A 57,671-nucleotide genomic window follows, 5' to 3' on the forward strand; every position below is an offset into this window, starting at 1 on the left:
CGTCCGTCCAGCCGAGGACGAGCAAGCGGAAGCCCTTCGTATAGCGGCGGCTCACATGGTCGTAGACGTTCGCCAAGAGTTCCACGCGCTTGGAACGCGAGCGGCTGAAGAGCGAATCGTCGACGACGATGGCACAACGCCGGCCGGCATCCGTCAGCGGTTTGATGGTTTCGTTGATGATCCGCGCCGCAAGAAGCAGCGTGAACTTGCGCCAGTTCGTGTGGCAGGAGTTCAAGAAGCGGTAAGCCGTGTCCTTGCCGAACGGCAGCGAATCCTCGTGAAGTCGGCGCTGCATATAGAGCGAGCGGTTCTCGAAGATGATGCTTACGAGCACGAGGAAAACGAGAATGGAGGAAAATCCTTTGAGCTTGCAAGCGTTGGCCGCGCGCAGAATCTGGCCGACATGATAACGACGGAAGAACGCCGAAGTTTTCTTCGAGATGGATTCCATCTGCTGGGTGGTTTGTGATATACTTTTCATAGCATGAGCCTCCGGTGCTTGGTATGTTTTTGAGCCAACATAATTATACCAAACTGGCAAGACTCATGCTATTTTTCTGTTTACAAAGCCTGGACTTTCAAGGGGTGCAGGGGATTTTTACCTGCGAAGTTTGAGTATATAATATTTCATATTGACAGGTTCCACCCATCGAATCTATAATAATAAATAAGCATTGCAGGTCTGTGGCTGAAAGTCGATGGTAGTCGCAGCCAAAGCGATCCACGTAACGCAGGAAAATCCTGCTGAGCATGGTGCGGTTTAGAAGTAAGTCCTGCCGGGAAAACCGAGAGGGTTAGTAGTGAGAGGAAGACACCGGGTAGCGAAAGCTCCAGCAGGCGAGTGTGGGGTCAAAAGCCAGGTCAGCTGCCGTGCTTATTTAAAATTCGATTTCTGTGGATGAAATCTGACATAGTTTGGGCGATGAGCAGAAGAAGTACTGATGGCCATTCTTCAGAGAGGGCATGGAAGGTGAAAATGCCTGGTGAGCTTTCAGGAAATGCATCTGTGAGCTGAAAAGGGGAATACAGTATCCTTTTCCGTAGGTCGACGATACGACTATGCGCGGCTTTTGCCGACAGAGTGGAATAACGGGCCACCGTCTCTGTGAGGCGGCGGTCTTTTTAATGGGAACTAGTTGGCTAGTGTACTAGTGTACTAGCTCACTAGCTCACTAGCTCACTAACCCATCGATTTCATGAAAGAAGATGATAACCATGTGTCACTGTTGCAGGGAAAAACAGGCTTATCATATCTTTCTTATATATGAATATAAATAAATCACTCTACAGATGGAGGAATCTAAATGGAAGAAATTAAAGTGTATAACACGCTGACGAAGGAAAAGGAAGTATTTAAACCGATTACACCAGGGGAAGCGAAGATTTATGTGTGCGGCGTAACGCCCTACAATCATCCCCATATCGGCAATGCCCGTCCGGCAGTGACCTGGGATGTGATTCGCCGCTACTTGGAATATGTGGGCTACAAGGTGGAATTCGTACAGAATTTTACGGATGTGGATGATAAGATTATCAATAAAGCCAATGCGGAAGGCACCGACTGGAAAACAATTTCTGACCGGTATATTGATGCCTATTTCCAGGTCATGGATGCACTCCATGTACGCCGGGCCGATGTATATCCCCGGGTTTCTGAACATATGGATGATATCATCCACATGGTGGAGACATTGATTCAAAAAGGCCATGCCTATGTACTGGGCGGCGATGTGTATTATGATATTTCCACTTTTAAAGATTACGGCAGGCTGTCTGGCAGGAAGATTGAAGATATGCTGGCAGGAGCCCGCATTGAAGTAAATGATGAGAAGAGAAATCCCGGAGATTTTGCTCTGTGGAAGGCTGCCAAGCCAGGCGAACCTTTCTGGGAAAGCCCCTGGGGAAAGGGCCGTCCGGGCTGGCATATTGAATGCTCTGCTATGTCCATCCATTACCTGGGCAAGACCTTTGATTTCCATGGCGGCGGCTCGGATCTGATTTTCCCGCATCATGAAAATGAAATCGCCCAGTCCGAAGGCTGCACCGGCTGCCATTTCGTAGATTACTGGCTCCATAATGGCTTCATTACCATTAACTCTGAAAAGATGAGTAAGTCCCTGAATAATTTCTTCCTGGTGAAAGACGTACTGGAGAAGTATTCCGGCGATGCGCTCCGCTATTTCCTTCTGTCCACCCATTACAGAAGTCCTCTTGATTTTTCTGATGACCGCCTGGAAGAAGCAGAAAAGAACATGGACAAGCTGAAAGACGTCATTGGCCGTGTGAAAGAATTGAGCGGCCGGGAAGGCAGTGAGGTGACAGAGGCCTCCAAAGCTCTTGAAAAAGCAGCAGAGGATGATATGAAAGTCTTCCATGAAGCCATGGATGATGATTTCAATACGGGCCTTGCTACGGGTGCCATGTTTGAACTGGCAAAGGCTATCAATGTGTATTACAACGATGTACACAGCGGTATTGGTTTCAACAAAGCATCTCTGGAAAAGGCAGGGAAGGCCTTCAAGACAATCCTTGATATTCTGGGTATTCTGGAAAAAGAATGGAAAAAGACGGAAGCCTATGATGATAAGGATTACAATGACCTCATGAATGTGATCCTTGCTGTCCGCCAGTCTGCCAGAAAAGCAAAGCAGTACCAGCTGGCTGATGAAATCCGGGATAAACTGGGTGAAATCGGCATTGTGATTGAAGATACTCCTACAGGAGCAAGGTGGAAGAAACGTGGAGTTTAAGAGAGTCTTATTTCTGAAAAAACAGATGGCTCATAAGATTGGTAAAGAATCTCCTGTTCTTGGTGAACAGGAGGTCTTTTCCATGGATGCGCTGACCCTGGCTTATATTGGCGATGCCTGTTGGTCCTTCTTTATCCGGAAGGCCCTTATCGATACAGGTATTTATAATGTGCAGATTCTGAACAGTCTGGCATCGGAAATCGTTTCCGCCCGCTGGCAGAGCCGTATTCTCTTTGAAATCAGGGAGCTTTTGAATGAGCGGGAGCTGAAGGTGGCCAAGAGGGCCAGAAATACCAGTTCCCATGTGCCGAAGAGTGCCACTGTGGAGGAATACCGGGAGTCCACAGCCTTTGAAGCGCTTCTTGGCTATCTGTACCTTTCCGGCCAGAAGCAGCGGCTGGATTTCATCCTTGAAAAAAGCTTGAAGTATGTGGCAGGAGAAATGAGCCATGAAAACTGATAAAAGGGAGAGACCATCCTTTAAACAGAAACAGTCCGGACAGCGTCGGCAGCCCCTGTCCTCATCCACCAGAGACGGAAGAAAGAAAAGACCTTTGAAAAAGGAGGGCTCTTCTGACTCTTTCCTCATCTGTGGAAGAAACAGCGTATCCGAATTTCTGAAGAGCAGGGGAGTGCGCCGGGTTTTCCTGAAAGAAGGAAAGAAGGATGACCGTCTGCTTTCCCTGGCGGCTCTGGCTGAAAAGCAGGGAGTGCCGGTGGAAGAGGTGAAGGAAGAAAAGCTGGATGATATGTCCGGCGGCGTAGTGCATCAGGGAATTGCAGCCCTGCTGAAGCCCTATGAGTATGCAGATCTTGACCGGGTGCTGGCGGATTGGGAAGGGAAGAGTCCCATCCTGATCCTGCTGGATGGGCTGGAGGATGTGCGCAACCTGGGAGCCATTGTCCGCACGGCGGAATGTGCCGGCGCAGCGGCGGTGCTTCTTCCTAAGCATAAAAGCCCGCCGGTAACGGCAGCGGCCATGAAGACCGCGGCCGGGGCCTTTGCCTATCTTCCTGTCTGTCAGACGGGAAATATCAGGCAGACTTTGGAAATGCTGAAGGAAAAGGGATTCTGGGTGGTAGGAGCCGATATGGACGGTGAAAGCCTCTATTATGACGCCAACCTGAAAGGCCCGCTGGTCATCGTTATGGGGGCAGAAGGGAAGGGCGTAAGTCCTCTTACCCGGAAAATGTGCGATTTCTGCGTACGTATTCCTATGAAAGGGAAGGTTTCTTCCCTTAATGTTTCTGTGGCAGCTGCTCTTCTCATTTATGAAGCAGCAAAGCAGAGGGATGAGTTATGAAGGATCTCTATCTGGTAGACGGCTATAATGTGATTTTCGGCAGACCTGACATCTTTGACCGGAGCGATTTGGAATCGTGCCGGAAGAAGCTCATGGACATTATGCAGGACTATGGTGCCCATAATGACATAGAAGTGATTATCGCCTTCGATGGGAAAGGGAATTCCACCAAGGTGAAGGTGGAGGAACTGTCCGCCTTCTTTACCATTGTGTATACGCCGAGAAGGATGACTGCCGATTCTTATATTGAAAAAGAATCCTATCTCCGGCGGGAAGAATACAGACATATCTTCGTGGTCACATCTGACGGCCCCGAGCAGAGCCAGATTCTGGGAAACGGTGCCTACCGGGTGCCGGTTTCAGACCTTATGCGGGCCATGGAAGAGGATAAGGCGCTGCAGTCCAAATTCATCACCAGGAATAACCATAAGAATCTCAGAAGTGAAATAGGGAGGGCCATCCCTCTATCTGTACAGGAAAAGCTGGATAAGCTGAGAGGGCGGTAATGGGTTTTCAATCCATTCTGCGAAAAAGGTTGCCGGAAGGGTTGGAGGCATTTTGCACTGCGTAATCGCAGGTCTTTGACAGAAAACGGAACCCTGCACAGGCATGATGATGTTCATCATGCCTGTTTCCTTTTTTGAATCTGTTCCTATGAGGTCTTTCCTGCCAAAAGGGCGGTGTACTGCCGTTTTTCCACCTTGCAAAAAGAATGATTCATGGAGAGAGCGGATTTTGCAGGCAGGAAATGGAGTTTATACAAAATTCAGTTGACCATTCATGATGATTAGTATAAAATAGTGTTTGATATCATTTCTTTTAGAAGATAGAACCGTATCTGCCGTACGTGAGGCAGGTGCAGAGGAGGATTCGCAGTGAAGTACTTTTTGATTGGATTAACCTTTGTGGTTTCCCTGCTTTTGATTGTGGTAGTGGTAGGTCAGGAATCTAAACAGGCCGGTATGGGTACAGCTATCGGCGGCGGTACGGAAAACGCAGCCGGCGGACGGACCAGGGGCAAGGATGCAGTGCTGTCCAAGTTCACTGTAGTCTTTGGTACCATGTTTGCTGTTCTCTGCCTGGTGCTTGGAAGATATATGAATACTTTCTGATTGACTGGGAAAATGTAGTCTGCCCTCCGATTTCATCAGGCGCAGGAATGAGCATTTCCCTGGAGGTTTGCCGGCGGCAGGCCTCTTTTTTATTTGGGCCTTGCGCAGAAGGCCTGTTTCATGTAGTCTTAGTATAGATATATACGTTTTAACTGTCTCTGAAGAGACATTTTTACAGGAAAGCACTGATTTATTCTCAGCATCGAATTCCATAAGTATTTTATTTAATGCATCGGCATAAGCATCTTTAGACAGCTTTCTATTCGCGCTTCCATTCCCGGCATTCCATAAAAATACAAAAATGAATTTCGATAACGATTGAATCAGCGTTTCCCTGGAGGAGAAATCAATGGAAAAAAAGGAATTGCTGCCTTATAAGCCCGGCGTCATTCTGCAGGGCGTGTATAAATCTTATGGTCGTTTTGGCTTCCTGCTCACCGATGATGACCATGAGGATGTGTACATTGCAGAGAAGGATCATCTGAACGCTGTAAATAATGATACGGTAGAAGTGAAGACCATGAAAAGCGAAACCGGCCGCCATAATACGGAGGGCCGGATTACCCGTGTCATTGAACGGGCAGATGATATGTTTGTATGTACTTATGAAATGCTGGCAGATGGCGGGGAAGCGGTACCTATTGATGAAAAGGTGGACATGGTCATCCAGATTCCCGAAGGCGATGAAATGGGAGCGGTTACCGGTGCCCGCGTCATGGTGCAGGTGACCCGCTGGCCCGGCGAGTGGACCGATGCGGAAGGCAAGGTGACGGAAGTCATCGGTTACAAAGGCGATAAAGGCCTTGATATTGACGTTATTATTGCCCAGCATCGTCTGCCCCATGTATTTTCCGATGACCTCATGAAGGAGGCGGACAATCTGCCTCGCACCATTGTACCGGAAGAAGGGGTGGCAGATTATAGAAATATGCCTATTGTCACCATCGATGGCCCTGATTCCAAGGATCTGGACGATGCGGTCTACTGCGAAAAGAAGGGAAATGGTCATTTCGCCCTGGGTGTCCACATAGCCGATGTATCCCGCTATGTAACCAAAGGCTCCCTTCTGGATGATGAAGCGTATCGGAGGGGCACTTCCGTATATCTGGCGGATCGGGTTATTCCCATGCTGCCTTTCCAGCTGTCCAATGATCTCTGCAGCCTGAACCATGATGAGGACCGCTATGCCATGTCCTGCCTTATGGATGTGGCGCCGGACGGCACGGTAAAAACAGAAAAAATTACACCTTCCATTGTGCGGGTGGCAAGACGCTGCAATTACCCGGAAATCAACAAGGCCTTTAACGAAGGCATTGCACCGGAAGATTTGAAAATTCATCTGCCCATGCTGGAAGATCTTAGGGAATGTGCAGCAGCTCTTCGGCAGAACCGCACCCGTCGGGGTGCCCTGGACTTCGATTTCCCGGAATACAAGGTGGTGCTTGATGAAGATGGCAAGCCCCTGCGCATTGAAAAGCGGATTCGCGGTGAATCGGAGAAAATGATTGAAGACGCCATGATTGCTGCCAACGAAGCAGTGGCCCGTTTCCTGGAAAAGACTGGCCATACGTCCATTTATCGTGTCCATGACCATCCGGACCAGGAAAAGCTGAATTCCCTGAAACGGCTCATCGCCATTATGGGCCTTCCCATTCACATTCCGGAAGACCCGGAACCAAAGGATATCCAGAAGCTCCTGGCATCGGTGAAGGGTCAGGATATTGAGGCCGTGGTACAGGTGATGACCCTGCGTTCCCTGCCCCAGGCCTGCTACAGCACAGACAATGACGGTCACTTCGGCATTGCCAGCACCTGCTACACCCACTTCACATCTCCTATCCGCCGTTATCCGGACCTCATGGTGCACCGTCTTATCCGGCAGGCTATTCATGATGAAATGACGAAACAGCAGCGGAAGCAGCAGACGGAGTTCCTGATTCGGGCAGCTGAACACTGCTCGGAAACGGAACAGAATGCCACGGAAACGGAACGGGATGTGGATGATCTGAAGATGACGGAATACATGGTGCCCTTCGTAGGAGAACCCTTCGATGGACATATTACCGGCATTACTCGGTTCGGTATTTTCGTAGGTCTTGATAACGGCGTGGAAGGACTGGTGCATGTGGACTCCATGGATGACGATGAATACGTGTACCAGGAAGATACCATGACCATGACCGGCCGATTCTCCGGCACCACCTACTCCATGGGCATGCCGGTGCGGGTGACGCTGGTGAAAGCGGATAAGGAAAGAAGGGAAGTGGATTTCGTCCTGGGAGAAATCCATTCGCCTCTGAATCTGGAGAAAAAGACAAGAACCTCTTCCCGCTCCAAGTCCCACTCCAGGAAGAAAGATAAGAAAGGAAGCGGCAAGTCCCGGGGCAAAAAAGGAGGAAAGAGGAAATAATCCCTTTCCTGCAGGAGGCTTTGTATGAAAAAAGAAAAAACGGCACCGCCGATAGCAGCTAACCGGCAGGCCTATCATAATTATTTTATCCACGACACCTATGAGTGCGGCATTGCCCTGACCGGTACGGAAGTAAAATCTATCCGCGCCGGCAGGGTGAATCTCAGGGACAGCTTTGCCAAAGTAGAACATGGGGAGGTCTTCCTGTGGAATGCCCATATCAGTCCCTACGAACAGGGAAACATCTTTAATCACAATCCCCTACGTACCAGAAAACTTCTTCTTCATAAGCAGGAAATCCGCAAGATTGAAATGAAGCTGAAAACAAAGGGGCTCACTCTGGTGCCTCTGAAAATGTATTTCAAGCACGGTAAAGTGAAAGTGGAAATCGGTACTGCTACCGGTAAGAAACTATATGACAAACGGCAGGACATGGCTGAAAAGGCGGCCAAAAGGGATCTGGACAGACGGATTAAGACCCAGAGGCTGGACTGAGACTGTCGGAAAAAGGTGCCTTTGGGAGAAAAAGGGGCCAATCATGGGGCAGATTGTGAAAGAGGTCCATAAGATTAAGATGATTGTTCTACTCTGGCATCGAAAGGCCATGTTACAGCTTCGCCCCGGGGTCCTTCATGGGAGTCGTTCTTCGTAGGGCTCTGTCATATGTATAAGACGGCTAAGAAGCTGTACCTTCCTAAGCCCTATGAACCCTTGTCAAATACTGGTATAATAAGAAGAATCAAATTGCAGGACTAAGATATAAGATCATAAGGAGAAAACATGGATAAAGACAAAAAGCCTTTTCATAAGGGAAACAGGAAGCCTTTTCGTAAGGATAGAAAAGGTACTGCCGGCGGACGGTTCAAACGGAAACTGAAACCGGGAGTGGAATTTGAAGACCGCCGGCTGGGTGTAGGCATTGTACGTAAGGTGACGGAAGATGGGATTACCGTGGCCTTTGGCGATGTGGAAAAGGTAATTCCCAGAAAGAAAAGGACCACGGCTCCGAGAGAAAGGAGGCCGGCGGCTTTGGGAAAACCTTTGGAAAAGAAGGTCTTTACCTTTGATGTGCAGCCTGGAGATAAAAAGCCTTTTTCCAAAGACCGGAAGGTAGAAAAACGGGAACCGGAAGTGGGGCTTGAAGTGGTCGATGAAACCCTGGGTAAAGGCGTGGTCAGCCGGATTACGGAAAGAGGAGTGTATGTGACCTACGAAGCGACTGGTGAACATGTCATGTATCCCCGGGGCCTGCCATCGAAGCTGCTGAAAAGCGCTTTCCCGGAAGTGAAAAAGGAAAAGAAAGCAGAACCTCACAAGGGAAAGGAAAGAACCTATAAGGTTCCGGAACAGGCAAAACCGGAGAAGAAAGAAAAAATCGTTCCCCACCGGGCTAAGGAAACCCACAGGGGCAATACCCGCTTTATTTCCCTGGGCGAAGGGACCCTGGTTATTTCTCCTCTCTATGGGGAAGGAATCATTATGGAAATCAGCAATGGACGAATGACCGTGAAGTTTACGGAAGTGGAAAAGGAATACACCTATCCTGCTGCCTTTGCTGCCGGTGAAATTGAAGTACTGGAAAAAGAAGATAAATAAAGAAAAGCCTGTGAAAAAATGTGCAATCATTTTTTCACAGGCTTTTTGGCTGCTGTTATTTATTTCTTTTCCATCTGTATATAGCTTTCGTCCCGCTTGAAGGGCCTGGTCATATCCATTTGGAATTTCGGAGATTTTCCCTCAACGCGGATGACAACATCATGGATGTTGGGAAATTCGGTGAGGGTGTCTACGGTCATGGCAATGAAAAGAGATTCGCCGGTGGAACCTTTGATATTATTCAGCTCTTTGCTGAAGTCCACGTAGGCGGTACCTTCCTTAATGGCAATGCTTTTCAGGGAAAGGCCGGCGGGAAGGAGGGGATATCTGGATTTTCTATCGGTTCTTATCATTTCCTCCATGGCTGTTTTGGCAGTACGGTCTTTGGACTTTACTTTCATGGAAACAGGAATGATTTTCGTGCCTTCATCATTGGCCTTGTAGTAGGTCAGTGATGCTTCCGATTCAGCGGGAAGAGGAGACTGAGAAGAAGCGGCCTGGGGGGAAAGGCTTGTGGCTGCCTGCTTTCCACTTTCCGGTGCACATCCGGCAAGGGCGATGGTTAAGGCGGAAGCGGCAAGCAGGGAGAAAATGATTTTTCTATTCATAGTCATGGCTCCTTAGGAAATGGCAGCAAAGTAGTTCACTAGTCCGTTGAAGAGGCTCTGGGCAATGCCCCGGGGACCCCAGGAAGAGGTGAGCATTTTGACGCGGTGGTCATTGGTGATGAATCCCATTTCCATGAGTACCGAAGGCATGGTGGTGTAGACATTCACGTAGAAATCATTGGATTTCACACCCCGGTCGGGGATGGAGAGGGAATTCATGGTGGCCTGGTGCATCATCTGGGCAAGCAGCAGGTCTTTGGAACTTTTAGCGTTGTAGTAGGCTGTGGTGCCGTCAACGGAAGAGTTGGAGAAGGAATCGATATGGATGGAAACGAAGGCGTCTGCATGGGCTTCATTGGCAATGTCGCAGCGGGCCTGCAGCTCCGGATCCGCATCGGCCCAGGGGCCGTACACATCTTTATCGGTGTCTCTGGTCATAACCACCTTGGCACCGGCAGAGGTGAGCATATCCCGCAGGGGGAGTGCGATGGAAAGGGTGATGTTCTTTTCATATACATCTTTGCCGCCGATATGGCCGATGGCACCTACATCAGTGCCGCCGTGACCCGGATCAATGCAGATGATTTTACCTTTTAGCACGCTTTTGGCATCGGAAGACACATTATAACTCTGCTTTTTATAGGAGGAAGCAGGGCTGGAAGAGGCAGCAGAGGAAGCCTTTTTTGTATAGGTCTGTTTGGCACCAATTACCGGGATATCCACTACCAGCCGGTGCGGTTTCTTCATTTTGGCATCGGGACGGAGGGCGAAAACACGGATATCATCGATTTTCTGGGGCTTGCTGAGGGCCACGTCCAGATAGGTATCGCCGTCTTTTTCAGAAAGAGTGGCAAAGTCAATGGCCCGGGGATCCATGTCATACTGGGAAGCCACGCTGCCCATGGAGGTCTTTTTCAGGACTACTTCGAAATTTTTCCCTGCATCATCAATGGCCGCTTCTGCATGGACAGCCTTGGAAAGATCCATGGCAATGCGGACAAAGGGAGGATTCCCGTCGTTACGGGAGGTCCAGCGGAGGGCCGTTACCTGGGCGTCTTTGGCCAGGGCGCCGGAAGCGGAGGGCAGCATAAGGATTGCTGCGAGAATAAGAAATAACCGGATTAACTTTTTTATCATTATACAGGTCCTTTCTGGAATCAGGCAGGAGTTTTATTTTCAGCTCCTGCGGTAGGGTCACCTTTTCAAGTAAATTTTATTATATCACTTTTTATGGTACTCTTTCTTCTTTTTATGGAAAGGATTGGATTTCTTATCAAAACAGAAATGATTTTAAACACAGAAAGGGCATATTGTATGATAAATTGTTATGATTGGTACTTTATTTCGACTTTTGATAGCCAAAGCATGTAAATCGTAGTAAAATAATCTATATTGCCTGATTAGGTGTGCTTTTTGAATTTGGATAAAGGGGAGTTTTAAGTGAAATTTTTATCAAGGGGCTGGAAAAAGACGGCGGCTGCTGCTGCCGCGCTGCTGCTTCTTTCTTCTTCCATGTTTGCACTCACCGGCTGTGCGCCGGGAGAAGCCAAAAGCGGGGCTTCTTCATCTGCCGCTGTGCAGGCTGAGGGTCAGCTGAAGCCGGGAACTGCCTATGTCAAGCGGGATCCCTCTGTTACCTACAGCGTGCCGGAAGGCGTTTCCGTGCTCATGTTCCATATGATTGGTGATATTCCGAACAACGCCGCCGTGGAGACGGAAGCAAACCTTCGCCTGCAGATGAACTATCTGAGAGATCACGGTTATCATCCCATTACCATGCAGGAACTCTATGACTATGTGACCAAAGGGGCTGCTCTTCCGGAAAAGCCGGTTTGCATCACTTTTGATGATGGCTATCTGGACAGTTATACCATTGTCTACCCCATGATGAAGGAATACGGTTTCCCCTGGACCCTTTTCCTCATTACCGATGATGTAGGCAAGCCCTATAACCGCATGACCTGGGATCAGCTGAAAGAAATGGCCGACAGCCATACGGTTACCATTGCCAACCATACGCTGTCTCACCCCAAGCTTCATAACCTGGCTACGGCCAAGGAAAAGGAGAAAGAAATCGTGGAAGCCAATGAGGCCTTGAAGTATCATCTTGGCATTGATAATGCCTGGCTGGCCTATCCATATGGCGACTATGATGACCAGGTGGTGGAAATCTGCAAGAAGGCAGGCATTAAAATGGCAGTTACTACCGACTCCGGCCGTGTCCATGTAGGAAGCTATCCCTATGAACTGAAACGGGTGTATATTGGTAATGATATTTCCCTGGCCCGTTTCTCTGAACGGCTGAACAAGGATAACTATACGCCGGTATAAGGAAATCCTGGCTTTGTTTTTTAGGAGCAAGAATGAAACGTATATTTCACAGCTTTATTTTCAAGTTTATTCTGATTACCCTGATTTTCTTCCTTGTTACTTCACCTATCGTGGTGCTCTTCGGACCCTTTGGTAATCTGAAACGGGCGGTGGTAGGGGCTATCATGCGTTCCCGTCATCCCCAGTACATTACCTGGCTTTATTCCCAGGATGAGCTGAACCAGATCCTTGGTGTGGTGAAAGCTACGGATACGCAGAAAATGTTCTCCTTCAAACCGCGGACTGATTCTACGCTGAATCTGAAGAAGATTGAAACATCCCGCTTCGTCGGCTACCTCCTGGAAATTCCCAACCCCACCAGGGTGGAAGTGGCTACGGCAGAGGACATCAATGAAAAAGGAGATACCACCAGCAACATTGCCAAGAAAAACAATGCGGTGGCTGCCATTAACGGCGGCGGCTTCTACGACCCCAACGGTACCGGCACCGGCCGTCTGCCCTATGGCTTCATTCTTCATAAAGGAAAGTATCTTCTGGGCCAGCAGGTAGATGACAGTGAAAAAGTGGATTTCGTCGGTATGACCAAAAGCGGAAACCTTATTGCCGGCAACTACAACAAGAAACAGCTCCGGGATATGGGAGCCATTGAAGGTCTTACCTTCGGGCCGCCCCTCATCATTAACGGGCAGAAAGTGATTAAAAGCGGCGACGGCGGCTGGGGCATTTCACCCCGTTCTGCCATCGGCCAGAAGAAAGACGGCACCATCCTCTTCCTCGTTATCGACGGACGGCAGCCGGGATACAGCATCGGTGCTACCCTGGTGGATTCCCAGAATATTCTGTATGAAAATGGTGCTTATATTGCAGCCAACCTGGACGGAGGCTCCTCCACCACCCTGTACTATAACGGCAAGGTAGTGAACAAGCCTGCCGACCTTCTGGGCGAGCGTATGATTCCTACCGCATTTATTGTGAAATAAGGAGGACAGGGTGAATAAGAAATTTGCTCAGCTGGCAGTATGCTTTATCCTTGGTATAGGCATCCAGGCCGGCGCCTATCTCTACATGGACCGCGTCCTCTTTGCTCCTCTTTCCAGCGGCGATTATGATATGTCCGACGTAAAGGACAAAATGGCGGAAGCTGCGGAAAAGGAAGGGAAAAAACTTTTTGCTAAAGTCAGTGTCAAGGGGAAGGCCTACTATTCCCACGACTATAAGTACATGGCTGATGTAACTGGTGATTCCGTCACCATTTACAAGGCTGACGATCTGGGAAATCCCCAGAACGTGGATCTTAAGAACCAGGGAGTATCCTTCTTTGAATGGATGCCCGATCGAAACCTGGCTCTCATGGCTCTTTATCCTGCTCACTGGAAGGGCGGCCGCTGGGACGTAACCTTGGCCCGCTATAATCCTGATGGCACTACCCATGAATCGGATGCTCCCATCAGGGATCTTCCAAGAAATTCTAAAATCGTTGACGTAGCCTATTCTACTGCCACCAATGCGGTGTATATGAAAATGGAAGTAGGGAAGGGGCTTTACCGTATTTACCGGACCGATGCCAATTATGATACCAGGCGTATCTACATCCAGACCTCACATATCGGAAAGATTGCCGTATACTACGACAAGGACCGCCTTTTCTACGATGACAGGCAGAAGGGCATCCTCTATACCTTCAATGGGGATGACAGCTCCTGGAGAGTCATTTCTCCACCTGGTGCCTTCCGTCTGGTGGGTGTGGATGAGGACAAGACCATTTATGCCGTCAAGATTAATACGAAAGGTGATGTGACAGCCTACTATACAGGAAAGCTGGGCGTAGGATTCAAGGAAGTGAAAGCCCTGGATTCGCCGGTAGAATTCAACTCCGTTACCATGCATATGATTAAAGAAGCTGCCGCTCAGGCAGGTAAATAAAGGCACAGCCTTCGGGCTGTGTTTTTTATGTGGAAAATAGCTTATGAAAAGGGGCAGTTTTTTTAGCTGGACATGGAGCCGGTACCAGAGGCTTTAGAAAAGAGCGGGGCAATGAGCCGGGGTGGAGTAAAACAATGAAAAACAGGGTGTCAGAATGCCCATGAAATGGTATAATATGTCAGATATGGGGAAGCGCCGGCTCTGTGCCGCGACGGCTTCCTGCAGGTGAATAGAGGAAGGGAGATCATGAATGGACGAGAAAGAAGAAGTCTACACAGCTGATGACCGACTGATTGTGGCACTGGATGTGGATTCTTTCGACAAAATGAAAGAACTGGTAGACGAACTGGGAGATCTGGTTTCTTATTATAAGGTAGGAATGGAGCTGTATTACAGCGCAGGCAGCGAAACCATCCATTACCTGAAGGAACATGGGAAGAAAGTGTTCCTGGACCTGAAGCTTCATGATATTCCCAATACCGTAGGCCACAGCGTGGCTTCCGTTACCCGTCTGGGAGTAAACCTGATTACAGTCCATGCCGGCGGCGGCAGGGCTATGATGCAGGCAGCTGCCAGATATGCAAAAATAACGGCAGATGAACTGGGAGTAGAACGTCCGAAGATTCTGGCAGTGACTGTACTCACCAGCTTTGACGACCAGGGCTGGCAGGAAGTGGGCGGTCATCTTCCTATTCAGGACCACGTACTGGAACTGGCCCAGCTGGCCAAAGATTCCGGTGTGGACGGCGTAGTGGCATCGCCTAGAGAAGCTTCATCCATCCGCAAAATGGCAGGGAATGATTTCCTTATCGTCACCCCGGGCATCCGCCCTTCTTTTGCCCAGACTGATGACCAGAAGCGCATTGCCACTCCATCGGAAGCTTTCAAAGACGGGTCTTCAATGCTTGTTATCGGCCGGCCTATTACCCAGGCCATTGATCCCTGCGCAGCAGCCCGTTTGATTTTAAAGGAAATTAAGGAGAATGCATGATGAACGAAAAAGAAGTTGAATCTTTACTGAAAGAAACCAAAGCCATTCTGGAAGGTCATTTCCTTCTCACCAGCGGCCTTCACAGCCCTCTGTATGTTGAAAAATTCAACGTTCTCCAGCATCCGGAATACACGGAAAAGCTGTGCCAGGAATTTGCCAACCACTTCAAGGGCATGGGCATTGAAACGGTTATCGGACCGGCTACCGGCGGCATTATCCTTTCCCAGGTGACTGCCCGCCTTCTGGGGGTTCGTTCCATTTTCACCGAAAGAGAAAACGGTAAAATGACTCTTCGCCGCGGTTTCAAAATTGCGCCTGGTGAAAAGGTGCTCATCGTAGAAGATATTGTCACCACCGGCGGCTCCATTAAAGAAGTAGTGGACGTGGTGAACAAGGCGAAAGGCGACATCGTAGGTATCGGCCTCTTCGTAGACCGTTCCGGCGGCAAGGCAGACTTCGGTGTTCCTAAAGAAAAGGTATATCCTCTTCTTCACCTCACCGTTCCTACCTACAAACCGGAAGAATGTCCCCTGTGCAAGGCCGGCGTGCCTATTACAGAACGAGGCAGCCATCATCTGAAATAATGGGAATGAGATTTTGACATAAAAAAAGCTGTAGAGCCATTTGGCTTTACAGCTTTTTTGCTGGTACAGCTGGACCGTGGATGCAGGAAGGAAAGCCGTAACGCCGGCATACCTGCTGCTCCACAGGAAAATACCACAAACTGAAGCGGCCCGTCCGTTGTCAGACGGGAGAAACCGTTGGTGCCGTAAGGGCGCAGATCCCTTACGCCTTTGCTGTTCCTTCTACCAGTTCTGTGAATAAATCATGAACCGTGGTTATTTGATTGATTTTCCACGCATTGGCACCGCAGAAGACAAGACCGTGGTCCACATCTCCTCTGACAGCGCGGATGAGGGCCTGGGTAATGCAGTAGGGGGTGGTGCTGGGATCGCAGGTCTTCAGGCAGTGGAAGCAGTTGGTTACAGGAATCCTTCCCTGACGGACGGCACGGACAAAAGGATTGAGCAGGGCGCGGCCCGGCATGTGGACAGGACTCTGCACAATGGTAACATCAGAGGGTTTTGCCTTGACATACATATTCTTGAAGGCCTCCGCTGCATCGCATTCTTTCGTAGCTACGAAACGGGTGGCCATCTGAACGCCGGACAGGCCCAGGGACAGGTAGTGTTCAATATCTTTTTTATCAAAAATACCGCCGCCGAAGACAACGGGGATTTTCTTATTGAATTTTTCTTCAAATTCCTTTACCACGCCAAGAATTTCCATAATCTCCTTTTCATAGCCGTCACTTTCATGCATTTTTACCTGTTCTCTGGTGTAGCCCAGATGGCCGCCGGCCTTGGGGCCTTCAATGACGACCAGGTCTGCCGTGCGGTTATGATGTTTGGCCCACAGCTTCAGAATGACCCGGGCGGCTTTCGGGGAGCCGATGATAGGCGCAATTTTTGTATTGGTGCCTTCTACACAAACCGGAAGGTCCGCCGGCAGGCCGGCGCCGGAAAAGATAATGTCGGCGCCGCTTTCAGCGGCCGTGCGGGCGTAGTCTTCATAGTGCTGACCCCGCCACATGATATTGATGCCGATAATGCCGTTTTTGGCTTTTTCGCGGGCTTTATGAATCTGCTCCTTTAAAGCGCGGATATTGGCTTTAACGGTGTTGGTACGGAAATCGGGTTCGTTGAATCCTACCTGGGCAGCGGAAATGACACCAATGCCGCCTTCCCTGGCCACGGCTCCTGCCAGTCCGGAAAGGCTGACGCCAATGCCCATACCTCCCTGGATGATGGGAATATTGGCAGTTAAGTCACCGATGTGAAGCTTTGGTAATTTCATATTATCACTCCTGGATAGTTTTAAAAATATAATACGAAAGAAATCAAACGTTTGACAAATGTGCAAACGTATAGTATCCTGTATTTACTGTAGTTTATTCCATATTCGAAGATAAGTCAATGAGAATTTTATGGAATATCTGCTCATAAAATCATACAATCACTACTTAAGGTATAAATTTTGAATTCCCGGTTATCTGTGTACTTCATTTCTTCTTTTTTATTTCTTATCTGGTGATAGCAGTAAGGAATAGAATATGCCGTTTCTATGGGGTAAAGAAAGGATTTATTTTTGGTTTATCACTGGAGATGGCAGGGAAACCGCAGAAAAAGGAAGCTGACTTTTCCGAAAACTTCAATTTCCTGATGCACCACTTGCATGGTTGTGGTATAGTATTATCAGCAGGTGATAAAAATGATGGAAAAACGGAAGATGGATAAAAACAAAAGACGAGAGGCCATACAGAATTTACTTCGCCAAAATCCATGTCTGACAGATGGAGATCTGGCAGAACGTTTTTCTGTGTCTGTGGCAACCATTCGTCTGGATCGGCAGACTCTGGGAATTCCTCAAATGCGGGAGCGCATGGAACAGCTGGTATCGTCCCAGCCTTCTGAATCCCATGAGGGAGTCAGGGTACTGGATCTGGATATCGGTCAGAAAGGGGTAGGCCTCTTGAAGACTACAGAAGAAATGGCTGACAGTGCAGGCATGGTTTCTGCTGAAAAGCTCTACGGGGCGGCTGCAGGCTTTGCGGAATCCCTGGCAGGGGTACCCTTTGCTTCCACTCAGGTAGGAAATATCAAGTATAAGATTCCCGTGGTGCCCGGAACGATTCTCATCGTAAAGGGCCGTATCGTGCTCATGCGAGGGAATAAAAAACATATATATATCAGTTTCTTCCGCGGTGATGAGGAAGTATACCGGGCTAAGTTTATTATGGAAATTTTGACTGAGACGGAGGCGTCCCATGGATAAAATAGCAGTTGACGCTATGGGCGGTGATTTCGCACCGCTGGAAATCGTACTTGGAGCTATAGAAGCAGTGCGGGAATATCATATTCCTGTGGTGCTGGTGGGCGATGAAGAGCGGATTCGTGATATCTTAAAGAAACATCATGAGGAAAATAATCCGTTGATTGAGGTACATCATGCCTCTCAGGTCATCGAAATGGGAGAACATCCCGGCATGGCCTACCGCAAGAAGAAGGATGCTTCCGTGTCTGTAGGCGCCAGGCTGGTGAAAAACGGGGAATGCGGAGCCCTGGTGGCACCAGGATCCACGGGGGCTGCTGTGACAGCCGGCCTTCTGGGTATCGGACGGATTAAGGGCATTGAGCGCCCCGCCATCCTGACACCGATCCCCAATGAAAAAGGGGGGTATACCTATCTTATCGATTCCGGCGCCAGCGCCCAGCCTAAAGTGGAAACTTATGTGCAGAATGCTCTTCTGGGTTATATTTATGCCCAAAAGGTGGCAGGCATCGCTCATCCTAAAATCGGCCTTCTGAACATCGGTGAAGAAAGCGTAAAGGGCAGCCCTCTGGTGGCGGAAGCCAATCAGGTCCTTTCATCGCAGAAAGTGATTCCCTTTGCAGGCAACGCCGAAGGTCGGGATGTGATGACCGGCGAATTTGATGTCATCGTAACCGACGGCTTTACAGGCAATGTGGTTCTGAAATTCGGAGAAGGGGCAGGAAAACTGGTGGCAGCCCTTTTGAAGGATGCTGTGATGAAAGGGGGGCTTCGCGCCAAGCTGGGCGGACTCCTTCTTAAACCGGCTTTGAAGAAATACATGGCTAAGCGCCTTGATTATTCTGAGTACGGCGGCGCGCCTCTTCTGGGAATCAGAGGGGCACTCCTTATCTGCCACGGCGCGTCCAAAGCCAGGGCTATTAAAAATGCCATCCGTATGGCCAGAGATGTGTGCAGCGAAAGGCTGGACGAAGTGGTAGCAGAAACACTTTCAAAGATGAATTTGAAAGAACAGGAATAAAATGCAGGGAAGCACCGATTCACAGAGTCGGATTTCATAAGTGCTTCCCGGGGCAGCATCCTGTAGAAATCAGTGCTTTACACATTACATAAAAGGAACGGAAAGCACTGCGAATCATTTGTGTTTATCCTGTATCCTTATTAGGGAAGGACTTTTGATTATGGAAAATACACGTTTTGCCGGTATTTTGGGCACCGGTCACTATGCGCCGGAGAAGATACTGACAAATGCAGATCTGGAAAAAATGGTGGATACATCAGATGAATGGATCCGTACGAGAACCGGCATAGAAACAAGGCATATTGCGGCACAATCGGAAAATACGTCGGACCTCTGTGTTCATGCGGCAAAGCAGGCCATGGAAGCGGCCGGTGTCACGGTGGATGATATTGATTTCATTCTGGTGGCTACAGCATCTCCTGACTATGTAGTGCCTTCTACGGCCTGCCTGGTACAGGATAAACTGGGCTGCACCCATGCCGGTGCCATGGATATTTCCGCCGGATGCTCCGGCTATATCTATGCTGTGGCTGTAGCATCCAACATGGTAAAGGCAGGCATGTACAAACATATCCTTGTGATCGGTGCAGAAATTCTGTCCCGTCTGGTAAACTGGCATGACCGTTCCACCTGTATCCTTTTTGGTGATGGCGCAGGGGCAGCGGTCATCGGGGAAACGGAAGAGGGCTATGGCCTTCTGGCATCGGACCTTGGTTCTGACGGCAGTCTGGGCAAGATTCTTGATATCCCTGCCAGCGGCGTGGCAGAACCGGTGACTCACCGTGCCATCGATTCCGGCCGTATTTATATTCATATGGAAGGACCGGAGGTATTCAAGGCAGCGGTACGTCATATGGGCGCCACTACCTTGAAAACGCTGGAAAAGGCGGGAGTAGAAAAGGACGATATTGATATGTTCATTGCCCATCAGGCAAACAACCGCATTATTCAGGCCATTGCCAAGCGGCTTCAGGTGCCGGCAGACCATATGTGGGTAAACGTGGATCGTTTCGGCAACACCTCTGCCGCTTCCGTAGGCATTGCTCTGGATGAGGCCGTGCGGGCAGGTAAGGTGAAACACGGTGATATCGTGGTTCTTACCGGATTCGGTGCCGGACTCACCTGGGGCTGCGATGTTATGCGGTGGATGTAAGTTCCAAGGCATTCCGCTTTCCCGTGACTCAGAATACAGGGAAAAGCCTTTCCCATAAGTTTATTCCAAAGAATTCATAATGTTACCATATATTACTATTACATTACGCCATGAGGTGATACGATGAAAACAGCATTTCTTTTTCCGGGACAGGGTTCCCAGAAGGTAGGCATGGTTCACGATCTTTACGAAAATTTTGATTCCGTAAAGCATCTGGTAGAAGAAGCAGATGATACGCTGGGATTTTCTATTTCCAAAATGATGTTTGAAGGTCCGGACTCCGAGCTGATGAAGACAGAATTTACCCAGCCTGCCATTTTGACTGCCAGTGTAGCTGTATGGCAGGTGCTGAAGGAAAAAGGCGTGGAGCCAGCTGTTGCTGCAGGCCACAGCCTTGGTGAATATTCCGCTCTGGTAGCGGCTGGCGCCATTTCCTTTGCAGACGCTGTAAAGACGGTACATCTCCGCGGCCGTTTCATGCAGGAAGCAGTGCCTCTGGGAGAAGGGGGAATGGCTGCTATTATCGGGCTTACTCCTGATAAGATTGTGGAAGTGTGCCAGTCTGTTTCCACCGATGATGCACCTGTGCAGGCAGTTAATTTCAACTGCCCTGGACAGGTGGTGATTGCCGGTGCCACAAAAGGAGTTGAAAAAGCCTGCGAAGCTCTGAAGGCAGCAGGTGCCCGCCGTGCGATCATGCTTCATGTGAGTGCTCCCTTCCATTCCACCCTCATGGAACCGGCAGCCGCCAGACTGAAGGAAGTTCTTGATACCATTGAAATCCATGATACGAAGATTCCGGTGGTGGCCAATGTAAATGCCAAAGAAGAAACAAAGGCCGATGAAATCCGGCAGAACCTGGTGGACCAGGCTGCACATCCGGTACACTGGGAAGAATCCATTCGTCATATGATTGCCGGCGGCGTGGACTACACGGTCGAAGCCGGCCCGGGCACTGTTCTTTCCGGATTTATGAGAAAGATTGACCGCAAGATTCCTTCCGTTCATGCAGAAGATACAGCAACAGTTGAAGAAGTGGTCAAAGCTCTGAAGGGAGAATAATCCATGGAAAACATTGAAAAAACAGCACTGGTCACCGGTGCGTCCAGAGGTATTGGCCGGGCTATCGCCCTGGCTCTGGCATCCAAAGGTTTTGCAGTGGCCCTGAACTATGCGGGAAGCCATGATGCAGCCGAAGCGGTAAAGAAAGAAATCGAAGACGCCGGCGGCAAAGCTTTTACTGTACAGGGAGATGTGTCTAAAAGTGAAGATGTGGACCGCATTTTCAAAACCGTAAAAGATGAGTTCGGCGGCCTGGATGTACTGGTAAACAATGCAGGCATTAACAGGGATGCCCTTCTTATCCGCATGAAGGAATCCAACTGGGATGACGTGATTGCTACGGACCTGAAGAGTGATTTTCTCACCACTAAGGCAGCTGCTGCCATGATGATGAGGAAGAGAAAAGGCTCCATCATTAATATTTCTTCTGTAGTAGGCATTATGGGCAATATCGGTCAGGTCAACTACGCGGCAGCCAAGGCAGGGGTGATTGGTCTTACCAAGGCCTGCGCTAAAGAAATGGCTGCCCGGAATATCCGAGTCAATGCGGTGGCTCCCGGCTTTATTGAAACAGCTATGACCGATGGCATTCCTGAAAAAATCAGGGAAGGCATGATTGCATCCATCCCCATGGGACGGATGGGCCAGCCCGAGGACATTGCCAGGGCTGTGTGCTTCCTGGCTTCCGATGATGCGTCCTACATCACCGGCCAGGTACTGGTGGTAGACGGCGGTCTTGTAATGTAATCTGACTTGGGGAATTGCCACCGGTTGGAAGAAATCCTGCTAAATAAGCAGTTTATTACGGAAAACAGGTGACAAGCTCCTGTGGTTGTAATATAATCAGAAAGGTACATTTCTCAATGAAAGGTGGTGAAATTATAATGAGCACTTTTGACAGAGTAAAGAAAATCGTTGTTGACCAGCTGGGTGTAAACGAAGCTGATGTAACCATCGATTCTACTTTCATTGACGACCTGGGCGCTGATTCCCTCGATATCGTTGAACTGATCATGGCATTTGAAGAAGAATTCGACATTGAAATTCCGGATGATGCTGCTGAAAAGATTAAAACTGTAAAGAACGCTGTAGACTACATCGACAGCCAGATTCAGTAATCAGAAAGTTATAGTCATAATGGGGCCGGGGAAGCTGTTTCCCCGGCAAACCAGTATGATGGGGGAAAATGCCTCAAAAAAGCGGATTACCGGTCCGTTGTTATCCGTTTTTTTGAGGTCTTATCCTTTCACGAAGATATTCGGAATTTTTTATTGCGAGGTGCTCCTTAATGGAAAAAAGAAGAGTCGTTATAACAGGTATGGGCGTAGTTTCTCCCGTAGGTATCGGTACAGAAGAATTCTGGAATGCGCTGATGGCCGGCAAATCCGGTATTGGCCCGATTACAGAATTTGATCCGGAAGGATTCCCTGTGCGCATTGCCGGCGAAGTCAAGGACTTTGATGCTGTGAAATATGTGGGAGACAGAAAAGCCGTCCGCCATATGGACCGGAATGTGCAGTTTGCAGTGGCAGCTGCCAAAATGGCAGTGGAAGATGCCAAACTGGACATGAGCGTTGAAAACCCTGACCGTGTAGGTACCATTATTGGTACCGGCATCGGCGGCATCAATACCATGGAAGAGACAGTCCATCGCATTGACACCAGAGGACCAGCCAAGGTGAATCCCTTTGCTGTTCCCATGATGATTGCCAATATGGCTGCCGGCCAGGTTTCCATCAACTTCGGTCTTATGGGACCGGTACTGGCTGATGTGACTGCCTGCGCTTCCGGAAATAATGCCATCGGCCGCGCTACCAGAACCATCCAGTACGGCGATGCGGATGTCATGTTCGCCGGCGGTACCGAAGCTGCTGTAGCCAAGACCCCTATGGCAGGATTTGCTGCCATGAAAGCCCTTTCCTCCAGGGAATGCCCGCCGGAAGAAGCGTCCTGCCCCTTTGACGTAAGAAGAGACGGCTTTGTCCTTGGCGAAGGCAGCGGCGTGCTCATTCTGGAAGAACTGGAACACGCAAAGAAGAGAGGCGCCCATATTTATGCAGAAGTCATCGGTTACGGCTCCAACGGCGATGCTTATCACATTACCGCTCCCCGTCCCGGCGGAGAACTGGCAGCCCGCTGCATGAAGAAAGCCATTGATGATGCAGGTATTTCTCCCGATGATATTGATTACATCAATGCTCATGGCACATCTACCGGCCTGAACGATAAAAACGAGACCAAGGCCATTAAAGACGTTCTTGGCAAACATGCCTACGACGTAGTGATTAACTCTACCAAATCCATGACCGGCCATCTTTTGGGGGCTGCCGGTGCCATTGAAGCCATCGTCTGCGTTCTGTCCATCGAACATAATAAAGTTCACCAGACACTGAACCTGAAGACCCCGGATCCGGAATGCGACCTGGACTATGTACCGGAAGGACCGAGAGACGTCAAGGTGGACGTGACCATGTCCAATGCTTTCGGCTTCGGCGGACATAACGCAGTTGTTGTTATGAGGCGCTATGAAGAATGAGCCATGCAGAAACAAGGCGTAAAGAACGTCTTGAAGAAGTAAGGAAATTCGCAGAAGACAACAACATTCCCGTGCAGAATATCCAGCTTCTGAATACAGCTCTCACCCATACCTCCTATGCCAATGAGCATAAGGGAGAGGTGATTCATGACAATGAAAGACTGGAATTTCTGGGAGATGCGGTGCTGGACCTGGTGGTGGGGGAATACCTCTTCCTTCGTTTCCCTACCTGGCCGGAAGGAAATCTGACCCGTGCCAAAGCCAGTGCCGTGTGCAAACCGGCCTGCGCTGAATGCGCCGCCAAATTTCATATCGGCGACTACATGCGTCTAGGCAGGGGAGAGGAAATGTCCGGCGGCCGTACCAGGGTTTCCATCCTGGGCGATGCCTTCGAAGCAGTCATCGGTGCCATTTATCTGGACAACAACTACGAAGTGGCAGCCCGCTTCATCCTGGGCCATCTGAAGAAATACCTGGACCTCATCGATGAAGGCAACTATGACCATGATTACAAAACGGACCTGCAGGAACTGGTGCAGAAACACAAAGAGGCAGATATCCGCTATGAAGTGGTCCGTGACGAAGGCCCGGATCACGACAAGACCATCTGGATGAAGATTACCATTAACGGTAAAGACTTCGGCACCGGTATGGGAAAAAATAAAAAAGAAGCAGCCCAGAAAGCGGCCAGAGAAGCAATCAGCCGCCTGCAGAAAGGCGCACAGATATAAGAAATGCAAAAGCACCGGAACCTTCATGGGGCGGTGCTTTTCTGATGGCAGGGGAAAAGTCTTCTGCCCGGCATGACACAGGTGCTGCCCATAGGACAGGAAACGATCTTCAAGGTTCTAGACCTGTCAAAAGGGGCGAAATTTCTTGCCTGTCATGTTATAATTGAAAATAGAAATATATCGATTATGAAACTGTTCATTTTGAATAGTTTCATTTTTCTTTACCCTATAAGGGAAACGCCGATTCCATGACAGTGAATGAATCGGTGCTTCTCCGGAATAGATGAAAGAGGAAGTTTATGGATAGAAGCAGGATTCAGAGACAGTACATGGAACCGATGATTCCTTTTAAGCTGAAGGCGCCTTTCCAGCCCACCGGAGACCAGCCGAAAGCAGTGAAGTCGCTGGTACAGGGGCTGAATGAGGGACAGTGGGCCCAGGTCCTTCTGGGGGCCACCGGTACGGGTAAAACATTTACCATGGCCAAGGTCATTGAAGAGGTACAGCGGCCTACCCTGATTATTTCACCTAACAAAACCCTGGCGGCACAGACAGCCAGTGAGTTCAAGGATTTCTTTCCGGACAACGCGGTGTACTATTTCGTCAGCTATTACGATTACTACCAGCCCGAGTCCTATGTACCCCAGACGGATACTTATATAGAAAAGGATTCATCCAGGAACGAGGAAATCGACCGGCTGCGCCATTCTGCTACCATGGCCCTCTTTGAACGGAAGGATGTCATTGTCGTAGCCTCTGTGTCCTGCATCTATGGCTTGGGGGACCCGGAGGACTACAGTACCATGGGCCTGTCCCTCCGGCCGGGAGAGGAAATCGATAGGGACAAGATTATTGAAAAACTGGTGAATATGCAGTACATGCGGAATGATATGAATTTCACCAGAGACACTTTCCGGGTGCGGGGAGATACGATTGATGTATTTCCGGCTTCGGAAAATAATGTGGCTGTTCGGATCGAAATGTTTGGGGACGAAGTGGATTCCCTTACGGAATTCGATGTGCTTACGGGAGAAACAGTGGCAGAGAGGAACCATATCGGTATTTTCCCGGCGTCCCACTATGTCACCAGTTCTGATAAGCTGAAAAAAGCCATCGGTTCCATCGAACAGGAACTGGACGGCAGGCTGAAGGAGCTTCGGGACCAGGGAAAGCTCTTGGAAGCCCAGCGGCTGGAACAGCGGACTAACTACGACCTGGAAATGATGCAGGAAGTGGGGTACTGCTCCGGCATCGAAAACTATTCCCGCCACATGTCAAGCAGGAAGCCCGGAGAGCCTCCTTACACTCTTCTTGACTATTTCCCCGATGATTTTCTGATTATGATTGATGAATCCCATGTGACAGTGCCCCAGCTCCGGGCCATGTACAACGGCGACCAGTCCAGAAAGCGCACGCTGGTAGACTACGGTTTCCGCCTGCCCAGCGCCCTGGATAACAGGCCTCTGACCTTTGATGAATTCACGGAGCGGATTAACCAGATTATTTACGTATCCGCTACGCCGGGACCCTATGAAATGGGGGTACAGACAAACCTGGCGGAGCAGATTATCCGTCCTACCGGTCTTTTGGATCCCAGTATCGAAGTGCGTCCCATTGAAGGACAGATGGATGACCTTCTGGGAGAAATCCACAAACGGGAGGATGCCCATGAAAGGGTGCTTATTACAACCCTTACCAAGAAAATGGCGGAAGATCTTACCGATTTCCTCATGGAAGCAGGGGTGAAGGTGCGGTATCTCCACTCCGATGTGGCCACCATCGAAAGGGCGGAAATCATTCGTGATCTTCGGGCCGGCGTCTTCGATGTACTGGTGGGCATCAATCTTCTTCGCGAAGGGCTTGATATGCCGGAAGTATCACTGGTAGCCATTCTGGATGCAGATAAGGAAGGATTCCTACGCTCTGAAACATCCATGATCCAGGTTATTGGCCGGGCCGCCAGAAATGAACACGGTCATGTCATCATGTATGCCGACAGGGTGACAAAATCCATGAAATATGCCATTGATGAAACCAACCGCCGCCGCCGGATTCAGGAAGCCTACAACAAGGAACACCACATTACGCCCCATACAGTGCAGAAACGGGTGAAAGACCTTATTGACCTTACGAAGATTGAGGAAAAAACGGGAGACTATGGCAAGAAACCGGCAGGAAAAGAAGAAATGTCTGACGAAGAGCTGTATATGCAGATGCAGCAGACGGAAAAGGATATGAAACGGGCTGCCAAATCCCTGGAATTTGAAGAAGCTGCCATGTGGCGGGACCAGCTGGCCAAGCTGCGCCAGATGTGGACTGATCGTTACGGCTCCCGGGCCGACGCCGCTCTGAAAAGGGTGAGCGCCGGAAAAAAGAGAATCAACAGACCTATGAAAAAGAGAATATAAGAGAAGCCTTTTCATCGTTCAGGGCTTATGCTTTCAGGGCAGCAGTCATTCATAGAGATCTCCATGTATAAGAATCCCCAAACACTGCTGCCTTACAGGACTTTTCAAACAGGTCATGGTTAAAAATTTTGAGATTTGAAAGACTCCTTCTCTTCACTTTTCAAAACAGGATTACCTGTATCTATAGATTTATTTTCAACCCATGGCATGCTCTCTGTCATGCCATACAGAAAGGAATAGAATGGAAAAAGGAATTGTCATTCACGGGGCCAGGCAGAATAATCTGAAGAACATCGACCTCACCCTGCCTCGTAATAAACTTATCGTGTTCACAGGACTTTCCGGCTCGGGAAAGTCATCTCTTGCCTTTGATACGATTTATGCGGAAGGGCAGAGAAAGTATGTGGAGTCCCTGTCTGCCTATGCCCGCCAGTTTTTAGGACAGATGAACAAGCCGGATGTGGACAAGATATCCGGCCTTTCGCCGGCCATTTCCATTGACCAGAAATCCACCAGCCATAATCCCCGGTCCACTGTGGGCACAGTGACGGAAATCCATGATTATCTCCGCATGCTCTTTGCCCATGCCAGCCGGGCTTTCTGCCCTCACTGCGGCAGACCCATTCAGAGGCAGACCGTAGATCAGATTGTAGATGCCCTCACAGCTCTGGGAGACAGGACGAAGCTCATGATTCTGGGCCCTGTGGCTGTACAGAAGAAGGGAACCCACAAGAAGCTTCTGGAAGAACTCCGGAAGGAAGGGTATGTGCGCGTCCGGGTGGACGGGCAGGTGCTTTCTCTTTCCGATGAAATCGAACTGGAGAAGAATAAGAAGCATACCGTTGAAGTGGTGGTGGACCGCATCATTATTAAGGATGGCATTGTGCGCCGCCTCACGGACTCTGTGGAAGAAGCGCTGAAGCTGGGAGACGGCCTCATGGTGGGAGCGGTGCCGGGAGGGAAGGATTACCTCTTCAGCACCCACTTTGCCTGCCCGGACTGCGGCATTTCTCTGCCTAAACCGGAACCCCGCATCTTTTCTTTCAACAATCCCTTCGGTGCATGTCCTGCCTGCATGGGGCTGGGTTCTTCTCTGGAAGCAGATTTCAAACGAATTCTGCCGGACCATAAGCAGACCTTCCGTCTCGGGGCTATCCGCCCCTTTCCTTACAACAGGGAAAGCTGGCTTTATAAGCAGCTGGACGCCTTTTTGAAATCCTATGATCTCACCATGGATGCCTGCTTTGATGACCTTCCTCCCAAAGGACAGGAGGAATTCAAGTACGGTGGGAGAGAAATGCTCACATTTTCCTATACCAACCAGGATGGAGAAACAAAGACGTACCAGCGGCAGTTTGAAGGTCTTGTACCCATGACAAAGAGAAGGTACGAAGAGGCCTGGACAGAAAAGATGAAGGAATCCCTGTCTAACTACCTCATCGAGAAGCCCTGCCCTGTGTGTCATGGCGCCCGTCTCCGTCCGGAAAGCCTGGCCTTCCGGGTGGGCGGTAAGAATATTGCAGAAATATCCGATATGCCCGTTTCCGAGCTCCTCCCCTTTTTGGAAAAGCTGGAACTGACAGATAAGGAAAAAATCATTGCAGACCAGATTCTTCGGGAAGTGAAAAGCCGTCTCACCTTCCTTTCCAATGTGGGCCTGGAATACCTGACCCTGTCCAGGGGAGCGTCTACCCTTTCCGGCGGTGAAGCCCAGCGCATCCGTCTGGCCACCCAGATCGGTTCCGGTCTGGTGGGGGTGCTTTATATTCTGGATGAACCCTCCATCGGCCTCCACCAGCGGGACAACGACAAACTTCTTGCCACACTGAAAGGAATGCGGGATCTGGGAAATACACTTATTGTGGTGGAACACGATGAAGACACTATCCGCTCTGCTGACTGGGTCGTGGACATCGGACCCGGTGCCGGTGAAAACGGCGGATATGTGGTGGCGGAAGGGACGCCGGAGGATATTAAGAAATCAAAGAAATCCATTACCGGCGCCTACCTTCGGGGCGAAAAATATATTCCTCTGCCGGAACACAGAAGAAAAGGGAATGGCCTGTTCCTTACCATCAAGGGCGCGTCAGAGCATAACCTGAAGCACATTAATGTTTCCTTCCCTCTGGGAGCTTTCACTGTGGTTACCGGTGAGTCTGGCTCCGGCAAGAGTACCCTGGTGAATGAAATCCTTTATCAGGGCCTGTCCAATATCAAGAACCATACCTCCTATGCCGAAGGACAGTACGATACCATGGAAGGGGCGGAATATGTGGATAAGATTATCGACATTGACCAGCAGCCCATCGGCCGCACGCCAAGATCAAATCCCGCCACCTATACCGGTGTTTTCAATGATATCCGGGAGCTTTTCAGCCAGACTTCGGAAGCCAAAATGAGGGGATATAAGCCGGGACGATTCAGCTTCAACATCAAAGGCGGCCGCTGCGAGGCCTGCCACGGCGATGGCATTATTAAAATTGAAATGCAGTTTCTTTCTGATGTATACGTGCCCTGCGAAGTATGCCATGGTGCCCGGTACAACAGGGAGACCCTGGAAGTCCGGTATAAGGGAAAGAATATTTCCGATGTACTGAACATGACGGTGGACGAAGCGGTACCATTTTTTGAAAATCATCCACGCATTTTGAGAAAACTGGAAACCCTGCAGGAAGTGGGGCTGGGCTACATCCATCTGGGACAGCCGGCCACTACTATGTCCGGCGGCGAGGCCCAGCGTGTGAAACTGGCTACGGAACTAATGAGGAGAGGCACAGGAGATACCCTCTATATCCTGGATGAACCTACCACAGGCCTCCATACCGAAGATATCAGGAAACTGCTCATTGTGCTGCAGAAGCTGGTGGATCAGGGAAATACGGTGGTGGTCATCGAACATAACCTGGATGTGGTGAAAGTAGCGGACTACATCATCGATCTGGGCCCTGAAGGCGGCGATAAGGGCGGTGAAGTGGTGGCCTGCGGCACACCGGAGGACATCTGCCGGGTGAAACGGTCCTACACCGGTCAATACCTGCTTCCAGTGATGGAAAGAACCAGGGAAGTGATGAAAGACCATGAAAATGATTGACGTAAACGATAAAATTCGGGCTAAGGTAGAAGCCCTGCCGGATTCACCCGGCGTTTACCGCTGGAAAGATAAAGATGGCCGGGTGATTTATGTAGGGAAGGCAAAGAACCTGAAAAACAGGGTGCGCTCCTATGTAAGAGAGGATAAGAACCGCTCTCCGAAAGTGGCGGCCATGATACGCCATGCGGAAGATCTGGACATTACCATGACTGCCACGGAAATGGAAGCCCTGATTCTGGAATGCAACCTCATCAAGGAAATCCATCCGAAATACAATATTTCCCTCAGGGATGATAAGTCCTATCCCTATGTGAAAATCACAACCAACGAAGAATGGCCCCGCATTTTTGTGACAAGAAATATCCGCCATGATGACGGCGCCCGCTATTTCGGCCCTTTTACCGATGTGGGAAGCCTTCGCACTACCCTGAGCCTCCTGAGGCGCTATTATCCCATCCGAAACTGCCGCTCCATGAAAGTTTCCCGGCCCTGCCTCCAATACCATCTTCATCTCTGCGCAGGTCCCTGCTTCCATCTCTGTTCCAGGGAAGACTACGACTCCTACGTACGTACAGTGTGCGACCTTTTCGAAGGAAAAAGTACGGAACTGGTGAAGGAACTGAAACAGAAGATGATGGCTGCCTCCGACGCCATGGACTATGAGCTGGCCGCTAAATACAGAGACCAGATCAGAGCGGTGGAGTCGGTGCAGCAGCGGCAGAATATAGTGGCCAGCGAAGGAGACTTCGACGTCGTAGGCTATGCCCGGGACGGCAGTCATGCAGGACTGGAAGTCTTTTATATCCGCTATGGCCGTATGGTGGGAAAGGAAAACTTCAGCATACCGGAAAGTGAAAACGAAACGGACGAAGAAATCATCACTGCCTTTATTCGTGATTTCTATGGTGGCAATCCCACATCCATCCCCAGGGAAATCATCCTGCCCCTTCTGCCGGCGGAACAGGAACTCATTGCGTCCTGGATGACAAAACTGAAAGGCAGCGAAGTGACCCTTATTCTTCCTCAGCGCGGCTTTAAACGGCGATTAAAGGACATGGCCATGGCTAACGCTGCCAAGTATCTTTCCGACAAAAAGCTGCAGTGGGAATACCAGGACGCCCGGGAACAGGGGGCGGTGAAAAAACTGAAGGATCTGCTCCACCTGCCAAGGCTGCCGGAACGGATGGAATGCTTCGATATTTCCCATAACCAGGGCGCTGAAACCACAGGCTCCATGGTGGTCTTCGAACATGGCCGTCCGGCGAAGAGGGAGTACAGGAAATTCAAACTCCAGACCACCCAGGGCCATGCCGATGATTTCAAATCCATGGCAGAAGTCATGAGCCGCCGCTATGGAAATGAAAAAGACTGGCCCGCACCGGACCTTATCGTTCTGGATGGCGGCCTGGGACAGCTTCATGCCGCCCTGCCCGCCATCAGAAACGCCGGCTGTGATGCCCCTGTCATCGGCCTGGCCAAGAGAATCGAGGAAATCTACGTGGAAGGTTCCGAAGACCCCATCGTCCTGGATCATCACGAACCGGCCCTCAAGCTTCTCCAGTTCATTCGCGACGAAGCCCACCGCTTCGTTATCACCTACCACAGGAAATGGACGAATAAGAGAAATACCGAATCCATCCTGGACCACATCGAAGGCATCGGCCCCACCAGAAGAAACGCTCTATGGCATGCCTTCCGCTCTCTTGACGAAATGCGTAAAGCCACTATAGAAGAACTGTCCCAGGTTCCCGGCATGAACAAAAGGGCAGCAGAAGCGGTATACCGATTCTTTCATATGAGAAAAGACGAAAAACAGATGGTCCTTACAGGACAAAAGGTGGAAGGGGAATAGGGAGAGGCACAGCAGGGCTTCCCGCCCTTCTGCTCCTGCTTTGATGCTTACCTTTTCCATCTCAACCCTTGACAAAGCCCGATTCTCCACGTATAATGATGAAGTTGATAATTTTATCCACCAGCTTAAGGCGCTGTATAAAACGTACAGCAGGAGCTATCAAGCGGCAGGCCGATAGGTAAGGAGGTGCTAAGAATGCCGGTTCCGAAGACAAAAAGTTCCAGATCCCGTCGTGATAAGAGACGTGCTAACTGGAAGCTGACTGTTCCGGGTCTTGTGGAATGCCCGCAGTGCCATGCACTGAAAAAACCTCATCATGTATGCCCTGTATGCGGTTACTACAAAGGCAAACAGATCATCAGCAAGACTGTTGAAGAATAATAGAAAAACGTTTTCCTCCAGAGGGAAACGTTTTTTTAGTGTCTGGAAAAGGGGATAAGTAATGAAGAAAAAGGTGCTGGAAGTGTCGGCGGTAAGTGCATCATTTTTTCTTTTCGAACCTATCCTCAGCGCTTCTTCCGGTGGAAGGAGCGCTGAATACCAGGGGATAGGCGATGTCAGCTCTTAGAATCCAAAGGGCTCGTCAAGCCTGAGTATCTTTTGTGCCCTTTTGTGTCTGTGGTACCACTTTCTCCCGCAAGCGGGGGATAATCATGTGAGTGAATGCGCCCTTTTATCTATTTTTCACATGGTATCTATACTGAAAATATGCTATAATTATCGCAAGTTCAATGCAGAAGTCTGCTCGCTTTGGCTTTTGGAAGGATAGTTTCACAGGAGAATATGAAGAGGCCGGACGGGAAGAATGGATGCAATATAAAAAAGGGAGGAACAGTAGAATGGCAGGAAGTCAATGGAAGAAGATTCTGGCAGCAGGTTTATGCGGCCTTATGGCAGCAGGTGTTTTGGCAGGCTGCGGCGGTGGAAGCGGAAGTGGAAGCAGCAGTTCCGGCGGTAAAATGAAGGTGGGCATTGTCCAGATTGTGCAGCACCCGGCGCTGGATGAGTCGAATAAAGGGTTTGTGGATGCTTTGAATGAAGCGGGGCTGAAGGATAAGGTGGAAATCGATGAGCAGAATGCCCAGGGTGACCAGTCCAATCTGAAGGCTATTGCCAATCGTTATGTGTCCGGCAATTACAAGCTCATCGGTGCTATTTCTACACCGGCGGCCCAGGCGATGGCCAATGCTACCGATAAGATTCCCATTATCTGCACTGCTATTTCCGATTTTGAAAATGCAAAGCTCATGAAGTCGGAGAAGGCACCGGACAGCAACGTAACCGGCACCAATGACCGGGGACCGGTAGATAAGCAGGTGAAGCTGATTAAGGAAATTCAGCCCAATGTCAAGAAAATCGGTATTATTTATAATTCCAGTGAAATCAATTCGGTGGTGCAGGCTAAGCATCTGAAGGAAAACTGCCAGCCCCTGGGCATTGATGTGGTGGAACTGACAGTGAATTCTGTGAATGATGTGCAGCAGGTAGCGGAAGGCTTCCTGGGCGGTAAGGTAGATGCCATTTACGTACCTACCGATAATATTATCGCTTCTTCTATTCCTACTCTGATGGCTGTAGCCAACAGGGAGAAGATCCCCGTATACGGCGCAGAAGTGGGTCATGTAAAGAACGGCGTGCTGGCTTCCGAGTCCATCAGCTTCTATGATATTGGACACCGGGCAGGCCAGATGGCTGCGGAAATCCTGAAGGGAAATAAGACGGTAAAAGATTTCCCTGTAGAAGGAGCAGACAAGACGAAGCTTTACATCAATAAGAGTGAAATGGAAACATTGGGTATCCAGATTCCAAAGGAAGTTCTTGACAGGGCAGAAATGATCTGACGTTTTACAGGAAAAGACAAAGAGTAACTTCCGATTTCAACGGAGGTTACTCTTTATCTATGGTTTTAAAATTTTAGGGAAAGGGTTAGTGTTGTGGCTTCAAAACTGAAACAGCTCTGGTGGTTAATGCTTATTTTTGCGGTGTGTAATGTAGTGATGGCCGTGATGTTGTACCAGTCTTCATCACCGGAACCGGTCAATGAAGATGTGGTGCCTGTTGCGGCGAAGAATGTGTATTCCATCGGCATTCTGCAGTCCGATGATCTGGCGGAACAGAATAAAATGACCGCCGGTGTGCTGGCAGCGCTGGAGGCTGAGGGATACAGCAAGGGCGGCAGAGCCAAAATCGACATTGTGCAGGCCAAGGGCAATGACAAGAAACTGGAAGCTTCAGCAAAGAAGTTTGCCCGGGACAAAAAGGACTTAATTATCGCTATCGGCACCGATTCCGCCAAAGCAGCTGTCAAAGCGACAAAAAACATTCCCATTGTGGGAGTGGGGGTCATGAATTTTAAGAAGGATAAAGATTTCGCAGGACATCGAAATCTTACCGGCATCATGGATAATCCGGCTATCCTGACCCAGATTCGCATGGCCAGCCGCTGCATGTCTGTGAAAAAGCTGGGCATCCTCTATAATCCCGGCGATGCAGCTGCCTCTCTGCAGGTAGAAATCCTCCGAGAAGTAGCTGCCCAGAAAGGGATCTCTCTCTATGAGGTAGCCTATCAGCCCGACAAGGCGGCAGAACCCCAGATTCAGAAACTGGTGGGTCATATTACGGCCCTCTATGTGCCGGAAGACACGGACCTCCTTACTCATTTTGATGACATCGTAAAGGTGATGAATGGCGCCAATATTCCTATCATTGGAGAACAGTCTGAAATGGTACGGCGGGGCGCTCTCATTTCCGTATCTCCCAGCTACTACCGCATGGGATTCTCCGGCGGCCGCATGGCAGCCAGTCTGCTGAAGGGGGATCTGATTCCCGAAGATATTCCCATCATGCGTCAGCAGGATCCGGATATCGTCATCAATATGAAGCAGGTGAATGCTTTGAATATTCCGCTGCCCGGAGACCTGTGGCAGCGTTCCAGAAAGCTGTACCTCTATGATGGACAGCCTGCAAGACCCTGATTAGGATTTGTATTCAGTTAACCTTATAAAGGAAGGAAATCAAATGGCAGATTTAGCAGTTTCCACCATTGCCCAGGGACTGATGTGGTCCATCCTGGCCATTGGCGTATTTCTATCTTTCCGCGTACTTGATGTACCGGATATGACCTGCGAAGGCAGCTTCCCTCTGGGTGGTGCTATTGCAGCTTCTCTTATTGCTTCCGGCGCCTCTCCATGGGCAGCCATCGCAGCTGGTGCGGCAGGAGGCCTCATTGCAGGCACGGTTACCGGCATCCTTTATACGAAATTAAAGATTCCCGCCATTCTGGCCGGCATCCTTACCATGATTGCCCTTTACTCCATTAACCTCCACATTATGGGGAAGGCCAATATTTCTCTTCTGCGGGTGGATACCGTATTTTCCACCACCGCCAGCCTGCTCCATGTGAGCCAGTCCACGGCAGCTTTCATTGTGCCGGCAGTCCTTATGATTATTATTTCCGCCCTTATTTACTGGTTCTTTGGTACGGAACTGGGAATGTGCATTCGCGCTACCGGCTATAATCCACAGATGGTACGGGCCCAGGGCGTGAACACGGACACCATGATTATTATGGGCCTCTTTATTTCCAATGCCCTCATCGGCCTCTGCGGTGCCGTGGTAGCACAGAACAACGGCTTTGCCGATGTAGGCATGGGCATCGGTACTATCGTTATCGGCCTGGCCTCCGTCATCATTGGTGAAGTGATTCTTGGCGTGGACAGCTTCTCCGGCTCTCTCCTTGCTGTGGTGGTGGGCTCCATTATTTATCGCGTAGTCATTGCAGTGGTGCTCTATCTGGGCATGCCGCCGAACGATTTGAAACTGTTCACCGCTATTCTTGTCATGCTTGCCCTGGCTGCTCCTATGATCAAGGGCAAAGTCAATATAGGAAAGGCAGGCTGATTATGCTTAAAGTTACAGATATCAGCAAAACATTCTTCAAGGGAACCACCAATGAAAAGAAAGCGCTCAGCCATTTGTCCCTGACTCTGAACGACGGTGATTTCTGCACTGTCATCGGCAGCAACGGCGCAGGTAAGAGTACCCTTCTGAACTCTATTGCCGGTGCCTATATTCCTGACAGCGGCACCATTGAAATCAATGGTCACGATGTGACTAAGGTGAGTGAATATAAAAGAGCCAAGTACATCGGCCGGGTTTTCCAGGATCCATTGAAAGGCACTGCCGCCGGCATGCAGGTGGAAGAAAACCTGATTATCGCTTCCAGAAGAGGGGAGAGCCGCCGGCTTCGCTGGGCTTTTTCCTCCGGTGACCATGAAAAATTCCGGGACATGGTAGCCCGTCTGGGCCTTGGTCTGGAAGATCGTCTCTCCACCAGAATCGGACTCCTTTCCGGCGGCCAGCGGCAGGCACTGACCCTGCTTATGGCCACTCTGAAAAAGCCGGATATCCTTCTTCTTGATGAACCTACCGCAGCCCTGGATCCGAAGACTGCAGGCAAAGTGCTGAAAATTACCGATGAAATCGTACACGAACAGCACCTTACCACCCTGATGATTACCCACAACATGAGGGATGCCCTGAAATACGGCAACCGCCTCATCATGATGAACAGCGGCACCATTATTGCCGACTACAGCCCAGAAGAGAAGCAGAAACTCACTATCGATGATCTGCTGAAGAAATTTGAAGAAACCTCCGGCGCCATGAGCGATAGAGTTCTTCTTGGATAAACGTCTTGCAATCTATAGTCTGTTCATGTATAATTACACGTGGTTGAACTGTACCCCAGTTTATCGCAACTCCGGCGTAGACCTGGATACAGCAATTTATATTTTTATAGGAGGCTATTATGTTAACAGCTGAAGCAAAAAAAGAAATCATTGACACCTATGCAGTCCACGAAGGCGATACCGGATCTCCGGAAGTACAGATTGCTATCCTCTCCAAGAGAATCGCTCTCCTTACCGAACATCTGAAGTCCCACAAGAAAGACCATCATTCCCGCCGCGGCCTGCTGAAAATGGTTGGCCAGCGCAGAAACATGCTGGACTATCTCCGTCGCAAAGACATCGAACGCTACAGAGCTCTCGGTGCAAAACTGGGCCTGCGTCTGAAATAAGATTTCAAAGAAAGAGACTACCGAAAGGTAGTCTTTTTTAGTGAAAAGAAGGTTCGAAAGATATTCACAGACAGTGGCTGTATGGCAACAGACAGGCTGCCAGGAGAGGGAAGGGGGATGAAGTATACAGCTTTCTTCCTCTGGAAGACGACTATCCTGCAGCACTGTGGCGTTAGGCTGTTATTCGAGTATAGACTGCACACCATGCGGGTACCTGAATGCCCGACGGTGGTGCCGCAGGCAGTGGATAACAGCAGACTTTTTGTAGGAAAGATAAACCCCCATGAAGTCTGGGACAGCTCATTTTCCAGAGTAAATTTGTCAACTCATGAATTCGATAAAAAGATCCCCACCCTTTGTAAAAAAAGGCGGGGATTTTTTTATTGAGCCCGATTTCATCACGATCGGCAACACGAAAAGCCTGAAAGAGCTAGGTTCGACGGATAGAAGACAGATGCGCCAATCTTCCACCGCTCCATCATGATGATGGCCTCTTTCAGGCATTTCGCTTGTAGAACCTCAGAATGAACCGAGGCGTTTAATCAGGTAATGCAGGTCTCACTCATAACGCATCGAACGGACCGAAGCCCGGAGCTCTTATGGTTTCATCCATGCGAGATGGCTTGCAGCCGGACCAGGAACCGGGTATTTTTTCGTGGCCACTCCCCGGACCTTGTCCAAACTCTCATCTATGCTTATTATACTATATAAAATTCGATAATAGAATAGCACGATAAACAAATATACTTGCCTGTTTCGCAATTAAATATGAATAGATGTAATGAAATAGAGGATACAGGCTTTCTGCAGGAAGAATACCATATGCGAAAGATAAAATTTCTAGGGAAGCGCTGACTAAATCGTTGTCTGATTTTATTCTTGAATTTTTATGCAATGCAAGGAATGGGGCGACGCGAATAGCGAGCTATTTAAGGAGCCCCATGACGAAGCAGTGCATAAAAATTCTTATAAAAGCAGACTCTGCGAATTAATCAGTGCTTCCCTAGACATGTAACTTTCTGAAAAAATTCCCTGACTGCCGGTACAGATATTTCTATGATGGATGAAATGGAACGTCACAAAACCATCCACGAATACCACTCCCACCTATCCGGCCCCTTTCTTCCAAGATCAAAGACCTCTATAAAGCAGGGGTGGCAGGTACTTGTAAAGGGAAGCGGGGAAATGCCTGTCCGTCATTTTCCTGCTTTTTGTACTCACCGGCCGGATGGACTTTTTCATCTGATGACGAAACATTCCTATTCACTTTGCCATAACTATCCTGTATAATAAGAAAATACGTGAAAAAGGATTTATTGATTACAGGAGGAAAAGGAATGTTCAAGACATTTCAGATGGAACTGGCCGGTCGTCCGCTTATTATTGAGACCGGCAAGATGGCAAAGCAGGCCAATGGTGCCGTACTGGTGAGATACGGTGATACGGTGGTGCTGGTGGCTACCACTGCCAGCAAGGAACCGAGGGAGGGAACTGATTTCTTCCCCCTGACCGTGGATTATGAAGAAAAGATGTATGCCGTAGGGAAGATGCCCGGAGGATTCCTGCGTCGTGAAGGCCGTCCGGGGAATTCCGCCATTCTGAATGCCCGTCTGATTGACCGTCCTATCCGTCCGCTTTTTGATAAACGCTGCCGCAACGATGTGCATGTGGTGGCTACGGTGCTGTCTGTGGACTACGACAATGCGCCGGAGCTGTGCGGCATGCTGGGGGCTTCCGCTTCCATCGGTATTTCCGATATTCCCTGGGATGGCCCCATTGCCGGTGTCCGTATCGGCAGGGTAGATGGAAAATATGTGGTGAACCCCACCCAGGAACAGCTGGCAGAGTCTTCCATGAATATTACCGTAGCCGGTTCTGAAGAAGCTATCATGATGGTAGAAGGCGGTGCTAATGAAGCTCCGGAAGAAGAAGTGCTGGATGCCATCATGTTCGGCCATGAAACCATTAAGGAACTGTGCCGCTTCCAGAAGAAGATCATTGAAGAAGTGGGCAAGCCGAAGCGCACCATGGTGTTCCCGGAAGTTCCAGAAGAAATCGACGAAGCTGTGGCTGCTTATGCCACCGAAGACCTGAAGAAGGCTATTTTTGACGCAGATAAGCTGAGAAGAGATGGAAATATTGATGCAGTGAAGAAGGCTGCCAAGGAACATTTTGCCGACATCTATCCGGAAAATGGCGCCGATGTGGCAGAAAGCCTTGATCATCTTACCAAGCAGATTGTGCGTGATTCCATTTCCAATGAAGGCATTCGTCCGGACGGCAGAAAGCTGACAGAAATCCGCCCCATTACCTGTGAAGTGGGACTGCTTCCCCGCGTTCACGGCAGCGCTCTTTTCACCCGTGGCCAGACCCAGGCTCTTTCCATTACCACCCTGGCTCCCATGTCTGAAACCCAGATTATCGATGACCTGACTCCGATTACGGAAAAACGGTACATCCATCAGTACAATTTCCCATCCTACTGCGTAGGTGAAACAAAGGGTTCCCGCGGACCGGGACGCCGTGAAATCGGTCATGGCGCTCTGGCAGAAAGGGCTCTCCGTCCGGTGATTCCGTCGGTGGAAGAATTCCCCTATGCCATCCGCGTAGTTTCTGAAATTCTGGAATCCAACGGTTCCTCTTCCCAGGCTTCCGTATGCGGCAGCACCATGTCTCTCATGAATGCAGGCGTGCCCATTAAGGCTCCGGTCGCAGGCATTGCTATGGGCCTCATCGAAAACGGCGGCAAGTTCAGCATCCTTTCTGATATCCAGGGCATGGAAGATGCGCTGGGTGATATGGACTTCAAGGTAGCCGGCACAGCCAAAGGCGTCACTGCCATCCAGATGGATATCAAGGTACATGGTCTGTCCCGTGACATTCTGCTGGCAGCCCTGAAGCAGGCTCACGAAGGCCGTCTCTTCATCCTGGGCAAGATTGCAGCATGCATCGATAAGCCGGCAGACCATCTGTCCCCCTATGCACCGAAGATCATTGCCATTACTATTCCGGTGGAAAAAATCCGTGATGTCATCGGCGCCGGCGGCAAGACCATCAATAAGATCCAGGATGAAACCGGTGCCAAGCTGGATGTGGAAGAAGACGGACATGTGTATATTTCTTCCACCGACGAAGCCGCAGCAGAACAGGCCAAAAAGATGGTGGAAGGACTTACCCATGAGGTGAAGGCCGGCGAGACCTATCTGGGCCGGGTCACCCGTCTCATGAAGTTCGGCGCATTTGTGGAAATCCTGCCGGGCAAGGAAGGTCTGGTTCATGTATCCCAGCTGGCTCTCCAGCGGGTGGAAAAACCGGAAGACATTGTCCATGTAGGCGATGAAATCATGGTGAAGGTCACTGAAATCGATGACAAGGGCCGCATCAACCTGTCCCGCAAGGCTCTCCTTCTGGAAAAGAAGAACAAATGAGAAGCCGGGGATTTGAAGTCGTTTCTACCTGGGAAAAGGAAGGTATCCGTATTCCCGTAAGAAAAACAGCCTCCAGTGCAGGCTACGACATAGAAAGCGGAAGGGATATGGATATCCTGCCGGGCAAAGTCACCCTTATCCCCACAGGCCTTAAGGCCTATATGGGAGAAGAGGAGTATCTGGCCATTTATATCCGTTCCAGCATGGCCATCAAACATGGCCTTATCCTGATAAACAGTACCGGTATTATCGACGCCGACTACTATAATAATGAGGATAATGAAGGCCACATTATGGTGGCAGTATATAATACCACTTCCCAGCCTTTCCATATTTCCAAAGGCGACCGGGTGGCCCAGGGTATTTTCACCAGGTACCTGAAGGCTGACGGCGATGAAGCCAAAGGTCTCAGGACCGGCGGTGTAGGGAGCACAGGAAAATAACTATCATTCCAGCGGCGGACAGATTCCGCCGCTTTTCCCTTGAAGGAGGTTCCTATGAGCGTTGAAAAAGAAAAAATGGTGAGCCGTGAGGAAATCTATGACGGCCAGATTGTCCATCTGTTTAAGGACCAGGTGGAGCTGGCAGGCAGAAAGGCAGTGCGGGAAGTGATTCTTCACTGCGGCGCCGCTGCCATCATTCCTGTCACCGCCGACGGTAAGGTCCTTTTTGTGAAGCAGTACCGCTATCCGGTGGGCGAGGCGCTCCTTGAAATCCCCGCAGGGAAAATGGATCCCGGCGAAACACCGGATGCCTGCGCTGCCAGGGAGCTGGAAGAGGAAACGGGCTATCGGGGCACCTTGAAGAAGCTGGGATATGTGTACACTACACCGGGCTTCTGCAATGAAACCATCCATCTCTACCTGGCTACGGATCTGGTACACACGGCCCAGCATCTGGACGAAGGAGAATTCCTTGATGTCCTTCCTATCCCGCTGGATGAAGTGTGGGATATGATCCGGAAGGGGCATATTTATGATGCCAAAACGCTCTCGGCCTTTGCCATCGCCAGAGATGTATTGAAATAAGGGTGAACGAAGGGGCTGTGAAAAAATGTAAATCATTTCTTCACAGCCCCCTTCGTTTTAGATCTGCAGAAAAGGGGCGTGAGAGGAAGGAACATTCTTTTTCCAGTATCCTGGGTTTCTGTCCAACCCTCTGGCCTGGTATCTGCATTTATGATGCACTTACGGTTTTCTGCCTCATGGGTCCCATCTATTTCTATTCCTGCTATAATATAACAAAAGAAATGATTTTTTCATGAAGGAGGAGCTTTATGAGGAAAATTGCTTTCTATGGAAAGGGCGGTATCGGGAAGTCTACCACAGCTTCCAATGTATCCGCAGCGTTGAGTCTCATGGGGAAGCGGGTGTGCCAGATCGGCTGTGACCCGAAGAATGATTCTACGAGGCTTTTGCTGGGGCATATCTGCCAGTCCACGGTACTGGATATCCTGCGGACCAGGGATACCGGGGATATCCGACAGGAAGATATTATTCACACCGGGTTTAACGGTATTACCTGTGTGGAGGCAGGGGGTCCGGAGCCCGGTGTGGGCTGTGCAGGCCGGGGAATTATTGTGGCTCTGGAGCTTCTGGACCGGATGAAGGCGCTGCCGGAAAGCGATGTCATTCTTTACGACGTGTTGGGAGATGTGGTTTGTGGCGGCTTTGCCATGCCTATCAGGGAAGGGTATGCCGAGGAAATCTATATCGTCTCTTCCGGCGAGCTCATGTCCCTCTACGCTGCCAATAATATTGCCAAGGGTATCGCCCGGTTTGCGTCCAGAGGAAAGGTGCGGCTGGCGGGAATTATAGGAAACAGCCGGAATGTGCCGGGGGAGAAGGAACTGCTCCTGGCCTTTGCAGAAAGGCTCCACACCCATTTGGCCGCCTTTATTCCCCGGGATAAGACGGTGAACCTGGCAGAAAATCATCGGCAGACGGTGCTGCAGTATGCTCCTGATTCTCCCCAGGCTGAAGTGTACAGGAAGCTGGCAGGAACCATTCTTTCCGCTAAAGAAGGCACGATTCCAAAGCCCATGAGTTTTGATGAAATGGAAGAGATGGTGGCCCGCTATGGCAGTGAAGACTAAATGGCTTCTTTCGTCGGACTGTCCTTCCAGCTGCACCATGACCGGCGTGTGGCGGGCGGTGGCCTATGATCAGGGCTGCGTAGTCATATTTCACAGCCCTGCCGGATGTGCCCATGTGGCATCCACCATGGATTTGGGAAATCATTACCGTATTACGGCTGACGGGTGTCCGGAAAAAGGGGACCCGGTGCCTCTGATTTCCTCCAATCTTCGAGAAAAAGACAGCATTTTCGGCGGCATCGAAAGGCTTCATGAATGCATTGCCTATGCGGTGAAGACCTGCCATCCCGAATGCCTGGTGATTGCCTCTTCCTGCGTGGCCGGTGTCATTGGTGATGATGTGGATGAGGAAGCCCGGGAGGCAGAGGAGACCTATGGCATTCCGGTGCTGTCCATGGCTTTTTCAGGCTTTCTGGGTGGTGAATATTCTGATGGCTATTATAAAACCATGGATGCCATCATGCACCGGTTTTTCAAAAAGCAGGACCATAAAAAAGGAAAGGTCCTCCTTCTGGGGGACCAGATGGGTCCCGAGGGGCAGTATGCCCGGGAGGTGAAACGGCTTCTTTCTTTCTTCGGCCTTACCGTGGATTTCCAGTTTCCCGGATATGTTCCTTTTTCAAAGTGGAGCCAGGTGACGGAGGCATCCCTGTCGGTCCTTCTGGGCACGGCGGGGCAGCCGGAAGGGATGAAGGAAAGAGCTCTCTGGCTGGAAAGGGAATTTGGTATTTCCTTTTTGGGAGATCTGTACCCTTTGGGGCTGGAAGGGACCTGGTCATGGATCAGGCGGCTCGCCGATTTCATGAAAGAAAAGGACAAAGGAGAGGCCCTTATCCGGGAAGAAATGGAAAGAGTAGAGAAGCGGGTGTCTGCCTTTCTGCCGGTTACAGAGGGGAAGAAGGCATTCATTGCCATTGGCCGGGGGCGGCGGTGGTACCATCCGTCAGGCACTATCCAGTCCCTCCAAAGGCTTCACATGGAGCCTGCAGGAGTCATGTTCTTTTCCAATCTTACAGAAGAAGATATGGCGGCAGACAGGGAGGAAATTTCCGCTCTGGGTGATATTCCAGTCTATCATGAGGAGGAAGGGCAGAAGGCTATGGAGACGGCGGATGTTCTTCTCACCACCAATGAAATATACGACTCTTCCCTTCGGCAGCTTTTCATCCCCATGGTGCCTCTGGCGGGGACGGAGGGGGAGCTGGCGTTTCTTACCTCCCTGTACCGACTGCTTTGCCGTCATGGAAGGAAGGGAGGCATGACCTATGTCAAAATGTGAATTTGAATTATCCTGCCATCATAATGATACCTGCGGCCTCACAGGCTCCGCTGCCTTTTTTGCATCTATTCCCGGAAGTTTTGTCCTCATAAACGGGCCGCTATGGTGTTATTTCTATGCCATGAAATATATCGATGATGAAAACAGCCGGGCTGCCCGCTGCATCTGCTGTACCGGCACGTCTCCATCGTCTCTGGTATACGGCACGGAAAAAGAAATCCTTCGAGGCCTGTCTCGTATTCGAAGCCAGGGCACGGCAGAGCGGGTCTTTCTGGAGAGCAACTGCAGCACCGGCCTCATTGGCGATGATGTGAAGGGCATTGCGGAAGAGTTCGGCGGTCCCTGGCCTGTATATACCATGGACAGCGGTGGATTGAAAGGCTCCTTTGAGAAGGGGTTCGCCCGGGCTTTCCTTCGGGTGGTGGAGGAAATGAAGGAAGAAAGCACCATTCCTGCTTCCGTGAATGTGCTGGGCCTTTCGGAAGTGTATCTGAAGGGCAGAGAAGAGGGAAATGAAATCCGGCGCATCCTTAAGGGCTGCGGCATCAGGGTCATTTCCACGCCCGGCTGTGAAAGCAGCTGGCATGAAATCATGGAAGCTCCGAAGGCATCTTTCAACCTGGTGGTGCGGGATGAGCTGGGGCTTCCGGCGGCAAAGGAAATGGAAAAGCGCTTCCACATTCCCTATGCTTCCGTAGGCCTTCCCTATGGCTTTGAAGGCAGCCGGAAATGGGTGGAAAAGGTACTATCCCTCCTGTCCTTTGGGAAGGCTGAGCCTTTTCTGGATCAGGAAAAAGAAAGGGCTGAGGAAGTCCTTCGAAAGGGAAATGGTCTGGAATCTCTCTGGGGCTCCCTGTGGTTTGATGAGGTGCTGGTGGCGGCGCCGCCGTCCGAGGCTCTGGGCATAGCAGAGGCTCTGCGCAGCGAATGGATAGATACGGCCAGGCTTACGGTACACCTCCTTTCACCTGCGGACCGGACCTGTCCTTTGGCTGATGAAGTCCGGCTTGTGACGGAAGATGATGAGGATATCAGGAAGGATTACGAAAACTGGAAGGATGGTCTTGCCCTCTCCAGCAGTCATGAAACGACAAGATTGGAACGGCTTCATAAGCCTTTCGTTTCCTGCCATATTGCCCGTCCCTCCTACGATGAATGCTCCTTCTCCGACCTTCCTTACTGCGGTTTTCGAGGCGCCGCCCTGCTCTATGAAAAAATATGGAACGCCCGCCTTCGGCAGATTCGGTATGGGAAACATATAAAATAAACATAGGGAATGTAAAGCACTGATAATTATGGCCTTTGAATTTATCAGTGCTTTTTTAATGCAGGAAAATTATAAGCTACAGGTGAATCAGAGATTTATTAAATAAATCAGAATCATTGCCTTTAAAAATGTAGCGAAAATAGTATAATATATAAAGTAAATTAATAAAAATCATGGAAATTATGAAAAGGACAGGAGATGGGCGAGAAAGTTTGGGAAAGGAATGGCTAGTGTGCTGGTAGGATAGTGAACTAGTGTGCTGGTATGCTGGTGTACTGGTCGGAGTCATTATTGACATAGACCGGGATTTCTTGCCTGCGGCGCAGAATGACCATTGGCAGGAAGGCAATCCTGTCATGCCAGCTTTATACTCATCACCGGTCAGGGGAATACTACACCCTAAACATTCCAAACCTTCTGAACCCTGTGAACACTCACGCCAAAGGCGTGTCCTGAAGTCTCTAAGGAAAGAGGTATGTATGGACGATATTAAGATTATTTATATGACGAACCATGACAGAAGATATGCTGCCATTAAGAAGGCCTGTGACGGACTGCAGGAAGAAGGGAAGATTTCAGACCTCTGCATTCCTGTTTTTCTGGAACGCACCAGTGACTGGGACCGATCCTGGGAAAGGAAGATGAAAGGTGCTTCTCTGGTTATGATCCATCTGATGAAGAATGGACTGAAATCTCGTTTCTGGAAGGACTGCAGGAATTTTCTGGACAGGTCCGGCATTCCTTACTTTGTGGATGCCGTGGATGGGGATACTGCAGAGCATAGCGGTTCTCTTTCCGATGATATGATGAAGCGGTTCCGCGAATACTGCCTCTATGGGGGCATGGAAAATTTCAGGAATCTCTGGCTCTATGCTTCTTCTCTGTTTGACTCCTCCATTGCAGAGCCGCCGGCTCCCCAGAGCTATACTTGGGCCGGTATTTACGACAGGGACAGTGAAAAAGGATTTACCACGGATCTCACTTCCTTCCTGCAGAAGTTTTCCGGTGACGAAAAGCCGGTCATCGGGCTCCTGTTTTACCGGGAGGAATGGATCTGGGGGGATCTGTCCTATCAGAACGCTTTTATTGATGAAGCGGAAAAGCAGGGGTACCATGTACTTCCTGTTTTTGCCAATGGGTCGCCCGACGTGAGCCTTGGCATGCCCACCCTGTCCGATGTCATTTCCAACTATTTCATGAAAGATGGGAAAACGGTGATTGATTCCCTGGTGAGTACCATGAAATTTTCTCTTACCGGAAGCGGAAAGGCCAGTGTAGATACGCTGAAAAAGCTGGGGGTGCCCCTGCTTGAAGCCTATACGCTTCTGGTTTCGGAAAAGGAATGGCGGGAAAACGGGGAAGGCCTTAACGCCATTGAAACATCCATTGCTGCTGCCATGCCGGAGCTGGACGGCGTCATTCACGGCGTGCCCATTGCCGGCAGAATGAAGAAAGAAGACGGCACTGTGGAATTCAAGCCGATTCCTGAACGGATTAGCCGCATGGTGGGAAAGGCAGGCAAATGGGCAGCTCTCCACAAAATGAAGAACAGCCATAAGAAAGTCGCCCTTATTTTCCACAATTATCCGGCTAAGAATTCCAACATAGGCAGCGCCTCCGGCCTGGATACCATGGAAAGTGCCATTCGTCTCATGAAGCGGATGAAGGAAGATGGCTATACCATCGATTTCATTCCGGAAACGACGGAAAAATTTATTGAACTCATGACCTCCCATGCCACCAATGATATTTCCATGATGACCGAAAAACAGGCAGAGGAATGCCAGAAGCTTTCGGCTAAGGACTACGTGGAATTCTTCCACACCCTGGGCGCCGATGCACAGAAAAAGATGGAAGAGGAATGGGGAAAGGCACCGGGAGACGTGATGATTTCCGAAAAAGGAAATATCCTGGTGCCCGGCACCATGGACGGTAATATGTTCCTTACGGTGCAGCCGTCCCGTCAGTACGGCATGGATCCCTCCAAGGCCTACCATGACCCCTATATTGCACCGACTCACCAGTATCTGGCCTTCTACTACTGGCTCCGTCATGTGTGGAAGGCAGATGCGGTCATCCATATGGGGACCCACGGAAACTTGGAATGGCTGCCGGGGAAGAGCGTCGGACTGGACGAAGAAAGCTATCCAGACATTGCCCTGGGAGACCTGCCCAATGTATATCCCTACCATATGACCATTACCGGCGAAGGCATGATTGCCAAGAGGCGGGCCTCCGGCTGCCTTATCGGCTACATGCCGGCTCCTGTAGCCGATGCCGGTGCTTATGATGAAATCGAAGAACTGGAAAAGACGCTGGATGAATATGCTCACCAGAAGGAAACGGGGAACGGCGCGGAAGATATGAAGCCCACTCTTCTGGACCTTGTGAAAAAGGCAAAACTGGACCAGGACCTTCCTTATAAAGAGGGGGATGACTTTGACGCCTACCTGTCAGATGTACATAACTATATCGAAGAGCTGAAGGACAGCGAGGTCCATGTGGGACTTCATATCCTGGGACAGCCTCTGGAGGGAGACCTTTTGACTGATGGCATTCTCCAGCTCCTCCGTCTGTCCAATGACAAGGTGCCCTCCATTTACGACCTGTGGGCTGAAAAGTATCACACCACCCTGGATACGATCCAGAGCCGGTCCGCCGAAGTGGATGAAGAGATGAAATGCACCTACGGCGAGCTGATGAGCCGTATCAGAAAAGAAACGAAGACGGTTATCAAAGCGGTGCAGGATGGAGGCTTCACAAAGGAATCTGTTTCCAAAGCCCTTTCCCTTCCCGAAGCGGCAGGGGAAAAGGAATGGAAGGATAAACTGGAAGCTCTTCTCCATTTCGTAACCGATGAAATTTATCCCCGCATTGAAAGAACGGGGGAGGAAATGGACCATACCCTGGATGCCCTGGACGGACGGTATGTGGAACCCGGGCCTTCCGGCTCTCCCAATGCCGGCGGCGTCAGCCTTCTTCCTTCGGGACGTAATTTTTACGGCGTGGACCCCAGAACTCTGCCATCTCCCACAGGCTGGCAGCTGGGCGTGAAGCTGGGGGATAAGATGATTGAAAAATTCATTGCCGACCAGGGCAAATACCCTGAAAACATCGGCATGGTCCTCTGGTCCGGCCCCAATATGCGCTCCTCCGGCCAGGATATTGCGGAATTCCTCTACATGCTGGGCATCCGCCCCCGGTGGCAGAAGGGAAGCCTTAAGGTATCGGATCTGGAAGTGATTCCTCTTTCGGAACTGAAACGGCCTAGAATCGATGTGACCGGTCGTATCAGCGGCCTGTTCCGGGATACCCTGCCCCAGCTGGCGGAGCTTATGGACAAGGCAGTCCTTCTGGCAGCCTCCCAGGATGAATCGGATGAAGACAATTTCGTCAGAAAACATGTGAAGGAAGACACGAAGATCATGGAAGACGAAGGGGTAGATGCCGACGATGCATGGAGAAATGCGGCTTTCCGTATTTTCGGCGATGCCCCCGGTACTTACGGCGCCGGCGTGAATACGGTGCTGGACTCCAAGAACTGGCAGAATGAAGACGATCTGGCCAATGTGTATGTCCGCTGGGGCGGTCATGTCTTCGGCGGCGGAAACCGGGGTGTCTTCAAACCGGAACTCTTTAAAAAGCGGCTGTCTTCTCTGGACCTCACTGTCAAGAATGAAGAAAACCATGAAAGCAATATTTTAAGCTCCGATGACTACAACGCCTTCCACGGCGGCATGATTGCGGCAGTGAAGAGCCTGGGCGGGAAAACACCGGAGTCCTACGTAGGGGACAGCACTAACCGCTCTTCCGTAGGCGTGAAGACGGTGCAGGAAGAAATGAAGCGGGTCTTCCGCAGTGAATCCATGAACCCGAAATTCATTGAAGGTCTCATGAAACATGGCTATAAAGGAGCCACAGACCTGGCTAATCGCCTGTCCATCAGCTTCCAGTGGGATGCCACCAGCGGCGTCATGGACGACTGGATGTATGAGCAGTATGCCAAAAAATATGCCCTGGATCCAAAAATGCAGCAGTGGATGAAAAAGGTGAATCCCTGGGCCCTGCAGAATATGGCAGAAACCCTTCTGGAAGCAGACCAGCGCAAGATGTGGAATGCAGGGGATGAAATGAAGGAAGAACTGCAGCAGCTCTACCTTTCTGTGGAAGGAGAACTGGAAGACGACGGAGACGACGATGAATAGCATACCGCCTATCCGCATGCTGGTGCTCACCCTCACAGGCCGCTGCAACTTTTCCTGCCGTTACTGCTATGCTTCTGATGTGGATGCGGTGGACATGGACGAGGAAACGGCCGTGGAGGCGGTCATGATGGCCGGCGCTTCAGGAGAACGCTTTCTTCTCCAATTTTCCGGCGGAGAGCCGCTCCTTCGTTTCCCTCTCATCAGAAAGCTGGTTCATGTGGTGGAGGAAAACCATTTCAATGCGCAGATGCAGATTCAGACCAATGGCTCCCTCCTCACCAGGGACATAGGCCGATTTCTCTATGACCATGGGGTGGGCATTGGCATTTCCTGCGACGGCAGGCCTTCTGTCATGGACAGGACCAGGCCCGTCAAGGATGGCTCCTCTTCCTCAAAGGCTGCGGCCCGGGGTTTCCGCCATCTGGCGGAAGAGGGCATCGGCACCGGCATTACCTGTGTTGTCACTGATGATATGGTGAACGACCTTCCCGGCATTGCAGACATGGCCCATTTCTACGGCAATGTGCACCAGGTGGGCTTTGACATCCTTCGGGAGCAGGGAAGAGGGGAAAGTCTTCATGAACCTTCGGCCCGGGATATGGAAAAGGCACTGGAGGCGGTATACAACCGTATGGCCATGCTGGAAAAAGTAACAGGCCGCCATATCCATTTCACCCAGGAAGATCGGGTGGCACATCTCTATGGCGGGGGAAACCATGAATTTCCCCAGTGCTACGCCATGAACGGCGAGGCTGCCTTTGTAGATGTACATGGCGTAATATACGCCTGCTCGTCTCTCATGGGACGGGAAACATACCGGCTGGGTACGGTGAAAACCGGAAGAGACCCGGACAAAGTAAGGGAAGTGGGCGCCTTTATCAAAAAGGCCATGAGCCCATGCCGCAGCTGTGAGTACTTTCCCCTCTGCGGCGGCGGATGCTTCTCAAGGTGGCTCGATAAAGAGGGCCGCGTAAGGCCTTCTGATGCAGAATGCGCCATGAAGAAGTTCTTCATCCGGAAGTATCTGGAGAAGAACCGGTGAGACTGGCAAAGAGTTATTTTGTTTGGAAAACTGATGGGGAAAGGGTTCAGAATGTTCAAAGGATGGTGGCGGCGCCCTGTGGGCGCAGTATATGTGCTGCCTGCAGCAGGCTCACCAGCCTGCCAGCTGACTAGAACACCAGCTGATTAACTAGCTGATTGGAACACTAGTACACTATCCCAACAGCTCACTACATACTATTTCTAACATACAAGGAGGATATATGAAAAGACAGGGAACATTTCCATTTACTGCCATTATCGGGCAGGATACCATGAAGAAGGCCTTAGTGCTGAATGTTGTCAATCCAAAGCTGGGCGGCGTGCTCATCCAGGGGGAGAAAGGAACGGCCAAGTCTACGGCTGTCCGTGCGCTGGCCGACCTTTTGCCGCCGCGCCGGTGCATCAAGGGCTGCCGTTTCCACTGCGACCCTGATGACCGGGCCAACTGGTGCGATGAATGCCATGAAAAGTACGACCATGAAGAACCGCCGGTAGAAATGCTCCCCATGAAAGTGGTGGAACTTCCTGTCAGCGCTACAGAAGACCGCGTGGTAGGTACACTGGACATTGAAGCGGCCATCCGCGAAGGAAAGCGTTCTTTCGAAACAGGGATTCTGGCAGATGCCAATCGAAATATTCTTTATGTCGATGAAATCAACCTGCTTGATGACCATGTAGTAGATGTGCTGCTGGACTCTGCCGCCATGGGTATCAATACGGTGGAACGAGAAGGAATTTCCTACTCCCATCCCGCCCGTTTCTCCCTGGTAGGCACCATGAACCCGGAAGAAGGGGATATTCGTCCCCAGCTTTTGGACCGCTTTGCCCTTTCTGTCAAAGTGGCCGGCGAACAGGACCCGGAAAAGAGGGCCGAAATCATTAAGAGAAGACTGGCCTATGAAGCGGATCCGGAACCTTTCCTGGAACAGTGGAAGGATGAACAGGCAAAAGAAGTGCGCCGCATTGAAAGAGCCATGAAACTGCTGCCCCAGGTGACAGTTTCCAACGATATCCTTCTTCTGGCAGCGAAGATTTCCATTACCCTGGGGGTAGATGGACATCGTGCCGACATTACCCTGATTAAAACTGCTGAAACCATTGCAGCCGTGGCAGGACATACAGAAGTCACCAAAGAAGACATCCGGGAAGCTTCCAGACTGGCCCTGCCTCATCGTATGAGACGCCGTCCCTTCGAAGAACAGACACTGGACTGGACTGAAGTGGACAAGGTCATTGACGATGAAGCGTAATGTATTTCCTTTTGCCGCTATCTGCGGCATGGAAAAAGCCAAAGAAGCCATCCTCCTCACCCTGGTGAACCCCTTTGCCGGCGGCCTCCTCCTGTCTGGAGAAAAAGGCAGCGGCAAGTCCACCCTGGTGAGAAGCGCCAGGGAACTGGTGGATGCTCCCTGGGTGGAAATCCCTATCAGTGTCACGGAAGACCGGCTCTTTGGTTCCATCGATGCAGAAGAGGCTATCCGCAGCGGTCATAAAAAACTCCTTCCCGGACTGATTGACGAAGCGGATAAGGGCATTATTTATATGGATGATGTAAACCTCCTTCGGGACGATCTCCTTTCTGCGGTGCTGAACATCCGCGAAGCTGGCGGATACCGGCTGGAAAGAGACGGTCTTTCGGAGGAAAGGAAGACCGCCTTCACCGTACTGGCTGTAATGAATCCGGATAGTGGCACACTTTCCGCCTCTTCCCTGGACCGGTTCGGCCTTTTTGCAGAGGCTGACCCCTCCTGCGATGAACAGGCAAGACAGGAAATCATCCGCCGGGTGCTGGCCTTTGAAAAGGACGGCATCGCTTTCAGGGCCCAATGGCAGGAAGAAACGGAAGCCCTGAAAAAGAAAGTGGAAGAGGCTAGAAAAGCGCTGGGCAGTGTGGAAGTTTCGGATGCCATGGTGCAGCTGGCGGCAGTATATACCCTGAAAGCCCATGTGGCAGGTCACAGGGCTGATATTTACCTCATTGAAGCTGCCCGGGCCGAAGCCGCTCTGGCGGGAAGAAAGTACGTGCTCCCCAAGGATCTGGAAAAGGCAGCGGAATTCGTCCTGCCCCATCGCATGAGGAAAGCGGAAGAACAGCAGCCTCCGGAAGATATGAAGCCCGAGCAGCAGGAGGAAGAAAACAGACCTCCGGAAAAAGAGCCGGAACAGCCAAGCGCATCGGAAACTGAATTCAGCCATCCGCCAGAAGCTCAGCCTCCCCAGATGGATACGGAGGATGCAGATGACAGCAATCATGAGCAGAATGAAGACAATGCGCAGATGTCCAATCCCCGCGGTCAGAGCCGGGAGCGCATTGACGATGCGGACCTTCATGTGAATCTGCCGCCTATGTGGATAGAACCGTCTAAAGACAGGAAACCGAAAAAAGGAAGCGGCAAACGAAGCCTCACCATGACAGACCTCATGCAGGGCCGCTACGTAAGGGCGGAAATTCCCAGGGCAAAAACATCGGACATTGCCTTCGATGCCACCCTCCGCGCTGCAGCGCCTTACCAGAGGGCAAGACCTTCCAACGGCTGTGCTGTGGTTATCAGGAAAGAAGACCTTCGTAGCAAGGTCCGTGAAAAGCGGACCGGAAATATTTTCCTCTTCGTTGTAGATGCCAGCGGATCCATGGGGGCCAGAGAACGGATGAAAACGGTGAAAGGAGTCATTTTCAAAATCCTTCTGGACGCCTATCAGAAACGAGACCGGGTAGGTATGGTGGCTTTCCGCAAAAAACAGGCGGAAGTCCTTCTTCCTGTCACAAGGTCCGTAGACTTTGCCCAGAAGAAACTGGCTTCCATGCCCACTGGAGGCAAGACACCTCTGGCTAAGGGGCTTCTTAAGGCGGAAGACGTGCTGGACATGCTTTATCGCCAGGATGCGAACCAGGACCCCGTGGTCATCCTTATCACCGACGGCAGGGCTACCAGTCCTCTGAACAAGGGAACCAACCCTGTCACCGATGCCATGGAAGAGGCCAAACGGATCGGCAGGAGACATATTCCTGTGGCAGTCATTGATACGGAGTCCGGCTTCATCAAACTGGGCCTTGCTAAAAAGCTGGCCAAAGCCATGGGAGCCTCCTACTTCCAGGTGGATAAAATTTCAGAAGACCAGCTCCTCCATATCTGGAGAACCGCGGCCAACAGGTAAGGGATTCCCGGTACTGCGGTACCGGGAATTTGGTTTTCACGCCTGTCTTTTCGTATGGAGGAGGCAGTCTCCTTTCCTGAACAGCATATCATCCATACAGATAAAATCTGCACTGCCCGCCGCATCCCTTCCATAGTATAATGAAATCAATCTGTTTCCATGTTCCTGATGAATCGCGAGGTTTTTTTATGCCAATCCGTGTGGTTATGCTTCTATTCTGCTGGATGATTTCTTTTCTGCCGGTACTGGCAGAGGAGTTGCCGGTCAAGCTGGAGGCTTCTTTCCCTTACAGCCTGAACGGGTCTGAACCCAGGCCTGCCAGTCCTGGAAGCCGGCAGCTTTTATTTATTTCCCTGGATCATTTCAACAGACCTGCCGAACCGGTATCCATTACTGTCACTCTTCCCGAAGGTCTTAAGGCTTCTGCGAGGAAGGGCTGGACAGTAGATGAGGCGGGACAGATTCACATGGATTGGACGCTTCCGGCGGACTTTGGCAATGTGTTCGAAGTGATTCCTGTCACTCTTTCCTCTTCTCTTCCTGAAGGAAGGGGCGCTGTTTCCATTTCTGTTACGGGCCCGGATTATGAACTTTCCAGAAATCTGGATTTCACAGTGAAAGAGACGGCACCGGAGGAAAGGGAGAAGGAAAATAGGGAAGAGTCCTGGTATATACAGGGCGTGGTGCTTCCGGTCAATGAATCCGGTGAAACCGATGATCGCCTTTCCCCCAATACCATGGTGCTTCCTGATGTACAGCTGGAAAATATGAAGCACCGTTTGACCGGTACACCTCTGGACCGGAGCGCCCTGACAGCCAAACCGGACACCTTCCTTCTTCTGGATATGAGAAATCCCCGGCGTGACGTGGGACAGATCCATTTCAAGGCGGAGCTGGTGGATCGGGGAAGCGGAGAGGTGAAGGAAGGGCTTCTTTCTGCATCCGGCGAGGAGGGGACGGTGCCGGACCATTCTTTTTCCACAGAAACCGATTTTTCTTTAAACGGCGGAAAAATGCAGACCGCCGTCATTCCTCTCTATGCCAATCCCTTTACCCTTTCCGAAGGGGACTATAACCTTCGAATCACCCTTTCCGGCGGCGAAAGCCAAAAGATTACAGAGCTTCCGCTGACGGTGGTGAAGAGCCGCAGCATGGGTATGATTTCTACAGGCCTTTCCTGCCTTTCTCTTCTGCTGGTCCTTCTTTCCTTTGGAAAAATCAAAAAGACCATGATTTCCATCGGCGCCAGGGGAGACATTGCGGCGGCCCTGTTTGCAGCGCTGGCTTTTGGCGGCGTGGTGGTGCCGGTGACCCTGGCCGGCGATTTTCTCCATGTGATTCTGGGACCTTTCTCTGGCCTGGTGACCGGACTTTTAAGCGGTGTGGTGCAGTACATGCTCCTCATGTCCCTGCTGGTCCTTTTCCGGCGCCCCGGGGTGACGGCTCTTTTTTTCCTGATCCGCTGGCTTCTTTCCGCTGTACTTTTTGGACGGGTCACACCGGTGGGCATCCTTCTGGCGGCCTTTTCCATTGTGGTCATCGAAGGAGCTCTTTATATCACCGGCTTTTACAGGAAGAAAACATTGACCTTGCCTTACGGCCTTTTTATTTCTCTGGTGCTGGGCCTGTGCGACGCAGGGATTACTTTTGTGAACATGCAGCAGCTCATGCTTTTCTACCGTCTGTATTACGCGGACTGGTTCATCGGTCTTTACATGGTGATTAACGGTCTTCTCTACAGCAGTCTGGGAAGTTTCCTGGGCTGGAAGACGGGAAGCCGCTTAAGGCAGGTGATGGGATCATGATACTGGATATCAGGGATTTCTCCTGCCGTTACCTTTCAAGAAAGAAGGAAACCATCAGCCATCTGGATTTGTCGGTGGATGAAGGAGAAATGGTGCTCCTGGCCGGGCGGTCGGGATGCGGGAAATCCACCCTTATCAAGGCCGTGACGGGCCTTCTGGAGGATGCAGAAAAGAAGGGCGCCATGACGCTGTGCGGCAGGGATATTTTCAGCATGACTCCTGAAGATATCGGTCTTGTAGCAGGCACGGTATACCAGACTCCGGACGACCAGCTCTTTGCCATGACTGTGGCAGACGAGACAGCCTTTGCCCTGGAAAACCGGGGAGAAGAGCCATCGGTTATCAGAAGGGAAGTGTCAAGGGCTTTAGAGAAGGTGGGCCTTTCGGGGATGGAAGACAGGAGCATTCATGCCCTTTCCGGAGGACAGCGGCAGCGGCTGGCCCTGGCATCCATCCTCGTTACCCATCCAAAGCTCCTCATTCTTGACGAGCCGGTGAGTCAGATGAATCCGGAGGGGGTGAAGGATTTTCTTTCCCTTCTTCACAGTTTGAATGAAAAAGACCACATGACTATCCTTATGGTGGAACACCGGGTGAATGAGCTGGCCGCCCATTTTCCAAGGCTCTGCATTATGGACAGGGGAAAATTGGTGTATGACGGTCCTACGGAAAAAGCGTGGAATGAAATGGGGGATACCGAAGCCTACGGCATCCGGGAACCCCAGATGGTGAAGCTTGCCCGGCGCCTTCATCTGCCGAAGGCTTCCTCGGACAGGAAAGAGACGGTTATGGAAATCCAAAAGGCAGGAATTTCCTTTCGGCCCCATGTGGAACCGCCCCGGCCCAACCTTTCAGGAGACGTGATTCTGGAAGGAAAGGACATTCATTACACCTATCCCGGCGTCTCGGAGGAGACCCTGAAGGGGATTTCCTTTACCGTGAAAAAAGGGAGCATCACAGCCCTCATGGGCTTTAACGGCGCCGGCAAATCCACTCTTTTAAACCTTCTGGCCGGCCTCCTTTCCCCATCTTCCGGGAAAGTGCTTATCCATGGAAAGCCGGCGGAAAAGGAAAGGCACCATGTGGGGTTTATGCGACAGGAAGCGGATTTGATGCTGCTGACTGATTCGGTGGAAGAAGAACTGACCTGGAACAACAAAGACATGACAGAAGAGGAGCTGGACAAACTTCTCCATAAGCTCCATCTGGCCCACTACCGCCATGATTTTCCCCTGGCCCTTTCCAAGGGGCAGAGGCTTCGGGTGGTATTCGGCGCCCTTCTGGCCCGGAAGGATAATGACCTTCTCATTCTGGATGAGCCTACCACCGGACAGGACCAGAAGAGCCTCATGGATATCCGGGACATGCTGCGCCTGGCCGCAGAAGAGGGAAGAACTATTTTCCTCTGCACCCATGACATGGAGCTGGCGGCGGAGCTGGCAGAAGAAGTCTATGTACTGAAGGCAGGGCGCATCATCGCAGAGGGCAGTCCTCGACTCTTATTCAGCAGCCGGCAGCTCATGAAGGAAAGCGGACTGTCCCTGCCGCCTATGATGGATGTATCGGAAGACCTTGCTATCGAACCCTGCGTAACCATAGAGGAGGTGATGGCCCATGTCATTCAGACAGACCTTTGAAGGGAGCGACAGGAAATCGGTGATTTCTGCCTTAGACGGCAGAACGAAGCTGTCCTTTCTTCTTCTCTACGCCTTTATGATGATTATTGTGGACAATGGACGAAGCCTTTTCATCCTTTTCACGCTGACCCTTCTTTTTCATTTCCTGGGAAAAACGCCGGTGTACAAATGGAAAGTACTTTCCATTTTTCTCCTGCTGGGTCTCTGGGGTTCTATTTCCAGTCAGGCTCTCTTTTTCAGCCAGAATCCAAGGACGCCTCTCATTATGCTCATTTCTCCCGGATTTCCCCTGCTGGGATCTTTGACCGGCGGCCTTTATATTTACCGGGAAGGCATTATTTACGGCGCTGTTCAGGGCATGCGCACGGCATCCATGATTTCCCTGGGACTTTTGGTATGCTGGACCAGCGACCCCAGGGATCTTCTCAAAGGACTCACCGCCTGGCACCTGTCGCCCCAGGCCTCCTTCATGCTGGTGACAGCCATCCGCTTCTTTCCCATTCTGGCGGCAGAGGCGGGGGAGGTCATGACGGCCCTTCAGCTTCGAAGCGGTTCTGAAAAGGGGAGGCATCAGGTGCTGCGGCACATTCCCTACATGATCAAACCCCTGCTGGCCCGCTGCCTGCGCCGGGCCCAGACTCTGTCTCTTTCCGTCACCAGCCGGGGCCTTTTCCTGGCCAAGGAAAGGAAGGGTGTGCCCTGGAAAGGAAGAGAAAAAGGGGTTTCCCTTCTGTTCCTCCTGTTTGTACTTTTCTGCGGTGCCTCCAAGGTGCTCTATATTCTTTCCCAAAAGGGGATTTATTTCGGTGCTCTGCGCATCATTTATGACTGGACGAAATGGTATCTATGAAACAGTGGAAAACGACAGGCCTTTTCTTTCTCCTCTTTGCTACCTGGCTCACTCTGTTCTGGGTGACCGGAAGCCGCACGCCCTGGCAGATGTTTACGCCCCGCAATCAGGACG

General features: G+C 50.6%; 50 protein-coding genes (1 of these 50 cut by a window edge). 46 read left to right on the forward strand and 4 right to left on the reverse strand.

Features of this window, described 5'->3' with window-relative positions; translation table 11 throughout:
* Nucleotides 1-481, reverse strand: a 481-nt coding sequence (locus HMPREF9453_RS11180) for a transposase (RefSeq protein ID WP_008858805.1), incomplete at its 3' end; no start/stop codon positions are given.
* A gap of 823 nt (nucleotides 482-1,304) precedes the next feature.
* Here HMPREF9453_RS11180 and cysS point away from each other — a divergent pair.
* The 8 genes from cysS to HMPREF9453_RS01595 all read left to right on the forward strand — a co-directional run bounded on the left by cysS (nucleotide 1,305) and on the right by HMPREF9453_RS01595 (nucleotide 9,172).
* Nucleotides 1,305-2,750 carry a cysteine--tRNA ligase gene (gene cysS / locus HMPREF9453_RS01560; protein WP_008858806.1) on the forward strand — a complete coding sequence of 482 codons (1,446 nt, stop codon included), beginning with the start codon at nucleotides 1,305-1,307 and terminating at the stop codon, nucleotides 2,748-2,750.
* Nucleotides 2,740-3,210, forward strand: coding sequence for a Mini-ribonuclease 3 (locus tag HMPREF9453_RS01565; protein WP_040379466.1), 471 nt, complete (start codon nucleotides 2,740-2,742; stop codon nucleotides 3,208-3,210). Before cysS ends, HMPREF9453_RS01565 begins: the two co-directional genes overlap by 11 nt.
* On the forward strand, nucleotides 3,200-4,054 hold the full coding sequence (gene rlmB / locus HMPREF9453_RS01570) for a 23S rRNA (guanosine(2251)-2'-O)-methyltransferase RlmB (RefSeq protein WP_008858808.1): 855 nt from the start codon (nucleotides 3,200-3,202) through the stop codon (nucleotides 4,052-4,054). The genes HMPREF9453_RS01565 and rlmB overlap by 11 nt, the downstream gene beginning before the upstream one ends.
* A complete protein-coding gene (locus tag HMPREF9453_RS01575) occupies nucleotides 4,051-4,560 on the forward strand; it encodes an NYN domain-containing protein (protein WP_008858809.1) in 510 nt (169 codons plus the stop codon). Before rlmB ends, HMPREF9453_RS01575 begins: the two co-directional genes overlap by 4 nt.
* A gap of 369 nt (nucleotides 4,561-4,929) precedes the next feature.
* The gene (gene secG, locus HMPREF9453_RS01580) at nucleotides 4,930-5,166 is read left to right on the forward strand and encodes a preprotein translocase subunit SecG (RefSeq protein ID WP_008858810.1); all 237 of its coding nucleotides are present in this window, start codon (nucleotides 4,930-4,932) and stop codon (nucleotides 5,164-5,166) included.
* Between the two features lie 349 nt (nucleotides 5,167-5,515).
* The gene (rnr, locus tag HMPREF9453_RS01585; protein WP_008858811.1) at nucleotides 5,516-7,576 is read left to right on the forward strand and encodes a ribonuclease R; all 2,061 of its coding nucleotides are present in this window, start codon (nucleotides 5,516-5,518) and stop codon (nucleotides 7,574-7,576) included.
* 24 nt (nucleotides 7,577-7,600) lie between these two features.
* The gene (smpB, locus tag HMPREF9453_RS01590) at nucleotides 7,601-8,071 is read left to right on the forward strand and encodes an SsrA-binding protein SmpB (RefSeq protein WP_008858812.1); all 471 of its coding nucleotides are present in this window, start codon (nucleotides 7,601-7,603) and stop codon (nucleotides 8,069-8,071) included.
* Between the two features lie 285 nt (nucleotides 8,072-8,356).
* On the forward strand, nucleotides 8,357-9,172 hold the full coding sequence (locus tag HMPREF9453_RS01595; protein ID WP_008858813.1) for a hypothetical protein: 816 nt from the start codon (nucleotides 8,357-8,359) through the stop codon (nucleotides 9,170-9,172).
* A 59-nt stretch (nucleotides 9,173-9,231) separates the two neighbouring features.
* Here the strand turns inward: HMPREF9453_RS01595 and HMPREF9453_RS01600 are convergent, their stop codons facing one another.
* Both HMPREF9453_RS01600 and HMPREF9453_RS01605 read right to left on the reverse strand, forming a co-directional pair.
* Nucleotides 9,232-9,780: a GerMN domain-containing protein gene (locus tag HMPREF9453_RS01600; RefSeq protein ID WP_008858814.1), complete on the reverse strand. Its 549-nt coding sequence runs from the start codon at nucleotides 9,778-9,780 to the stop codon at nucleotides 9,232-9,234.
* Between the two features lie 12 nt (nucleotides 9,781-9,792).
* On the reverse strand, nucleotides 9,793-10,917 hold the full coding sequence (locus tag HMPREF9453_RS01605) for an N-acetylmuramoyl-L-alanine amidase family protein (RefSeq protein WP_008858815.1): 1,125 nt from the start codon (nucleotides 10,915-10,917) through the stop codon (nucleotides 9,793-9,795).
* Nucleotides 10,918-11,220: 303 nt separating this feature from the next.
* Between HMPREF9453_RS01605 and HMPREF9453_RS01610 the strand changes: the two genes are divergently transcribed.
* The 5 genes from HMPREF9453_RS01610 to pyrE all read left to right on the forward strand — a co-directional run bounded on the left by HMPREF9453_RS01610 (nucleotide 11,221) and on the right by pyrE (nucleotide 15,609).
* Nucleotides 11,221-12,111, forward strand: coding sequence for a polysaccharide deacetylase family protein (locus tag HMPREF9453_RS01610; RefSeq protein ID WP_008858816.1), 891 nt, complete (start codon nucleotides 11,221-11,223; stop codon nucleotides 12,109-12,111).
* 32 nt (nucleotides 12,112-12,143) lie between these two features.
* The gene (locus HMPREF9453_RS01615; protein WP_008858817.1) at nucleotides 12,144-13,091 is read left to right on the forward strand and encodes a phosphodiester glycosidase family protein; all 948 of its coding nucleotides are present in this window, start codon (nucleotides 12,144-12,146) and stop codon (nucleotides 13,089-13,091) included.
* 10 nt (nucleotides 13,092-13,101) lie between these two features.
* Entirely contained in the window at nucleotides 13,102-14,034 is a 933-nt protein-coding gene (locus HMPREF9453_RS01620; RefSeq protein ID WP_008858818.1) for a hypothetical protein, read from the forward strand.
* A 250-nt stretch (nucleotides 14,035-14,284) separates the two neighbouring features.
* Nucleotides 14,285-15,025, forward strand: a complete 741-nt coding sequence (pyrF, locus tag HMPREF9453_RS01625) for an orotidine-5'-phosphate decarboxylase (protein WP_008858819.1) — start codon at nucleotides 14,285-14,287, stop codon at nucleotides 15,023-15,025.
* On the forward strand, nucleotides 15,022-15,609 hold the full coding sequence (pyrE, locus tag HMPREF9453_RS01630; protein WP_008858820.1) for an orotate phosphoribosyltransferase: 588 nt from the start codon (nucleotides 15,022-15,024) through the stop codon (nucleotides 15,607-15,609). The genes pyrF and pyrE overlap by 4 nt, the downstream gene beginning before the upstream one ends.
* Before the next feature lie 202 nt (nucleotides 15,610-15,811).
* On the opposite strand, the gene HMPREF9453_RS01635 is transcribed toward pyrE, so the two are convergent.
* Entirely contained in the window at nucleotides 15,812-16,882 is a 1,071-nt protein-coding gene (locus tag HMPREF9453_RS01635) for an NAD(P)H-dependent flavin oxidoreductase (protein ID WP_008858821.1), read from the reverse strand.
* A 308-nt stretch (nucleotides 16,883-17,190) separates the two neighbouring features.
* Between HMPREF9453_RS01635 and HMPREF9453_RS12345 the strand changes: the two genes are divergently transcribed.
* The 33 genes from HMPREF9453_RS12345 to HMPREF9453_RS01805 form a co-directional block, all read left to right on the forward strand.
* Entirely contained in the window at nucleotides 17,191-17,322 is a 132-nt protein-coding gene (locus HMPREF9453_RS12345; protein ID WP_262359544.1) for a hypothetical protein, read from the forward strand.
* Nucleotides 17,297-17,860, forward strand: coding sequence for a DeoR family transcriptional regulator (locus tag HMPREF9453_RS01640; protein ID WP_008858822.1), 564 nt, complete (start codon nucleotides 17,297-17,299; stop codon nucleotides 17,858-17,860). Before HMPREF9453_RS12345 ends, HMPREF9453_RS01640 begins: the two co-directional genes overlap by 26 nt.
* On the forward strand, nucleotides 17,853-18,878 hold the full coding sequence (plsX, locus tag HMPREF9453_RS01645; RefSeq protein ID WP_008858823.1) for a phosphate acyltransferase PlsX: 1,026 nt from the start codon (nucleotides 17,853-17,855) through the stop codon (nucleotides 18,876-18,878). The genes HMPREF9453_RS01640 and plsX overlap by 8 nt, the downstream gene beginning before the upstream one ends.
* A gap of 160 nt (nucleotides 18,879-19,038) precedes the next feature.
* Nucleotides 19,039-20,031, forward strand: a complete 993-nt coding sequence (locus HMPREF9453_RS01650; protein ID WP_008858824.1) for a beta-ketoacyl-ACP synthase III — start codon at nucleotides 19,039-19,041, stop codon at nucleotides 20,029-20,031.
* 123 nt (nucleotides 20,032-20,154) lie between these two features.
* Complete coding sequence (gene fabD / locus HMPREF9453_RS01655; RefSeq protein ID WP_008858825.1) at nucleotides 20,155-21,093, forward strand: ACP S-malonyltransferase; 939 nt, start codon at nucleotides 20,155-20,157, stop codon at nucleotides 21,091-21,093.
* A gap of 3 nt (nucleotides 21,094-21,096) precedes the next feature.
* Complete coding sequence (gene fabG, locus HMPREF9453_RS01660) at nucleotides 21,097-21,840, forward strand: 3-oxoacyl-[acyl-carrier-protein] reductase (RefSeq protein WP_008858826.1); 744 nt, start codon at nucleotides 21,097-21,099, stop codon at nucleotides 21,838-21,840.
* Between the two features lie 137 nt (nucleotides 21,841-21,977).
* Nucleotides 21,978-22,211, forward strand: coding sequence for an acyl carrier protein (locus tag HMPREF9453_RS01665; RefSeq protein WP_008858827.1), 234 nt, complete (start codon nucleotides 21,978-21,980; stop codon nucleotides 22,209-22,211).
* A 170-nt stretch (nucleotides 22,212-22,381) separates the two neighbouring features.
* Entirely contained in the window at nucleotides 22,382-23,629 is a 1,248-nt protein-coding gene (fabF, locus tag HMPREF9453_RS01670) for a beta-ketoacyl-ACP synthase II (protein ID WP_008858828.1), read from the forward strand.
* Complete coding sequence (rnc, locus tag HMPREF9453_RS01675; RefSeq protein ID WP_008858829.1) at nucleotides 23,626-24,360, forward strand: ribonuclease III; 735 nt, start codon at nucleotides 23,626-23,628, stop codon at nucleotides 24,358-24,360. Before fabF ends, rnc begins: the two co-directional genes overlap by 4 nt.
* Before the next feature lie 299 nt (nucleotides 24,361-24,659).
* A complete protein-coding gene (uvrB, locus tag HMPREF9453_RS01685; RefSeq protein WP_008858830.1) occupies nucleotides 24,660-26,768 on the forward strand; it encodes an excinuclease ABC subunit UvrB in 2,109 nt (702 codons plus the stop codon).
* A 241-nt stretch (nucleotides 26,769-27,009) separates the two neighbouring features.
* Entirely contained in the window at nucleotides 27,010-29,859 is a 2,850-nt protein-coding gene (gene uvrA, locus HMPREF9453_RS01690; RefSeq protein ID WP_008858831.1) for an excinuclease ABC subunit UvrA, read from the forward strand.
* The gene (uvrC, locus tag HMPREF9453_RS01695; RefSeq protein WP_008858832.1) at nucleotides 29,846-31,711 is read left to right on the forward strand and encodes an excinuclease ABC subunit UvrC; all 1,866 of its coding nucleotides are present in this window, start codon (nucleotides 29,846-29,848) and stop codon (nucleotides 31,709-31,711) included. Before uvrA ends, uvrC begins: the two co-directional genes overlap by 14 nt.
* Nucleotides 31,712-31,906: 195 nt before the next feature.
* Nucleotides 31,907-32,092, forward strand: a complete 186-nt coding sequence (gene rpmF, locus HMPREF9453_RS01700) for a 50S ribosomal protein L32 (protein WP_008858833.1) — start codon at nucleotides 31,907-31,909, stop codon at nucleotides 32,090-32,092.
* A 458-nt stretch (nucleotides 32,093-32,550) separates the two neighbouring features.
* Complete coding sequence (locus HMPREF9453_RS01705; protein ID WP_008858834.1) at nucleotides 32,551-33,552, forward strand: ABC transporter substrate-binding protein; 1,002 nt, start codon at nucleotides 32,551-32,553, stop codon at nucleotides 33,550-33,552.
* A 93-nt stretch (nucleotides 33,553-33,645) separates the two neighbouring features.
* On the forward strand, nucleotides 33,646-34,686 hold the full coding sequence (locus HMPREF9453_RS10995; protein WP_008858835.1) for an ABC transporter substrate-binding protein: 1,041 nt from the start codon (nucleotides 33,646-33,648) through the stop codon (nucleotides 34,684-34,686).
* 43 nt (nucleotides 34,687-34,729) lie between these two features.
* Nucleotides 34,730-35,611, forward strand: a complete 882-nt coding sequence (locus tag HMPREF9453_RS01715) for an ABC transporter permease (RefSeq protein WP_008858836.1) — start codon at nucleotides 34,730-34,732, stop codon at nucleotides 35,609-35,611.
* 2 nt (nucleotides 35,612-35,613) lie between these two features.
* A complete protein-coding gene (locus HMPREF9453_RS01720; protein ID WP_008858837.1) occupies nucleotides 35,614-36,402 on the forward strand; it encodes an ABC transporter ATP-binding protein in 789 nt (262 codons plus the stop codon).
* A gap of 119 nt (nucleotides 36,403-36,521) precedes the next feature.
* The gene (gene rpsO / locus HMPREF9453_RS01725; protein ID WP_008858838.1) at nucleotides 36,522-36,791 is read left to right on the forward strand and encodes a 30S ribosomal protein S15; all 270 of its coding nucleotides are present in this window, start codon (nucleotides 36,522-36,524) and stop codon (nucleotides 36,789-36,791) included.
* An 81-nt stretch (nucleotides 36,792-36,872) separates the two neighbouring features.
* Entirely contained in the window at nucleotides 36,873-37,178 is a 306-nt protein-coding gene (locus HMPREF9453_RS01730; protein ID WP_148363676.1) for a hypothetical protein, read from the forward strand.
* 950 nt (nucleotides 37,179-38,128) lie between these two features.
* Complete coding sequence (locus tag HMPREF9453_RS01735; protein WP_008858840.1) at nucleotides 38,129-40,219, forward strand: polyribonucleotide nucleotidyltransferase; 2,091 nt, start codon at nucleotides 38,129-38,131, stop codon at nucleotides 40,217-40,219.
* Nucleotides 40,216-40,662 carry a dUTP diphosphatase gene (dut, locus tag HMPREF9453_RS01740; protein WP_008858841.1) on the forward strand — a complete coding sequence of 149 codons (447 nt, stop codon included), beginning with the start codon at nucleotides 40,216-40,218 and terminating at the stop codon, nucleotides 40,660-40,662. The genes HMPREF9453_RS01735 and dut overlap by 4 nt, the downstream gene beginning before the upstream one ends.
* Nucleotides 40,663-40,716: 54 nt before the next feature.
* Entirely contained in the window at nucleotides 40,717-41,247 is a 531-nt protein-coding gene (locus HMPREF9453_RS01745; protein WP_008858842.1) for an NUDIX hydrolase, read from the forward strand.
* A gap of 248 nt (nucleotides 41,248-41,495) precedes the next feature.
* Nucleotides 41,496-42,314: a nucleotide-binding protein gene (locus HMPREF9453_RS01755; protein WP_008858843.1), complete on the forward strand. Its 819-nt coding sequence runs from the start codon at nucleotides 41,496-41,498 to the stop codon at nucleotides 42,312-42,314.
* The gene (locus HMPREF9453_RS01760; protein WP_008858844.1) at nucleotides 42,298-43,593 is read left to right on the forward strand and encodes a nitrogenase component 1; all 1,296 of its coding nucleotides are present in this window, start codon (nucleotides 42,298-42,300) and stop codon (nucleotides 43,591-43,593) included. The genes HMPREF9453_RS01755 and HMPREF9453_RS01760 overlap by 17 nt, the downstream gene beginning before the upstream one ends.
* A complete protein-coding gene (locus HMPREF9453_RS01765) occupies nucleotides 43,580-44,860 on the forward strand; it encodes a nitrogenase component 1 (protein WP_008858845.1) in 1,281 nt (426 codons plus the stop codon). Before HMPREF9453_RS01760 ends, HMPREF9453_RS01765 begins: the two co-directional genes overlap by 14 nt.
* 479 nt (nucleotides 44,861-45,339) lie before the next feature.
* Nucleotides 45,340-49,065, forward strand: a complete 3,726-nt coding sequence (cobN, locus tag HMPREF9453_RS01770; RefSeq protein ID WP_008858846.1) for a cobaltochelatase subunit CobN — start codon at nucleotides 45,340-45,342, stop codon at nucleotides 49,063-49,065.
* Nucleotides 49,058-50,107, forward strand: a complete 1,050-nt coding sequence (locus HMPREF9453_RS01775) for a radical SAM/SPASM domain-containing protein (protein ID WP_008858847.1) — start codon at nucleotides 49,058-49,060, stop codon at nucleotides 50,105-50,107. Before cobN ends, HMPREF9453_RS01775 begins: the two co-directional genes overlap by 8 nt.
* Nucleotides 50,108-50,330: 223 nt before the next feature.
* On the forward strand, nucleotides 50,331-51,359 hold the full coding sequence (locus tag HMPREF9453_RS01780) for an ATP-binding protein (protein WP_008858848.1): 1,029 nt from the start codon (nucleotides 50,331-50,333) through the stop codon (nucleotides 51,357-51,359).
* Nucleotides 51,349-53,265, forward strand: coding sequence for a VWA domain-containing protein (locus HMPREF9453_RS01785; RefSeq protein ID WP_008858849.1), 1,917 nt, complete (start codon nucleotides 51,349-51,351; stop codon nucleotides 53,263-53,265). Before HMPREF9453_RS01780 ends, HMPREF9453_RS01785 begins: the two co-directional genes overlap by 11 nt.
* A 188-nt stretch (nucleotides 53,266-53,453) precedes the next feature.
* Nucleotides 53,454-55,070 carry a hypothetical protein gene (locus tag HMPREF9453_RS01790; protein ID WP_008858850.1) on the forward strand — a complete coding sequence of 539 codons (1,617 nt, stop codon included), beginning with the start codon at nucleotides 53,454-53,456 and terminating at the stop codon, nucleotides 55,068-55,070.
* A complete protein-coding gene (locus HMPREF9453_RS01795; RefSeq protein WP_008858851.1) occupies nucleotides 55,067-56,707 on the forward strand; it encodes an ABC transporter ATP-binding protein in 1,641 nt (546 codons plus the stop codon). The genes HMPREF9453_RS01790 and HMPREF9453_RS01795 overlap by 4 nt, the downstream gene beginning before the upstream one ends.
* Nucleotides 56,685-57,557 (forward strand): energy-coupling factor transporter transmembrane component T family protein, encoded by an 873-nt coding sequence (locus HMPREF9453_RS01800; RefSeq protein ID WP_008858852.1) that lies wholly within the window; start codon nucleotides 56,685-56,687, stop codon nucleotides 57,555-57,557. The genes HMPREF9453_RS01795 and HMPREF9453_RS01800 overlap by 23 nt, the downstream gene beginning before the upstream one ends.
* Nucleotides 57,554-57,671: the 5' end (the start) of a WD40 repeat domain-containing protein gene (locus tag HMPREF9453_RS01805; RefSeq protein WP_008858853.1), read on the forward strand. Its footprint extends 1,289 nt past the window's final position; 118 of the gene's 1,407 nt are visible here — the first part of the coding sequence; the start codon lies at nucleotides 57,554-57,556; its stop codon lies beyond the right edge, outside the window. The genes HMPREF9453_RS01800 and HMPREF9453_RS01805 overlap by 4 nt, the downstream gene beginning before the upstream one ends.

Origin of the sequence: Dialister succinatiphilus YIT 11850 (genome assembly GCF_000242435.1) — a bacterium.
Classification (GTDB): Bacteria; Bacillota; Negativicutes; order Veillonellales; family Dialisteraceae; genus Dialister; species Dialister succinatiphilus.

Coding starts and splice junctions, on each gene's coding strand:
- HMPREF9453_RS01715 (WP_008858836.1), top strand. CDS start 34,730: ATGGCAGATTTAGCAGTTTCCACCATTGCCCAGGGACTGATGTGGTCC.
- HMPREF9453_RS01615 (WP_008858817.1), top strand. CDS start 12,144: ATGAAACGTATATTTCACAGCTTTATTTTCAAGTTTATTCTGATTACC.
- rlmB (WP_008858808.1), top strand. CDS start 3,200: ATGAAAACTGATAAAAGGGAGAGACCATCCTTTAAACAGAAACAGTCC.
- HMPREF9453_RS01595 (WP_008858813.1), top strand. CDS start 8,357: ATGGATAAAGACAAAAAGCCTTTTCATAAGGGAAACAGGAAGCCTTTT.
- HMPREF9453_RS01780 (WP_008858848.1), top strand. CDS start 50,331: ATGAAAAGACAGGGAACATTTCCATTTACTGCCATTATCGGGCAGGAT.
- HMPREF9453_RS01605 (WP_008858815.1), bottom strand. CDS start 10,917: ATGATAAAAAAGTTAATCCGGTTATTTCTTATTCTCGCAGCAATCCTT.
- uvrA (WP_008858831.1), top strand. CDS start 27,010: ATGGAAAAAGGAATTGTCATTCACGGGGCCAGGCAGAATAATCTGAAG.
- HMPREF9453_RS01760 (WP_008858844.1), top strand. CDS start 42,298: ATGGCAGTGAAGACTAAATGGCTTCTTTCGTCGGACTGTCCTTCCAGC.
- HMPREF9453_RS01705 (WP_008858834.1), top strand. CDS start 32,551: ATGGCAGGAAGTCAATGGAAGAAGATTCTGGCAGCAGGTTTATGCGGC.
- rnr (WP_008858811.1), top strand. CDS start 5,516: ATGGAAAAAAAGGAATTGCTGCCTTATAAGCCCGGCGTCATTCTGCAG.
- uvrC (WP_008858832.1), top strand. CDS start 29,846: ATGAAAATGATTGACGTAAACGATAAAATTCGGGCTAAGGTAGAAGCC.
- HMPREF9453_RS01765 (WP_008858845.1), top strand. CDS start 43,580: ATGTCAAAATGTGAATTTGAATTATCCTGCCATCATAATGATACCTGC.
- HMPREF9453_RS01795 (WP_008858851.1), top strand. CDS start 55,067: ATGATACTGGATATCAGGGATTTCTCCTGCCGTTACCTTTCAAGAAAG.
- HMPREF9453_RS01730 (WP_148363676.1), top strand. CDS start 36,873: ATGGCAACAGACAGGCTGCCAGGAGAGGGAAGGGGGATGAAGTATACA.
- HMPREF9453_RS01640 (WP_008858822.1), top strand. CDS start 17,297: ATGATGGAAAAACGGAAGATGGATAAAAACAAAAGACGAGAGGCCATA.
- rpmF (WP_008858833.1), top strand. CDS start 31,907: ATGCCGGTTCCGAAGACAAAAAGTTCCAGATCCCGTCGTGATAAGAGA.
- HMPREF9453_RS01720 (WP_008858837.1), top strand. CDS start 35,614: ATGCTTAAAGTTACAGATATCAGCAAAACATTCTTCAAGGGAACCACC.
- HMPREF9453_RS01650 (WP_008858824.1), top strand. CDS start 19,039: ATGGAAAATACACGTTTTGCCGGTATTTTGGGCACCGGTCACTATGCG.
- HMPREF9453_RS01575 (WP_008858809.1), top strand. CDS start 4,051: ATGAAGGATCTCTATCTGGTAGACGGCTATAATGTGATTTTCGGCAGA.
- HMPREF9453_RS01635 (WP_008858821.1), bottom strand. CDS start 16,882: ATGAAATTACCAAAGCTTCACATCGGTGACTTAACTGCCAATATTCCC.
- HMPREF9453_RS12345 (WP_262359544.1), top strand. CDS start 17,191: ATGGCAGGGAAACCGCAGAAAAAGGAAGCTGACTTTTCCGAAAACTTC.
- fabD (WP_008858825.1), top strand. CDS start 20,155: ATGAAAACAGCATTTCTTTTTCCGGGACAGGGTTCCCAGAAGGTAGGC.
- cobN (WP_008858846.1), top strand. CDS start 45,340: ATGGACGATATTAAGATTATTTATATGACGAACCATGACAGAAGATAT.
- plsX (WP_008858823.1), top strand. CDS start 17,853: ATGGATAAAATAGCAGTTGACGCTATGGGCGGTGATTTCGCACCGCTG.
- HMPREF9453_RS01800 (WP_008858852.1), top strand. CDS start 56,685: ATGTCATTCAGACAGACCTTTGAAGGGAGCGACAGGAAATCGGTGATT.
- cysS (WP_008858806.1), top strand. CDS start 1,305: ATGGAAGAAATTAAAGTGTATAACACGCTGACGAAGGAAAAGGAAGTA.
- rnc (WP_008858829.1), top strand. CDS start 23,626: ATGAGCCATGCAGAAACAAGGCGTAAAGAACGTCTTGAAGAAGTAAGG.
- dut (WP_008858841.1), top strand. CDS start 40,216: ATGAGAAGCCGGGGATTTGAAGTCGTTTCTACCTGGGAAAAGGAAGGT.
- HMPREF9453_RS01775 (WP_008858847.1), top strand. CDS start 49,058: ATGAATAGCATACCGCCTATCCGCATGCTGGTGCTCACCCTCACAGGC.
- rpsO (WP_008858838.1), top strand. CDS start 36,522: ATGTTAACAGCTGAAGCAAAAAAAGAAATCATTGACACCTATGCAGTC.
- HMPREF9453_RS01665 (WP_008858827.1), top strand. CDS start 21,978: ATGAGCACTTTTGACAGAGTAAAGAAAATCGTTGTTGACCAGCTGGGT.
- HMPREF9453_RS01745 (WP_008858842.1), top strand. CDS start 40,717: ATGAGCGTTGAAAAAGAAAAAATGGTGAGCCGTGAGGAAATCTATGAC.
- smpB (WP_008858812.1), top strand. CDS start 7,601: ATGAAAAAAGAAAAAACGGCACCGCCGATAGCAGCTAACCGGCAGGCC.
- pyrE (WP_008858820.1), top strand. CDS start 15,022: ATGATGAACGAAAAAGAAGTTGAATCTTTACTGAAAGAAACCAAAGCC.
- HMPREF9453_RS01785 (WP_008858849.1), top strand. CDS start 51,349: ATGAAGCGTAATGTATTTCCTTTTGCCGCTATCTGCGGCATGGAAAAA.
- pyrF (WP_008858819.1), top strand. CDS start 14,285: ATGGACGAGAAAGAAGAAGTCTACACAGCTGATGACCGACTGATTGTG.
- uvrB (WP_008858830.1), top strand. CDS start 24,660: ATGGATAGAAGCAGGATTCAGAGACAGTACATGGAACCGATGATTCCT.
- fabG (WP_008858826.1), top strand. CDS start 21,097: ATGGAAAACATTGAAAAAACAGCACTGGTCACCGGTGCGTCCAGAGGT.
- HMPREF9453_RS01600 (WP_008858814.1), bottom strand. CDS start 9,780: ATGAATAGAAAAATCATTTTCTCCCTGCTTGCCGCTTCCGCCTTAACC.
- fabF (WP_008858828.1), top strand. CDS start 22,382: ATGGAAAAAAGAAGAGTCGTTATAACAGGTATGGGCGTAGTTTCTCCC.
- HMPREF9453_RS01790 (WP_008858850.1), top strand. CDS start 53,454: ATGCCAATCCGTGTGGTTATGCTTCTATTCTGCTGGATGATTTCTTTT.
- HMPREF9453_RS01755 (WP_008858843.1), top strand. CDS start 41,496: ATGAGGAAAATTGCTTTCTATGGAAAGGGCGGTATCGGGAAGTCTACC.
- HMPREF9453_RS01735 (WP_008858840.1), top strand. CDS start 38,129: ATGTTCAAGACATTTCAGATGGAACTGGCCGGTCGTCCGCTTATTATT.